Source organism: Rhizobium sp. IY2 (genome assembly GCF_047532935.1).
GTDB classification, from domain to species: domain Bacteria; phylum Pseudomonadota; class Alphaproteobacteria; order Rhizobiales; family Rhizobiaceae; genus Rhizobium; species Rhizobium anhuiense.
This window is the reverse complement of record NZ_JBLKNU010000020.1, coordinates 1-47861: the sequence shown is the minus strand read 5'-3', so window position 1 is coordinate 47861 and position 47861 is coordinate 1. Positions and strand designations below refer to the sequence as shown.

Below are 47861 nucleotides of genomic sequence, written 5' to 3'. Positions count from 1 at the left end.
GAACCGCTCCGCCGTCAAATCCGGACGGTTCAGGTAGCCGCGAGCCACCCCCGCCCCGCCGATATAAAGCTCGCCAACCGCACCAAACGGAACGGGTGCGCCATGACCGTCTAGAAGATAGATCCGCGTGTTCGCAATCGGACGGCCGATCGTTTCGACAACAGCCTGCCCCCTCGGGATGCAAATCCAAGTCGAGTACGTCGTTGTCTCCGAAGGGGCGTACAGAGTGCAAATCTTCTGGACGCGCGTGCTCTCGAATATCCTCTCGATTAGGTCTGCCTTCACCCGCTCGCCCGCCAAATTGATGACGCTTGCCGATGCCGGCACGGCTTTCTGGTTGAGCAGAGCGGTAATCGCCGACGGGACCGTGTTGATCAAGGAGGCATCCACGGACGTTCGGGCCAGCTTCAGTGCATCCTCGGCAAGATAAAGAGTGCTTCCTTGCGACAGCGGAACGAAGCACTCATAGACGGACAGATCAAAACTGATCGAGGTCGAGAACAGCGTGCGCCTGATCTCTGATTCGGCAAACACGCCGCCACTCCAATGCAGCAGGTTCACTGTGTTCCGATGCTCGACCATGACGCCCTTCGGCGTGCCGGTGGATCCCGATGTGTAGATGACATAGGCGAGATGGCGCGCTGTCAGGCCGAGGGCATGCGGGTCGGGATCGTCAGCGGACTGATCGGCCCAGGCGGGCGTGGCCGCATTGAGATCGACCACGCTCAGATTGGCGATTGCCTCGGCGCCCAACGCCGCGCGGCCGGCTGCGTCGCAAAGCAGCAGCCGCGGGCCGGCATCGTCGAGCAACTGCCGCAGCCGTTGTCTGGGATAGGCCGGGTCGAGCGGCACATAGGCGCCGCCGGCCTTGAGGATCGCCAGCAGTCCCATCACCATCGCCGGGCTGCGCTCGACGCAGATCGCCACTGGCTGGTCCGGCCTCACCCCGAGCCCGATCAGATGATGGGCCAGCTGGTTGGCATCGGCATTGAGCGCGTCATAGGAGATCGACTGCTCTTCGAAGACCAGTGCGACCGCGTCGGGCGCCCGGCGCACCTGCGCCTCGAACAGCGCATGCACGCAAAGATCCGACGGATAGTCCACTTCCGTCCGGTTCAACTCCTCCAGCAGGTAACTACGCTCCTCAGCCGGAAGAATGTCGAGCTCGCGCACCGGCCTATCGGCATCGGCAACCATCGCCCGCAGCAGCGCCAGCAGATACCCACATTGCCGCTCGATCGTCGCCCGGTCGAACAACGCCGTCGCATAACCCAGAGTCCCAGCGATGACCTCGCCTTGCTCTCCCAGGTTCAGTTCCAGATCGAAATTGACCTGATCAAGCCCCTCGCCCGCAGCCTCCACCCGCAGCCCCGGCAGGTCCAATGACCCGACGGTGTTGTTCTGCCAGGCCAGTCCGACCTGGAACAACGGCGTGTGATCGAGAGCCCGGGGCGGCTGAACGATCTCCACCACCTGCTCGAACGGCAGGTCCTGATGATCCTGTGCAGTCAACGCCGCGCGCCGCGCCCGTTCCAGGAGTTCGGACACATTCGGCTCGCCGGACAGATCGATTCGCACCGCCAGGGTGTTGACGAAGAAACCGATTAGATCCTCGATCTCGCGGTGACGACGATTGGCCGTCGGCACACCGATCACGATATCGTCCTGCCCGGACAGGCGCGACAGCACCGCAGCCCAGGCCGCCAGCACCGCCATGAACAACGTGGTGCCACGCTGCTGGCTTAGCCGCTTGAGCCCGCGCGCCAGGGCCTGATCGATGATAACAGGCACGCCGGCCCCGGCAAACGACTGCTGTGCCGGCCGCGGCCGGTCCGTCGGCAGCGCCAGACGGGCCGGGGCGCCAGACAGGGTGTCGCGCCAATACTGCGCCTGACGCTGCAGCCGCTCGCCCGACAACCATTGCCGTTGCCAGGCGGCGTAATCCGGATACTGGATCGCCAGCGGCGGCAAAGGATCACCCTCCCCACCCTCAAACGCGCGATAAAGGCTGCTGAGCTCGCGCATCAGCACCCCCATCGACCAGCCGTCCGAGACTATGTGATGCTGTGTCAGCAGAAAGACGTGCTCCTCATCCGCCAGCCGGATCAGCCGGCCGCGGATCAGCGGCTCGCGCGCCAGATCGAACGGCGTGCGCGCTTCTTCTTGACACAGATCCAAAAGCGCGGCTTGCGCATCCGGCCTGTCCCGCAGATCGTGCTCGACCAACGGCAATCCCCTGTCCCCGGACAAAATCTGGACCTGCGGTTCATCCTCTCCTGCAACGAACGTGCAGCGCAGCGCCTCGTGTCGGGCAAACAGACGGTCAAGGCTGCGCCGCCAGGCGACACGGTCGAGCCTGCCCTGCAGTCGCCACCCCAGGGGAATATTATAGTTCGCGCTGTCTTCGTCCAACTGCGACAAGAACCAGAGACGCTGCTGCGAATAGGACAGCGGAAGCGCACCATCACGGCTGATCTTCGGGATCAGTGTGGCTTTTAGGTTTCTGCCTCGACTTCGCGCTCTGGCCAGGGAAAGGAGCTTAGCTAAGCCGTCTGAATCCAGTTCCTCTAATTGGTCGATGACAAAATCCGTCATTTCAGACTCCTAGAAGAAAGCAGTTTCTGAAGTTGGTGAGCCTTGGTGGAACGCGCGCTCTGCCCATTGTTTCGCAACTAGGTAGACGCCTGCCGCCTGCCTGTTGTCGTTCATTATCGTTGTCCCTCCAGGAGGCTGGGCGATGGTGAAGGTGGTCTCGCTGGCCTTGGCCGCCATGCTGGCGATCTCGCGCGAGCCGTTCAGCGCCATCTCGTAAAGCTGTTCCGCCAGTTCGGCGGTCCGTGGGCGCAAGGGCCGCATCGGCAAACATCATCAGGAGCAGCGAGGAAGCCGCGCGGAACGATTCCAGCTGCTGCTTCGATATTGCCTGTTCCTCAACAAGTGCTGCCGGGTCGACGCCCGGCATGTTGAACTTGGCAAGCATCTCATTGATCTGGTGGTTCAACGTCTGGATATCCGGGGTCCGCGATGTGGACATGGCTGGTTTCTCCTCAAATGATAGGATTACGAGGCGTCGGATGCCGAGACCCATCGGACCCTCGGTGAAGATCACCGCCGCCATCGCGTGCGGCTTGCGGATGATCGGCCCGAATTTCATGTGGGCGAGGATGTCGCGTTCGATATCGATACGCGGCGCGGCCTCGATCAATTCCCACCCATCGGGGATCAGCGAGAAGACGCAGCGCTCGGTGACGGCGAGCACGGCCTGGTGCCTGTCGCGGGCAGATTTGCCCGAGAAGGTGATCTGCTCGACCTCTTCGACGAACATCATGTTCCGGCCTTCCTGCGAATAGAGAGGTTGCCATCCTTGAACGTGCCGCAGAGGACGAGGCGTCGGTATTCTGCGACAATGTAGTTTTTGTATCTCGGTCGGCCCTAGCACTCGTCGTGCCAAGCCCATTGCGGGAGATTAGCTGGCGGATTTCGGGCAGGTAGGCTTCGCTAGTGGTCCACAGTGCGACAGCTTGTCAGGTTTGCGACACGAGTGGCCGCATGCGCTTGGCAGGGCTGCAGCAATGCTTGCAAGATTTTTGACGGCAAACGATTTCGCTAGAGCACCGCGCCGCTTTCCATTGCCAGCATTTGCATCAAGCGCAGCTCATTCGACCGAGAAGTGTTGGCATTGAAGCCGACCCACTGCTGCCTCTTCAGGAGCAACACGACATGTGTCGACATTGTCGTTTTCTTTGTCGACTTCGTGACACGTCTTAGGATTCTTCGGTCCGGTATTTCATCCCTCTAAGTGTTTGCGGCAGCACCAAATTCCGTTCTGCCACATCAATCCGCCCAGTCTGGCACGACGCTTGAAAATTGTTCTCGGGCCGCGACGGAACCAGCCGCGTCCGATGTCGCGGCATCACCTCGGTCGGTTCGAACACGAAAAGGAAGCAATAATGGCTGCTCTGCGTCAGATCGCGTTTTACGGAAAGGGAGGCATTGGCAAATCCACCACCTCCCAGAATACGCTCGCCGCCCTTGTCGAACTTGGGCAGAAAATCCTCATCGTCGGCTGCGACCCAAAGGCTGATTCGACGCGATTGATCCTGTTTGCAAAAAGGAAAAAAGCGTCATTCGCAAAGCTCAAGGACAAGAGATTTGCATTTGGGAAGGGGGACCACTTCATCGCAGGCGTTTTCCGCTTTTTTGCGGCTGGGCGCTTAGGTCTTAGGGCGACGATTTAAGGAGGATTTATAATGGGACGTTCACGATCAATCGCCGAGCTGGCTGCAAAGCAAGCTTCCTTCAACGAGCACTTGAAGAAGCTTGAATCTCAACTCTCTCAGAAGGCCGCTGGAAACGATAAGGCACTTCAGGATTTAATCACCGATACCTATAAAAGCGGTGGTTGGAATCATCAATTATACCTCAAGGGCCGAAAGACTGAATTCATGATGTCTTCTGATTGGTCATTGGACAATATTAAGAGGACCATCGATGCCATCGGCAAGGCCGTGTTTGGCAACTCCAAGGACCTGCCCAATGGCATCAACATGGAAGCCGAAACCGAAAAGATGGGTGCGGCAATCAAGGGCATGGCGAACCTCCAAATTTACATGACCTCGAAGGTGTTCGATGTGCTGTCCGGTGCAATCCAAAGCTTCGGCTCATCGAGTTCGCTAACTTACAATACCCAACTCATAACCGAGCCGCTCGGCAACGGTTTCCGGCTATTCGTAGCGATCTTAGCAGACTCGTCCAAATCGACCGGATTTTTCAATAGCGATTCGATGAGCGAGTACGCGTTCGTTTTTGAGGTGCATTTCTCCGTGCAGGAAGCTTCACAGCAGGCGTTAATTACGATTACGAAGCTCTATGAAGACCAGATTACGGCCTTCGTTCAGAAGAGCGAGGACTTGCTGAGCCAGCTCGAAAATGACAGGCTGGATCCTGTTCAGTATCAGTCACTTGCTGATGTATATCGGAAGATGATTGAGGCAGCGAGAGCAAAGCTCAAGGCGCTCGAAACATCGCCTCAGAGCCATGCAGTCATCTCCATGTAAGGACGGTGAGACAACGATGTATGAATAACCCCTAGATTTGTAGACGCCTTCTCCCCTAAATTCGAGGCAGGAGGCCTACATGGGCAAAGGCAATTTCACCTCTTCAGAAAATCGCCGCGCACGCATGGGCCCTTCGCTCGGGCTACGCCCTCCCGAAGGTGTCCTGCGACGGCCTTCAGATGCGTGACAGCTTCACGCTTGGCGGCAGGCCCTACCATTTTTTTGCAAGAAGCTCGCGGAGCGCGGCTGCATCAAGCATCTGTTCGGCCAACAGCTTCTTCAGCCTGGTATTCTCGTCCTCAAGCGCCTTCAGCCGCTTCGCCTCGGAGACTTCCATGCCGCCATATTTGGCTTTCCAGTTATAAAACGTCGCTTCTGAAATCCCGTGCTTGCGGCAGAGGTCGGCCGCCTTCGCGCCAGCCTCCTGCTCCTTCAGCACTGCAATGATCTGCTCTTCCCTAAATCTCTGCTTCTTCATTCGCCCGCCCTTTAATGGGCCGGACTCTAATCCATCCTGGAGGAAATTCGCAGTGGCAGGTCAATAGCCACCAAAGACATGCAGCAACCATGGCCACCTGTGGCGGATGGATTTCAGAAGATCGGGAGCACCGTCGCGATCCTGGATGTCGGCGCTGTGCACAGGTAACCGACCATCAGGCCGAGCGTATCGACTATGATATGGCGCTTGCGGCCCTTGGTCTTCTTTGCCTGCATAATAGCCCCGGATGTCGCCGCTTTCGGTGGCCTTGAAGCTCTGGCTTGAATAGTCGAATACGCGCCGCCAGCACCGACGGTCAGGATGGTACTTCCGTGTGTTGCAGCGTCTTCCGCTTGACAGCCGGTGCGGTCTCGGCATGCTCGTTGGGCGAATCCGGAAACGGAGCCCAGCGCCTGTCACAGGGCGAGACAATACTAGCCCCCGCGGGCGCTGCGAGACCAGGAGGGCGGGGCACCGCGCCGCCCGGTCCAATGGCTAGATTCGCATACTCGACCTGCCATGTCACATCCGTGCCGAAGCGCACACCATCTAACTTTACGCCGAGTGCGTGCGCCTGGTCTTGGCCGCGAATGACGAGCGTTCCGCTCTCTCCCACGACGTCATGCAAGACGATGTCGCGATAGATGGGGATGCTGCGCCCCCGCGCTTTTTCGTCATAGTGCGTGTCGAAGTCGATCGGCTTTCGATTGCCGCGCAAACAAACATTTTCATAGCGCACATTGCTAACCGTTCCACCACGGCTGATGTCGCTCTTGATCCTGAGGCCGGAAGTGGTGCCGTCGAGCGTCACATCACGGACCAGAATGTCACTGATACCTGCGACCGTCTCGCTCCCGATCGACAAGCCGTGTCCCCAATACAGATGAACGTCCACGATCGAAACATGCCTGGTCGGGCCATTCCCTGCCTTGAGCGCGATATTGTCGTCGCCGGTGCGGATGAAGCTGTGAGCGATGGTGATGTCCTGCGACGCGCCGGGATCAATGCCATCGGTGTTGCGGCTATCTGCGGGCGTGTCGATCTGTACTCCCCAAAAAGTCGCACCTTCAACCCTATTTAACACGACATGAAAATTGGGCGAATTGCGCAGCTTCACCTTGTAGAAGCTGATCTCTTTCGCATGATCGACCTCGATCAGTCTGGGATTGTTCTGCTCCCCCCCCTTTGCCTGAGCGCGACGGGCAAGCTGCCACCAAGTTTCATCATGGCCAGCCATAGTCGCGCCGCCCTGGCCGTCGATCACTCCGTCGCCAACGATGCCGCCGCCCCGCGTTCCGGCAAATAGGATGAAGGGACGGCAACCATTGCCTTTGTCATCGATCGTCCCGCAACGCCCGTCGCGATCATAGGCACGCGGATCGGCAATCGCCGCGAGCACTACACCGTGCTCAAGCCAGAGGGTGATGCCGGACTTAATGGTCAGTGGTCCGCTGAGAAAACGTCCACCCCGATCGCCCGCGACCAAATGAACGGCTTCACCCACCGCGCAGTGATCGATAGCGGCCTGAAGACGGCGGGTCTCGGCTTGGTCATCTCCGCCAAACGAGGCGATCATCGGCGACAGCGTGGAACACACATGTACCGGCAAGGCCGGTTCAGAGACAGTCCTGCGATCCTGCGCCCAAGCGGGAACGACATTTACCAGCAGGAGGAAAAAGAGGACGAAATTTGTTAGAGGGGATGGAAAAGACGATATCAGTTCGTACCTGCGTTCAGTGGTCATTACGTCCTCATACTTGATGGCATATGCTGCATTCGATCGTGGTCGAGCAGCTATGCCATTCGGCTTCGCCCTCACAAATCCGGGCGGGCGGATGCGGCTCTTCCCGGGAGTAACCCGCGTCATCTCCTGGCCTGCGCCCAAGTTAGAGTAATACGTGGAACTGGCAGCGCGGAGCGGTGAGATTTCAAATTCCAACCAATTCATTCGCCGGCTTTTCTGACTTCGCCGCCTCAGGCAGCGGAACCATATGCGGCGTGTTTGCTGATAGAACCCGTTAAGCGCGGGATAGTTATGCGGCCTACCGTAGTAGAGGTAGTGTCCACGCAGCACAGCGGCAAGCGCAACGCCTTCAGCTTTCGCGTCAGGCGTTTCCCTTCCGCCTTGTGCTTCACGATAAACCTGCCATCACGGGTTACTCCACAATAGTGAATGAAGCCCAGGAAGGCGAAGGTCTCGGGCTTTCGCTCGCCACGCCGCTGCCGAGTCAAAGCCGCGAACCGGCCAAACTCGATCAGCCGCGTCCTACCTTGGTGGAGCGCCAGGCCAAAACTGACTAGTCGCTCCTCGAGGGCCAGAAGCATATTCAGCGCATCATCCTCGTTCTCGAAGCCCATAACGAAGTCGTCGGCATAGCGCACGATCACAATTCGGCCGCGTGCATAGCGTCGACGCCATTGATGAACCCACAGCGGAAGACGTCCATCCGCCTCATCGATCCGCCGCCCGGGCATCAAGCTACAGCACGATCCACTTGCCATTTAAGGACGGCACCTCGACCAAATCTTCCGACGCCCACACGGTTGCGTTTTGAAAGCTTTCCTTCACGCTTCGCGCAAAGTTCCCGTAGAGGAAAAGCCGCCCCTCGCTCGCGGTCGAGCAGGCCACGACGTATATGGTCTCGGGCTCATCGGGCATCTTGCAGAGCTGTTTGCAATAATTCTTCCAGGTCGTGGTGCCGCTAACACCGTCAGGACCGCCATGCCCGACAATGACGAGGAATTTCTGCGAATCGCCGTTTCCTTGCTTTGATGCGCTGTTCTCGGTGATTAGTTCGAATTCGCCCGTGGGCTTACTTATGTAATTTTGGCGGCCATTCATAATCGTGTCGACAGCCTCCTTTACAGTCGTGTCTTGCATATCTATAGATACGATCTGGTACATGTCTTTACTCCGCTTGGTTGAAGCCTGCGTCGCATAATTAGCCGGCCAGTATCCTGTTGAGAAGGTTGCGCTTGACCGTCTGCACGGTCTGCCAGTCATCCTTCAACATGCCGCCTGTATCGCCGCTGTTGGGGTTGAGTGCCCAGTACGCGAATGAGATTCCCAGTTTACCGGCAGAAAGGTCATTGCTGCCATCGCCGGTGAAATCGCCGTTCAGGTATTTGCAAAGGTTCGCCGTCCATTGCTTTTCAAGGTCGCCGTGGGGCGAGAGTGTCGGATTAACCGCGCCGGTGCCGTCCAAGCCGTACTTGCCGCCGAACTCGCCCACCCAGATAGGCGCGATATTCTGCTCGAAGATGAAGCCCCAGTGAGCCCGCCAGACGGCGTAGAGATTGTTTGGCCATCCTGCCGGTGCTGTCTGGCCATCGTAGGCAAGCCACGACTGCACGCCGACGCTCTGGCCATATTCGTGCGGGCTGTAGGCCAGCCGCCCGGAGCGGGTGAGCACAACCGGGCGTGTAGCTACACCTCCAAGTGCCCCACCCCACCAAAAAGCGCCGCTGGCATCACTACCGACGCCTTCGCAGAAGATGATCCAGTCAGGGGCGATGGTGTGGATTTGATTGCCGCACTCCTCGACGTACCCGGCCCACGTCGCCCAGTTCAGGTCATGCGGCTCGTTATGCACGTCCGCGCCGACAACGTTGATTTTGTCACGATAGCGGTTGGCCATGATTGCCCATGACGATTTCCACTTCGCCAGCGTGTATCCAGTACCGACTGGTGAACCGTCCGCACCTACGCCTGCAGTGCGCCGGTGATGATCGAGGACAACATAGATTTCGCTCGCGAGGCAGTAGTCAATGATTTTGTCGAAGATCTGCAGGGCTGTCAGGCCCAACAAATCCGGATTAGCCGATGCGCTGATGACGGATGACGGCGGTACCGGGTTGCTGGTGGCCATATACCCGGAGAACGGCAAACGGATGCAGTTAAAGCCCAATTGTTTAATTTGATCGATGATGCCGCGCCATGACCGTCCCCATGTGCCGTGCGGGGTATAGTTTTCCCCTTCTGCCCCAAACCAGTTGATGGACTTGAGGCGAATAGCTACGCCGTTCGACTGCACAAACTGGTTGCCGCTAGTGCGTATACGGCGCAGGCCTATCTCGAGATTTTCTTCGCCGGGAAGGCCGTAGATTGGTTTGACGCCCATTTCCTCGAGCGCCCTGACCAAGAGGTCGGACCCTTTGACCATGCGCTGTACACCATTAAGTTTGGTTTTTTCGGCGGACATTTCGATTTCCTTTTTCCGATTGCTGCTGCGAAGTTGTTGCCAACTATGCGCCTAGCCTTTCGGCTTCTTACCTTTCGGCTTCTGCTTTGACGTATCGAGAATCGGCCGGTCCTTCTGCTTGCGGTGATCCGACTTCGCAAATGCAAATGTTTTGCCCTTGAGCTTTGCGAAGGATGCTTTTTTCTTTTTCGCAAACAGGATCAATTGCGTGAACTCGGTCTTTGGGTCGCAGTCGGCGATGAGGATTTTCTGCCCAAGTTCGACAAGGGCGGCGGGCGTATTCTGGGATGTAGTGGATTTGCCAATGCCTCCCTTTCGGTAAAACGCGATCTGACGCAGAGCAGCCATTATTGCTTCCTTTTCGTGTTCGAACCGACCGAGGTGATGCCGCGACATCGGACGCGGCTGGTTCCGTCGCGGCCCGAGAACAATTTTCAAGCGTCGTGCCAGACTGGGCGGATTGATGTGGCAGAACGGAATTTGGCGCTGCCGCAAACACTTAGAGGGATAAAATACCGGACCGAAGAATAGTAAGGCGTGTCGCGAAGCGGACAAAGTTGACGACAATGTCGCACACATGTCGTGAGTATCCTGAAGAGACAGCAGAGGGGCCTGTCGCAAACATTTTCGAAGCGCGCGATTATCCCTTGAGCATCTTCAGTTTCATGCTTTGTTAACTTTCTGCAGTCCGAAGAGGCGCGCAAGCAGATCGTTCTGATCGTTGATGGTCCAACTGCCCGAGAGGCCGAAGCCTTTCCTCAGCCACAGCATCGCCTCGAAACCCGCGATGGTTCGCCGCGCCGTGTTGAAAGATTGGAAGCCACCGATTTTTGGCATGTTCTTCTTTACCCGGTGCTTGGTGACATAGTGGACGGGGTCCGGATGTAGAAGCCCATCATCAACCGATGTTTTGATCATTGACGGGAAGGTGTTGGCCCCGTCCGTCCCGACCTTATTCGGCGACAACAAGGGCTCGTCTTTGAGCATCTTGCGGAAGAACCGTTTGGCGGCGTCGGGATCGCGCTTCGCCGTCAATAGGAAGTCCATCGAATTGCCATGTTTGTCGATGGCCCGATATAGGTATCGCCATTTGCTGCGGATCTTGACATAGGTCTCATCGACGCGAACAGAGCCGCAATGTGGCCGGCGGAACTGACGCAGCCGCTTCTCAATCAGCGGCGCGTAGGCCAATACCCACCGATTAATTGTGCTGTGATCGACCACGAAGCCGCGTTCCCCGAACATCTCCCCGATATCCCGATAGCTGAGCGGATAACGAAGGTACCAAGCGACCGCCTGTACAATCAGCCATGCCTCGAAATGCCTGCCTTTGAAATCATGCTTCGACTGGCGCTTCAGCTTTTCGGCAATGGCATTCAGAATCATCGGTTCGCTCCCGCAGTTACTTGGAATGACGGACGTGTCTGATCACCTTGAACGACGGTGATACAGCAAGCTGCAACGGCAATTTAAATCAGGGGCAACTATACGCGCTGGTTTTCTACACTCGGCGGTAACTATGAGACAGGCAAAGATTTTTCGATCACCAACGCGATTGATCACTTGCGATCTGCCCGAGGGCAAGGGCATGGCTCCGGCATATGTCTGGCGCGCGCCGGATTTTGTGAAGACGAAACTACGGAGCGCACTCCAGATAGAGCCTTGGTTCGCCGGCAGCTGATAGGGTGAAGCCGCCTCGCCGCATGCCCGAGTTTCCGGCAGCACAGCCATTGCGCAACGCCCGCGGCTTTTCCCGGCTCATGGATAAGCTGGAGTCCGGGGGACATTCTCATTGGGACCAAGCACGACCGCCTCGACCGGTGTTGCGATTGACGTCCGCCACGGTGAAGAGTTCTGGTGGAAATGGGCGTGCGGGTACTATTCCTCGCGCTACGCGGCGCCGACCTCACCAACCAGGCCGGGACGATGCCGATCGCCTGTTCAGGCATGCCACGCTTTGCATCATGTCTATGGGTGCGGGGAAAACGGCGCGCCGGCGAAACCCAAGGGGATTTTCCACCTTCATCACGACGCCATGCTGAATTTGAGCTCCCTATTCGCTTGTCGACCGATGCTACGGGTGGATACCAACAGTCCGGCGAGGCTTGGGAAGAATGTTAGAGCCTGACCGAAAAAGAGTTAAGTGAAATCAGCCTGTTGTGATTCTGTTTGTTTGCTTAGGACGAACGGAGACAAAGGGCTGGACTGATTTCACCCGTCGGCAATATGCCCGACGCGCAATGCGGTATGTAAGCGATCTGACGGACCGGGAATGGGGATTGATCTCGCCTTGCCTGCCTGAACCGAGGCGGCTGGGCAGGCCGCGCAGTACCGATCTTCGCGAGGTCGGTGAATGCGTTGCTTTACATCGCCACGACTGGGTGGCAATGGCGGATGATGCCCAAGGATTTTCCGCCTTTTACAACTGTGCGGTCCTATTTCTATGAATGGCGAGCGACAGGGTTATGGGGTCGGATCAACCATCATCTTGTGATGGAGGCGCGTGAATTGAAGGCCGAGAAGCCTCGCCGTCTGCGGGAGTGATCGACAGTCAAAGCATGAAAACCACGGAAAGCGGCGGAATTTCTGGCTATGGCGCGGGCAAGAAGATAAAGGGACGCAAGCGTCATATCGTCGTCGACACGCTCGGACTGATGGTCGGCTTCATGGTTCACAGCGCCGACATTCAGGATCGCGACGGCGCGCCTGCCGTTCTCAAAACTATTCTCAAGCGCTGGCCGTGGCTGAGACATATCTTCGCCGATGGTGGTTATGCCGGACCGAAGCTGAAGGGCGCACTGCAAAAGATCGCAAAGTTCAGTCTCCAGATCGTCAAGCGGACCTACAAGGCAAAAGGCTTCGAGGTTCTGCCACGAAGTACATCGCCATGAGCTTGTCCATCTACCGCTTTCAGGAGCCTCACGACATGTCCGACAGTGTCGTCACCTTTGGCGGCTTCGTGACACGCCACAGGATTCATCGGTCCGGTATTTTATCCCTCTAAGTGGTTGCGGCAGCACCAACTTCCGTTCTGCCACATCAATCCGCCCAGTCTGGCACGACGATTGAAATTGTTCCCGGACTGCGACGAAACCAGCCGCGTCCAATGTCGCGGCATCGCCTCGGTCGGCTCAAACACGAAAAGGAAGTAATAATGGCTGGTCTGCAAGCGACTTTTGACAACAGTGTCCGCACATTCGTAGACGCTGGCACCGCGGTCCTGGAAGGGCACCACTTTGTCTCTGAGGAGCTGAACAAAAAACGGCTGATACCGCTTACCATGCTCCTCGGAACCGCTGATGGTGAGCCGGAAGGCGATAAGGAAAAGGGTGTCCAGTTCCGACTGAACCAGTCCGGTAATATCTTCTACTCGATGTCCAGTCGCGAATTGCAGGGCGAAACAAAGAAACTCTTTGAGAGTGTCACAGTACTCTTCGCCGCGATGACGAAGGCGCTAGCTTCAAAGAACAAGACGATCTTCGACTACGACGCTTGGGGTAAGATCATCGCCAAGTCGGGGTATTTTATCGAGGTGCAGAAGTTCCAGAAGACCCTGTCTCTTAAGAGCGGATCGTTGACGATTGATACACAGGTAATTCAGCAGCTCATCCCGGGTCTAACGTCGGGTAGCTCGTTGGAAATCGCCAAAGGGGTGCTGAATGCCCTCAACGGCGAATTCAAGAAGGAAGAGGCGGTCGAGAAGACAAAGCTCGCCCATATCCTATTTATCTGCGAAGAGCTTTTCGGCGCTCCCAGTGTCACCGTACGTCTGTTCTTTGCTTCCCAGGAATCGCACAAGGCGATGACCTCCACGCCCTGCCACAAGACAACGTCGGTTTCTTTCGAGCAATTGCAGGAAGCCAATACCTTCCTGTTTGTCTCTCCTCGCACGATCGCCGAATTCGCAGGCACGTTCGGGGACTTTCCTGACGAATACAACAAACTGATCGGAAAACTCTCCGGATACGTCGACGGCTAACCCGCTATCGGCGCAAGTGTTCAGTTTAAAAACAGGAGGAACTCATGAAATATTATTGCTGGATGCAATACTACGACGATGACACTAAAAAACAGACCAAAAGTTCCGAAGTAAAATTCGCAGACAAGCACAACCACTCAGCCACGCCAAGTGACAAGGACTGGGAGGATTGCCTTGACAATCTTGTCGACAAAGTGAATCGTCTGAGAGAGGCGCCGTTGGCCGCCCTTAGCAGAGCTACAATCAAGGCCTCCGCCGAAAAGAAAACCCGGTCCGCGCACTAGCGGGCATGGTGCAATTGTGCTGGGGGGGCAACCCCCTGGCACTCCTTTCGTCATTCGCATCCTGAAACGAGCATACAAGATCGGCAACCTCAGCAGGCGCCATGACAGAGTGACCGCCGCACGGGCGCGCGAGCAAATCGGACAACTTCCCACGCGCCGAGTCGCGGATGGCAGGCCATTGAGCCGCCTTCCTCGCCGCGCCTTTTGTGTCTAGGAGCCATAGAGGAAAAGTGACTCAGCTAGGTGGAAAGCGGTGGTTCTTGTAGCTTACGGTCGGACTATTCATCCCAACCCGTTATCCCACAATCGTTAAGCCGCAGACAACGTGACATCGCCCTCAGCGGGTAGCTCAAGTACCCTGTAACCGCCTGTACGATCAGCCACGCCTCGAAATGCCTGCCTTTGAAATCATCCTTCGACTGGCGCTTCAGCTTCTCGGCAATGGCATTCAGAATCATGGCTCGCTCCGCAACTTTCGGAGCGGCAAATTCCATGCCTATGCTGCTCAACATACGGTTAAGCCCGAAAATTTGCGACAGCCCCACTTAATCCCTCCTGGTTGGGATCGATGCACCAACGCCTGTATCAAGTCGAACTCACCGACCAATTATTAAAATTGAAGTTCATCCCCTCGGGGGAAGAGGTAATCTCGACGCCATATTGAACGCTGCCGACGTGTATGTCGCCAAAGTAACCCTTCGACTTGAGCCACTCCAGGATGCTCTTGATGTCCACCGTTCCGCTGGGCGATGTCACGTTGTTTGATCAACGGCCGTAAAGTCGCTTGTCGGTAAACTCATGCAATTGCAGCGGTCACGGCTTTCCACTGCGCCATGGCGCGGATGCGATGAATATGGGTGGCTAGGGCTGAGTGTCTCTGGTGCGGCGCGACGAAAAGATTTCGGACTGCTGAAAAGACCGAGATGAAACGTTGCAAACCTCCGACGGATCGAAAGCCCTGCATCATCCGCTCTCGTTTTCGAAGCGGCACGTGAGAATTCTCTGCGCGATTGTTAAGGCCCTTGTGCGATCGATGTTCGACAGCGGGCATCACGTCCCGTTTTGCCGCTCCGTATGAGCGCAGTTTGTCGGTGATGATGCGCTTCGGTGACAGGCCCTGCTTCTTCAGCAGCCTGACCAGCAATCTCTTGGCAGCCTTGGTATCGCGGCGGGTCTGGACGATCTCATCGAGAACGTAGCCGTCCTGGTCAACGGCGCGCCAAAGCCAATGTTTTTGACCGCCGATGGAAATCACGACCTCGTCCAGATGCCAGATATCCTTCCGCGACGGCTTCTTTCTACGCAACTGCTTGGCGTAGGCCGCCCCGAATTTGCGGCACCACCGCCGTATCGTTTCGTAAGAAACGACGATGCCGCGCTCCAGCAACATTTCCTCGACCAGCCGCAGGCTCAACGGGAACCGGAAATACAGCCAGACCGCACGGGCGATGATCTGCGGTGGAAAGCGGTGGTTCTTGTAGCTGATGGTCGATGAAGTCATCTCAACCGAATTATCCGCCACCCGTTAAGTTGCCGACAACGTGACATCGCCCCAAATACGGTTGATTGTCACACGAAAGCGTGGATAGTCACCGGGATGGAGAGCCGGAAATGAATCTCAACGATGACGACGAACACCTGATAGAAACGCTTTTCCGCAACGGCACGATTACCGTCGTGGGGGTGGTGCTTTCATTTTCCCTAGGCTTCCTTACGCAGTGGGCCAGCAATCCAATACCGTGGAGACTTGCCGACCTGCCGACGTTGGTCGTCATAACTATAGGCATCGTCTTTCAGCTGCGCTCCCTCGCTTTACTTTTGCAAACGTCATCACTGAAAAAAGTCGTCTACGACAAGGCAAGCCGGCTATTTCTGAATGGCGTGATCATCACTGGGTCTGGCGTTTTTCTGGCGATCCTCATTGACACGTTCCAGTTGCTGATGGAGCGTTAACCGACACTTGGATTGTGTCAGGCGAAATGAGAAACTGACCCCCTAACGAAATGAAGAAGTGCCCCCTCGTTTCACAACGAGGAGAGATGGATGACGAGCTTGATTTCAGCGCATCCTGCATTGTCGCGAACGATGCAGGGCGAAGGGCACTGTAAAGTTATCAGCGGATTGATGCAGCGATAGCTGGCCGGGACGGCTGTCAGGCTGCGGCGACACACGCGATTTTGTTCCAGATTTGCATGGCGGCGTTACGCAGGTCTCGATGTTGAGCCGATGACAGCGTATTGCGGGGAAAGTGGAACAGGTTGGCAATCGGATCATGGATGGAAACGAACCGCTGAAGCTGGCGTGCCGACTTGAAGCGTTTCATGGTCCTTTCGCGTCGTCGGGTCGGCTGGTGCGAATTTTCCGCTCGATTATTGAGGCCTTTGTGCGACCGGTGTTCGACACCGGGCATGAGGTCGCGCCTGGCGGCATCATAGGACCGGAGCTTGTCGGTGATCATGACCCGTGGTGTCCGCCCTTGAGCCTTCAGCAACTTACGCATCAGACGCTTTGCCGCCTTGGCATTTCGGCGGCTTTGCACCAGTACGTCGAGGACGAAGCCGTCCTGATCGACCGCACGCCAGAGCCACTGCTTCTTGCCATTGATGGCCACCACACATTCGTCGAGATGCCATATGTGGACGGCCCCCTCCTTGCAAGAACTCTTTGATGATTTGATCGGATTTCTTGCGTTCATATGTCCGGCCTTTTGTTGCGTTCACACATGAACGCTGGCCAAGATGGGTTCCGCGACGTGGGTTCCAAACACTTGATCGGCCTCGTTGGGCCACTGGCATCTACGGAGTGTACCGCGTCTCGGATCGATCGATCACACCATCTAATCGTTTCCTGCAAGTTCACGCATCAGCTCAGCACGGTAGCGTCTGTATCCTGTTCACCGTGACCGACTGATCTCTTCACGCCGCGCAGGCCAGAGCCGGGCGCGCAGCATTGCCCTTGTAAGCCTCGCCGGTCACCATCATTTTCCAGGCGATCCTGGCGATCTTGTTGGCCAACGCGACAGCCGCGAGTTTTGGGGCCTTGCGCTTGAGCAACTCGATGAGCCAGAGCGAAGCGTTCCTGCCTCTTCCCGCTCTCACCTGTCGAAGCAACGAGGTTGCACCCACGACCAATGTTTTGCGCAATGCCTCATCGCCGGCCTCGTAATGATACCGAGCCTGACTTTGCCAGCAGTCGAATGATCCTTGGGCGTCAGGCCCATCCAGGCGGCAAACTGCCTTCCAGATCTGAACTGTTCCGGTGCCGGCGCTTTCATCACCAGCAAGACCGCGCCGATTGGTCCGACACCAGGGATCTTTGCAAGACGGCGACATCATTCATTGTTGCGATACCAAGCCATCAGTTTTGCCTCCACCTCTTTCAGGCGCTCACCCAACTGCGCAAATTCCTCAACGAGAGACGCGAACAGCTCACGCGCCACAGCCGGAATGCTTTCATCAATCATGATGCGTTCCAGAAGGAGCGGAAGATGAGACATGCCTTTGGCCGCGGTCAGCCCGAACTCAGCTGGATAGCCACGAATCGTATTGGCAAGCTGCGTCTGTGCGGCGACAGCGCGCTCGCGCATGCCCACCAGCATCAGCGCGGCTTGCTGATCCGCACTCTTTACCGGAACGAACCGCATCGTCGGGCGGCTCATCGCCTCGCATAGCGCTTCGGCATCGGCCGCATCATTCTTGCCGCGCTTGACGTAGGGCTTCGCCAGTTGTGGCGCGATCAGCTTTACCTCATGTCCGAACCCTGTCAGCAACCGCGCCTAGTGATGCGAAGCGGCACAGGCTTCGATCGCAATCACGGTCGGTGGGCATGTCGCAAAGAAATCCACCATCTCCTTGCGGCGCATCTTCTTGCGCAGGATCGGCCGCTCGGCGGCGTTCACACCATGCAATTGAAAGACGTGCTTTGACGTATCCATGCCAATACGGATAATCTGATCCACGGGCGGCTCCTTCGTTTGAGATCGTTAGCAGCTCACTCTGGCACATTTCGATGCCGTTCGGGGGCCGTCCACCCCAACATTTGTCGCCCCAGGCAGCCGGCTGACCGTCGCTTGATCTCCCGGGCGAAATGCCGTCCGAATTTCTCCGCCCAGCTTCGAATGGTCTGATGCGTGACGATGATGCCGCGGGCCGCCAGCATGTCCTCAACCATGCGCAGGCTGAGCGGAAAGCGCAAGTGGAGCCATACCGCGTGCGCAATGATCTCAGCGGGAAAGCGGTGGCGACGATAAAGCGGATCACGAGCAACTTCTGACATGGCCCATGTACGCACATCTTCATCAGCCGTCGGTTAACTTTACGGTGCCCTTTCGTAGCCACGCGGATAATCTGAACGGTGCGGTTTCCATAATCTACTCCTTCCGAGCGAGTGCTTTGATGCAGCCTCACTCTGCCAGAGCGCCTGTCGCTGTCTCATGGGATCTAAAGCCGAAAGGTGCCCCTCACCCGCCCCGATCTGATCTTGCAACCCGGACCAGCCGGTCAGATCGGGGCTGGTCGCCCTACGATATGGACCTCAAAGTGACACTTCTACTTTGCACGCGATCCGGACATTCCAACTTCCCCGCCACATAATCAGCTTGCCCCCTGTCCCAGCCGTGACAAGGACTTGAACTAAGATGCCCCTGACCACTTCGCGCCGCCTACTTTGGCTCTGCCGGTCGGGATCACTTGTGCAAATTGTAGCGGCCGACCGCCTTACGAATCAACTTCTTGGCGACATTGACGTCCTGCCAGCCGGCTATCTTCACCCACTTGCCGGGCTCCAGATCCTTGTAGTGCGAAAAGAAGTGCTCAATCTGCTTCACCAAGATATCCGGCAGGTCGGTATAGTTCTCAACCTTGTCGTAGCAGCGCGTCAACTTCGCCACCGGCACGGCGATGATCTTGTCGTCCTTGCCGGCATTGTCTTCCATGACCAGAACACCTATCGGACGCACACTGATGACGCAGCCCGCAACGAGCGGCCAGGTGTTCGCAATCAGGACGTCGATCGGGTCACCGTCTTCTGACAGCGTGTGCGGCACGAAGCCATAGTTTCCCGGATAGGTCATCGAAGTGGAGAGGAAGCGGTGTGCGACGAGTGCGCCGGCTTCCTTGTCCAGTTCGTACTTGATCGGCTTGCCGCCGACCGGCACCTCGACAACGACATTCACCTCGTCCGGCGGGTTCTTGCCAACGGAAATCGCTTCGATACGCATAGGGCCTCCTTTTGTTGAATTTAGGCGCGCAAGCTAGCCCACAGGATCAATCGCGTGAAATCGACCTCTGGATCGCAAACGATGAGGATTTTCTGCTGCCGAAAAGCTGAAACGGCAGTCGAAGGATGATTTCAAAGGCAGGCATTTCGAGGCATGGCTGATCGTACAGGCGGTCACCTGGTATTTGAGATATCCCCTGAGCTATCGAGATCTGGAAGAAATGTTCGAAGAGCGCGGCTTCGAGGTCGATCATAGCACGATCAACCGCTGGGTATTGAGCTATGCGCCGATGATCGAGAAGCGTCTTCGCCAGTTTCGCCGGCCGCATTGCGGATCGGTTCGGATTGACGAGACCTACGTTAATACCAGCGTGAGCGACCTGTGACTCTTTTTGAGGTTTCCAAATCAGTTGATTTCTGAATCAATACCGCAAACGGAGGTTTGCGGATGACATCAGGAATTCCACTGCGCGATGACTTCGACGGCTTCGCTCTTCGGGCGTTGGCCAAAGGCACGAAGGATGCAGCACAGGCTCGGCGGCTTCTTGCCCTTGCCGAAATCTATGATGGCCATTCCCGCAGCGATGCGGCCAGGATCGGAGGCGTGACCCTGCAAATTGTCCGCGAGTGGGTTATTCGCTTCAACGCGCGTGGCCCGTAGGGCTCATCAATGGCAAAGCACCCGGCAATCAAGGAAAGCTTTCCGACGTGCATCGCCAGGCTTTGGCAAAGATCGTCGAAAGTGGCCCGATACCGGCGGTGCATGGCGTTGTGCGCTGGCGGCGCAAGGATCTTGCTCAATGGCTGTTCCAAGAATATCAGATATCCGTCGATGAAACGACCATTGGCCGCGAATTGAAGGCGCTCGGCTTTGCAAAGCTGTCTGCCCGCCCGCGCCATTACGCCCAGAACGAAGGCGACCTGGAGAGTTTTAAAAAAACTTCCCCGCCACACTGGCAGCAATCAAAGGCAGGCTCCCGAAGAACGTCGAGATCGAGCTCTGGTGGGCCGACGAAGCTCGGATAGGCCAAAAGAACAAGATCACCCGGCGATGGGCACGCAAGGGAACAAGGCCTTCGGCACCACACGATCAACGCACGATGTGGACCTATATCTTCGGCGCTATCTGCCCCAAGAAGGGCAAAGGTGCGGGTCTCGTTCTTCCCTACTGCGACACCAGCGCCATGAACCATGCATTTGATCGAAATCAGCCAGGCCGTCGATGACGGCGCTCATGCCGTGCTGATCGTTGATCAGGCGGGGTGGCATGTCACGCCGAAGCTCGACGTGCCCAACAACATCACACTGCTCTTCCTGCCGCCACGATCGCCCGAATTAAATCCCGTCGAGAACGTGTGGCAATTTCTGCGTGACAACTGGTTGTCCAACCGGATCTTCAACGATTACGAGGACATCGTCGCCCATTGCTGCGACGCATGGAACAAGCTGGTCGCTCAGCCGTGGAAGATCATGTCGATTGGAATGCGTGACTGGGCGCACCGGTTTTGATTAGCGCTCGTTGGTATAAACCAAGGAGTGTCTTCTCGAAGTGCCGCCCAAATCGAGGCCCGTTTGCCCCTTTTAATATAGGTCCCCGCGCCCTGCTCGGGATTGGAAACACCCAGCCTCACCGCCTCAGAGTCTTGGATACGCCACACCTGCGTTCCGGACCCATCATTGTCCTGGCGAAGATAGTGCGTCGGCGGCTCCTCTTCTCTCGTTCCGTCGCTCATCCCGGGCCGCCCTCGACGTCATCGTTCCAATTCATATCTCTACACCACGCCGAAGCGCTCGCGCATTTCAGCGGTGCGTAACCACGTGTCACCGGGCAAGCGTTCGATGAATGCCGCGAAAACGCTGGTAAATGACTGGAGGGTCGTTTGGTCGGTCAGAGCTTCGGCCTGCTGTGTTGGAAGCAATGGCTGCATGTCGGTCAGAAAGCGCGGCCGGGCAAGCTTCGCGAACATCCGTTGCTCAGCCTGTGCCCGCGTGATGACCTGGCCCGAAAGTGCGACGTAGCGGCCAAAAAAGTCAGCCACTTTCTCCACATTCAGGCCCTCAAACGTCTCTAGGCCATGCGCCAGGTCATAGAGATCGCGACCCTTCTCCCGCTGCAGCAGCGCGCGCAGTTTGGTGGCCAACATTTCCTCACGGGAGAATGTCGGGACGGACGCATTCCCGATGAACCATGGATTGGTCACGCCGAACGGCAAGTCGATCGGCGGATCATACGCTTCGATCTCGCTGATGTTGGTTTCGACCTTGAGGCGGATGGGGACGCCGCCGCCGTCCTCGGCCTCAATCCGGAATTTCAACTTGGGTGCGACCGGACTTGACTCGTACTGACCGTGTCCAAGCCACGGCTCGAGGACGACACGCAAGGCGTCCAGGACCGGGCCGATCGGCCCGGCCTCTGTGCGCACGAGATCAATGTCTTCCGAGTAGCGCAGCGGAGCCGGGAAGTGCAGTTTATTGAGGGCTGTGCCGCCGCGAAACCTCAAGGCTTCGCGCAAGAAGGGGTCGGTGAATATCGCGACCACCGCCCGGCTGATAATCAGATCCTGTTCGATCTGACGTTGATCGGCCCAAGGCGCGACATTGCCCCACGCGACAATATTCTGAGCTGGTATCATTCATCGGCCTCCGGATAGCGGCGGACGATGACCCGCCAACGCGGGTCGCGCTCGAGCACTTCAGTAGAAAAGTCGGGATCGCCGGCTTCTTTGCGGTCCAGCTCCGTCCAGGGCAGGTTGCCGCGGTCTTCCAAGGCGGTACGCATCGACGCCAGGCGTGGGCCGTGACCCAGCCTGTCGAGAAGGTAGCCGAGGCGCTGCACGACCGGCCGTTCGGTGACGCGTGACAGGTTAGTCAGGCTTTCGAAATCAATCTGCGGCGCGATATCCCTGAGGACAGTGAAGATGTTATCAAGACCGCCGGCGCCACGAGAATACCGCAGAATGTCGAGCGCTGTGAGAGCTGGTGACGACACTCTCATCGAACCTGTCTCGGTTTTCTTGTCGACAACGCCCGCGGCGACGGTCTCCATATCCTTTCGGTAGTAGAAGACGACGCGGTTGCGACCGGCCCTGATCTTGGGGAGCCGTTTGGCCGCCACGACTTGAAACTCCATCACGGCCTGATGCGTTGCACCGTGCAGTTCGGCAGCCTTAAGCAGACCGACATAATAGGAATTCCCCTCATGGCGCATCAGCGCGTCAATGTACCAGGTTGGTGGCGGAGCGCCCAATGACATGAATTGTGGAGGGATGACGATATAGAAGTCGTGGCGCGGGTTGAGGAGTAGTTTTCGACGCTGCAAACGCTCGGCTGAGTCCAGGAACGCGCCACGATTGATGCCCAGCGCTTCGATCGCCTCTCGGCCATCAAAAACTACCCGCCCCTGGGAGAGCAAGTTTGATGTATAGGCGGAAAGCGCGGCCCGTTTATCGTGAATCATGTCCAATTATCCGCTCTATGCGCAGACATTGCAACACGCTTTGTTTTCATGGATGATTCATGTTCAAATATCCGCGATATATGCGGATTTTCCCACATGATTTCTCTCGATAGCTTGCAAATCCAGCCGTTGCGCGGACCTTCGCTTTGCACGCCGGAAGGGACTCCTGCCAAAGCGACGCTGCGCATGCCGAATTTCAATCCCCTGACCGCGGGCTATTTCCTGAGCCGTCAGACGCTCGTTCCCTGCACGACCCGATCGCCAACCTCTTTCACGTTCCCCGCCACGATGTTCCATCCACCCACCATCGAGAACTGCGAGCAACTGCCATGCAAGCATGGCGCCTAATCGCGCCCCTTCATGCCGAATGAACCAAAGCCTCACTCCCAGATCTTGTTTTCACAGCGTTAAGTTTAGAGTGCCGCATCATCAGGACGGCTCGGAAGAAGAACTGAGACACGCCTCATGCTGACATGCCGAGCCTGCGGCATCGAACCCTTGGCCTACTTGCGCCATCTTCTCGGCGAGTTGCCCCAGGGCGGAGCAGATGCCGACATCACCGATCTGCTGCCCTTCAACTTCACCAAACCCGCCGCTGCCTGAACCGATGCGACCGTCTGACAGCGACCAACGTCAAACTGGCCGCGTCAATGCGCATGGAAACGAGCGCTTACAGTAAATCTACTCATTTACCTCGCCCAGAAATGATTATAGCTGAATTGGTGTCTTCAATAACACTCGCCTCAGTTGGAGCTGGGCCAAGAAGCGGTCCAAACGATTGGAGGCACCGTAAACTTAACGCTGTGAAAACAAGATCTGGGAGTGAGGCTTTGGTTCATTCGGCATGAAGGCGCGCGATTAGGCGCCATGCTTGCATGGCAGTTGCTCGCAGTTCTCGATGGTGGGTGGATGGAATATCGTGGCGGGGAACGTTAAAGAGGTTGACGACCGGGTCGTGGATGGAAACGAAACGCTGAAGCTGTCGCGCTGACTTGAAGCGCTTCATGATCCTCTCCCGTCGTCGGACGGGTTTATGAGAGTTCTCCGCCCGATTGTTCAGGCCCTTGTGCGAGCGATGCTCGACGCCCGGCATGATCTCTCGCTTTGCTGCGCCGTAGGACTGCAGCTTGTCGGTGATCATCACACGCGGCGAACGGCCTTGGCCTCCTGCTGTTGCTTCAAATGGAGGTTACGATGAGGGAACAACGTTGGTGGACGCAGACGGCCCTCTTCCCCGGTGTGCTTGCTATCGCGACATCATGGATCATTCCTTCCCTCTTCCCTCCGTCGTTGTCGTCGTTAGCCGTTGACCTTGCACCATCTGGCGTGGGGTTGGCGGTTCTGGCTATCTCAAGCCTAGGACTTCCGCATTGGAAACGATTGGCTCTTGCCGTGTGCCGTCCGACCGTTTCCGAATTCTGATCTGGTCTGAGTGGTGGATAGGTATGTCTTCAGAACCCGAAAAGCATGTCTCCCAAAGTTCGGCCCGGACTGCGGCCCATATCTCAGCATCGGTGCATCAGCGTGTTGATTTCGAACTACGTCGGCTGGAGGGTGGCAAGTGGCGGCTTCGGGTCATTTCCCAGCAAGGGTTATATTGGATGAAATCCATGAACGTGGGCTCTGGCGAGGACGAGCTTCATCTTAACCTGATCGCCGCGAACGATTTTCTGAGAAGTGTTCGACGTCACGGCCTCAAGACGGAATACATCGGCCCCCTGGGTCGTTGTCTGCTGTGAGCCGGTCGGTGTCGCCATTGTTAAATAGGCCCGGAAGCATCCTCTACCGGGCGAGGACGGCATCTTATGCGTGGTCCATCGCTGAAATGAGATCAGGGAACTTTGCCATGTATGTCGCCAGCAGCAGGGGATCATTGTCCAGGACTGGAAACGGTCCGAGCGAATGCCGACACGGCGCGCCCGCTATGCCGGAATATACCATGAAGGGAGCGGACTATAGCCGCCAGTTTGCGGGTACCGTATTTCCGCGTTTGGGTGCGCAGGATCATACACATTACGACCCCAGCGATTTCGGCTACGTAGCCTATGAGGCTCGAGGCTATGCCATCCGCGGCGGCAATCATTTGTCTGGCACCCACATCACGGGAGCGACGAAGGCCAATTCCGTCGTGGACAAGAACCAGCGCGGCTGGGACCACGAAAACCTCTACCTCGTGGGTGGCGGCAGTATGCCGATCATCGGTACAGCCAATGTCACCTTGACGCTGGCCGCCATGTGCTTCCGAAGCAGTCGCGACATTCTGAAATATCTGCACTGAACGAAGACCAATATCCGGTACGCGGAACGAACTGCGGAACTCGACGCACGCGACACGAAGCCGGACTGTGCACCTAACTACATTCCAGGGAGCTTGAGGATGGATCCTTATGGCATTAAGACGCTCGATGAGCTGAAAGAGTTTCTCCACCGTGCGATGCAGCTCGAACATGCAACGATTCCGCCGTATCTGACGGCACTTTACTCGATTAAGCCCGGAGTAAACCGGGATGCGGCGCAAGTTCTTCGCGTGATCGTCGTGGAAGAAATGCTGCATTTGACCATTGCGGCCAATATCCTCAATGCCATCGGTGGCACGCCGGATCTTACTAGGCCAGATTTCGCGGTTAACTATCCCGCCTCGCTCCCTGACGGCGAGACCGACTTTAAGGTCAGCATACAGGCTTTCAGCCGTGAAGCCCTGGCGACATTCTTGAAAATCGAGCGGCCGGCCCGGCGCCCCGAACATCTCGCTGGCAAGGGCCGGATACAACGCAAGAACTCCCCGCATATCACAGCGCTCGGCAGTGATCCGAGGCACGAAGATCTCCATTTTTACAGTATTGGCGAGTTCTATTCGGCAATCGCAGACGGCATGAAATACTTAGAAGCCGAAGCGCGCCGGGCGGGCACAACGATTTTTATCGGCGAGACGTTTCGCCAGATTACCTCGGAACATTATTGTTCCGGCGGCGGTGCGTTGTTTCCCGTGACCGATCTGAAAAGCGCCCTCGAAGCCATAAAGCTCATCATGGAACAGGGCGAAGGTGACGGTGGCGGTATCTACGACGATGACGAGCACGAACTGGCCCATTACTATCGTTTCGATGAACTGGTGAAAGGCCGCTATTACCGGAAAGGTGATCAGGCCGACCACCCCACGGGTCCGCATTTGCAGGTCGACTGGGAAGGCGCTTATCCCATCAAACCGAACCTCAAGGTGGCGGAAATATCCGAAGGCTCGGAATTGCGTGAGGCGGCGGCCGACTTCAATACATGTTATGGCGAGTTTCTGGAGCTTTTGACGCGTGCCTATAATGGCCAGCCGAGCTTGCTGCTGGAAGCCGTTCCGATCATGTTCGAATTCCGCAATATAATCGTTGAACTGATCCGCAATCCCCTGCCGGGCCATCCCGGTAAGTACAGCAGCCCCACCTACGAGATTCCCCACAGTGCCAAACAGGCAGCTGTCACCGGGCAAGCGGAGGTGATCGCATGAGAAGACGAAGCTCAGGGTGACGAACTGGCCGGAGTATGAAGCAGGACTTCGTCGGCGTGGCAGCCTGACCTTGTGGCTGACACCGGAAGCCCTGTCCAAATGGTATGCTCCAAGACGCAAGACCCGCGGCGGCCAGCACCGTTATTCCGATCTAGCAATCGAGACCACCTTGACGCTGGGCCTGGTGTTTGGCTTGCGGCTTCGCCAGGCAGAAGGCTTGTTGGAATCGGTGCTGCAATTGATGGGCTTAGCGCTTGCCGTCCCCTATCACACCACGCTGAGCCGTCGGGCGCGCGCATGGCGATCTGCCGGGAAGCGGCCCGGAAATCAGGTTCCACCTGCCGGACCGTTGCTGCTCTGGTGGACAGCACCGGCCGGCAGGTTTACGGGGGAGTCAGCCGTTTCAAAGATCCCCATCCGTTCAGTTCCACATCCGTCCACCAACGCCCGAAAACATAAGACATCACTGTTCCTCTTCGCATTCAGATGGGAGATCGCACCACAGCCGAGCCGTACTCAATCGCGCGGGCCGGAGGCCCGTTCAATCCACAGGGACCGGCAATTTTAACAATGATTGCCGGTCGATCTTGCCTGTTCCGGTCTTCGGCAGTTCGGCGACATACTGAATGATGCGTGGGTATTTGTGGGGCATCAGAGTCGATTTCACGTAGTCGCGCAGGATGCGGGTTTGCACATCGCCGTGCACTGCGCCATCGCGCAATTTCACCACGGCCCGCAATGTCATACGGCGATCCTCCAATTCATGTGCGAGGATGGCGCACTCATGCACGTCGGGATGTTCGTTGAGGCAGCGTTCAACCTCCATCGGCCAGACCCATTGCCCGGAGACTTTGATCAAATCGTCGGTGCGACCCAGAAAGTAATAATAACCATCCCGCTCGACGAAACGGTCTCCGGTGGCCATCCAGTCTCCACGCATCGTCTCGCTCGTCTTGTCGGCGCGGTTCCAATAGCAAGGCGCGGAAGAATGGCCGCGGATGAGCATTGCGCCCTCCTCGCCCGGTTCTACCGGCTCACCATCTGGCGTGACGAGCCTGATTTCGTAGCCCGGAACGCGCGCGCCGGCGGCACCGATACGGTGATCGTCGAGTTGGTTGGAAAGATAGATGTGTAAAAGCTCGGTCGAACCCAGCCCTTCGGTCGGACGGTGCCCGGTAAGATGTTTCCAGGCATTGTAGACGTCTTCCGAGAGGATTTCGGCCGCCGACATCGATTGCCGCAGCGACGAGAGATCCCTTGTCTTGGCTGAACTTGCGCGAACTAGAGCAGTGTAGAGGGTCGGCAACCCAAAAATTACGGTTGGTTTGAACGTTTCGACCGTGTCCAGCACGGCCTCAGGCAACGGTTGCCCGGCCACCAGCAACGTCGTTGCGCCAATTGAGAAGGGGAAAGTAAACGAGTTCCCGAACCCGTAGGCGAAATAAATCTTCGGCGCCGAAAAACAGATATCTTCCTTGCTCAGTTTAAGGACATATTTTCCGAACGACGCTTGAGTATAGGCCATATCATGGTGAAGATGGACAATGCCCTTCGGTCGGCCCGTAGAGCCTGAGGAATACATCCAGAAGGCCATATCGTCCGGCCCCGTATCGGCGCAGGGCAATTCATCCGGCTGGCCGTTCAGAAAGTTAACCGCAGCGATCCTCTGTGTGCCGTCAGCGACTCCGTTGACAGTCACCACCTGAGCGACAGCTGTCCCATCGAGAACCTCCGCCCCGAATTTGTCCGCCAACGCCGCCTCGCAGAGCGCGATTCGGGCTCCGGTGTCCTTAAGATAAAAGTTAAGCGTATCGGGCGTCGTCTGAATGTTCAAAAGAACGGGGACAAAACCTGCTCGCACGGCCCCAAAGAAAGCTGCCGGACAGGCGGGCGTGTCATCGAGGAAGAAAGGGATGCGCTCCCCACGCTGCAGACCAGCGGCGATGAAGGCATTCCCCCAGCGCGAGGCCTCGGCCACAAGCTCCGCATAAGTCAGCGATCCGATGGGACCGATCACAGCGAGCTTATCGGGATTGCGGGCCAGATTGTCCCACAGAATAGACGAGCAGTTCGGATGTGCTGTCTTATCGAAGCCGATTTCGACCGCGCCTGGAACGTTGTCGCCAACCGGATCGCTGATCTTTTGCCCCTCACTCGCCTTCGATGCGTCATAGCGGGCCATGAATTGCGGCGTGATTTTGCGTAGTCGGTCCCTGTCCACCCGTCCCGAACGTGTCATATAGTCGAAGGCGAAATCCAGGGGCTCCATCCTCATCTTCGAAGCAAAGCCGTCATACCAGTTCGCAGATGTATTCGCGGCGTTGACAATTTTCCTCGCAATGGGGGACCTCTCCGCCTGATAGGCTGCTAGCGCTGCGTCCACGTCCTCATGGGCCGCGAGAGCGCTGACCAGCGCGATGGCATCCTCCATTGCCAAACGCGTGCCCGAACCGATCGAAAAATGCGCCGTATGCGCGGCGTCGCCCAACAGCACATGCCGCCCCGCTACCCATTTGTCGCACCATAGACGGGGGAACTGCCGCCACATCGACTTGTTGGCGATAAGCGGGGCGCCTTGGAGAATATCGCGGAAAATCTCCCCGCAGAGCCGAGCACTTCCTTCTTCACCGAGGGCACTGAAATTCCAAGCTTTGAAGGTGTCGTCGTCACATTCGACGATGAATGTGCTGCGATCCGGTGAAAAGCGGTAGCAGTGCGCATTGAGCGGGCCATGCTCCGTCTCCACGAAGCTCTGGGTCAGGGTGTCGAACGGGCGGGTCGTGCCGAACCACGCGAAGTGATTGCCCAAGACCTCCAAATGCGGCGCAAATTTTGATCCAAGGGACCGTCGCACGAGGGAATTCACCCCGTCCGCGCCGACGATCAGATCCGCTTTGAGTTCGTCGAGCGACTCCACGATGTGGGAAAAGCGAAACTCGACACCAAGCGCTTCTGCCCGCTTACGCAGGATCTCGATCAGTTCCAGGCGACCGATAGCGGAAAAACCGACCCCGTCTAAGACAACACTGCCCTTGGGCAGGTTGAGGGTCATGTTCTGCCAGCGCTCCATATGCGGCGTGACAAGGCTATGCGTTTCTGGATCGTGGCCCTTCAGGAAATCCAGCGCCTGATCTGAAAAAACAACACCGAAACCGAAAGTCGCTCCCTGCGGATTCTGTTCGCTGATCCGGACCCTGACATGCGGCAGCAGACGCCGCAAAAGAATTCCGGTGTAGAGCCCAGCAGGTCCACCACCAAGGATCTCGATCGTTGAACGTCCCATATTTCTCCTCCCAGGGGGCTTTGACAATGTGAGACAGAGCATAGTACGTGTTCAAAACAATGAACCAAGCTGATTTGTCCCAGAAGGTCACATTTGGGGACTGCGACCCAGCCCGAATCGTGTTTTATCCCAATTACTTCGCGTGGTTCGATCGCACTTTTCACAGCTGATTGCGGCCGCACGGAGGACATGGCGCCCTGGTCACTCGATTGGGAGCGATAGAGCTGGGCCTGATGCAGGTGTATCGCCCGAACGGATGATAGAGACGGCTTCGGCGGCGGAGACAATCTTGGTAGTGGACTTGCCAATTCCGCCCTTTCCATAGAATGCGATCTAACGCAGCCGCCATGCTTGGCGTTCCTTCATGTGTTCGAAGCAATGCGGTTATACCGCAACGCAGATGCGGAGGCCGTTCCGCTGGCTCGCAATAGCTCTCAAGATTCGTGCCAGACAGGCCGATTGAGCTGACCAATAATTATTTGCTGCTATTCCAGTTATGTGGGCAGAAAATACGCGATTGGGCGAAGATGAATGCTTGTCGCGAAGCCGACAAAAGTGACGACGATGTCATAAGTTGGATGTCGAGAATTTAGTTAATCAGGCCATCTGGAACTGCGACTTACGACCCGTGCGGGAAGAAATTAAGCGGAGATCGCATTGTCCTCAATTTTGGTAGAGGGGGAGTCCGATCGCCGATGTCTGTCGCAAAGCAGAAGCTCCTAATCGCGACCTTCTAAATTAGCGCAAAATATACCGGTCTGATGCTCTCACAAGTGAAGCGTCTACGCCATTTTGGAAGGGTGAACGTCAAGCAGGAGAACGTCGCGGAGCTATCGCTGAACAAGACCGTGCTGCAGGGGTGTCTCCTTCGTTCGTGCAAGCGTCATGGTTATCCAGGTGCCAGGCGCACGGCGAGAGCCTCGTGAGGTCACCACCACCAACGGGATGGTCCGCCTCCCCCGCGCAAGCCCTCGGCATCAGCAAGCAGGGAACCGCTATGTTCGGACTTTTATGCATGCCGCACAATCGTCCTTCGGAGATCCTGCTTTCGCCCAATTACAACGCACCGGCATAATGATGGACGAAACAGTCGATCAACATGCCGTAAATCCTGTGAAAAAACGGCTTCGTGCCCGAACTATCTATTGGGAACGGCGTGTGCGGATCTGTCATCATGACCTGCTGCAACAGCAATCCACGCGCGCAGGGCCGGATACATTTATGAAGCGGCAAGCGTCATTTGCGACGTCGCGGTCCCTTGCACGGGTGAGGCCGCCCAAACATTTTTTAGCCGATGACGCAGCAGGACGGCAACGTTATGCAGGGCACCAGATGCGGCACGAGGTTACCTCGTCCTGGTGAATGGGATCGCTCGCCGCGGCGCTTGATCGTCGTCAAATGATCCCACCGGAGACAGCGCTGTGGGGCAAGTAGGATCCTATCCCAAGGAGTTTAACGGCATAGCACTGGCCCACCAGTGTTTTCCGGTAGGGTCGGTTGTTGATGACAATCAACTTACGACATCGTCGTCACCTTTGTCGGCTCCGCGACATGCATTCTTCCTCCCCCCCAATCCCGTATTTTCCGCCCACGTCGCTGAAATAGCAGCAAATAATTGTCGTCAGCTCAATCGGCCGGCTTGGCACGAATCTTGAGAGCTATTGCAAGGCAGCGGGAGCGACCGGCGCCATCCACAGTGCGGCATAACCGCACCGAACACGTGAAGGAATACAAGCTATGGCATGCGCGACGACCAAGGAATTCACAGCAGCAATGAGATGAGCCCGACGGCGGTCAGGGAGGCATTCCGCATCGCCCAGGAGGAAAGACCGGGGCCAGTGCTTCTGAGCTTCCGGAAGCTATCGCTTCCGAAGAATGCCCAGGAGGTCGAAACGGTTCAATCGATGAGGAATCAAGATGACAAAGCGGAAGAGGGCGTTCTTCGTCAAGCGGGTCAGGGATGGCAAGAAGGGGTTCGCCAAGGCGGATTACGGCAAGAGGGAGGTCGCCATCGAGGATATCGGCAAGTCCAAGTGGAAGCCCAAAAAGTCTAAGCATAAAAGGAGCGGCGAAGGACACAAGATGGCACTCACCCTTCCACACAATCGGCGAACGCTTCTAACCGCGCCAATCTCCCTTTGCGCCCTATCGGGGCCGGCGCGCGCGGCTGATGTCATTGATCACGATAGGGTGCAGGGATTTCCCGACAGCACCTCCGGCTTCGTGTGGCACGAAACGCAACGGATGAAATGAAGGAAAGCAGACAACATGACAGATCTAATAGCGTCCATTATGAGCATAGTTCTCGCCTCAACGTTGGTTGGCGCGCAGAGCGAGAGTTCAATCATTGCTGACAGTGCCACCAATGCCATCGCATGGGACGGGGCGAAGGCTGGCCTGCAAACCCAAAACGGCCCGGTGCAGCCGGGCGACGAGCCCGTCGCATTATCGATTTCCACCCGCTGCGAGACGACGGCAAAATTTGGCTCCAATGATCCGGATGATCCAGTCGACGGCACCGTCAACCAGACCATCACCGAGTGGTTGGCGGCCGGCAACAAGGCCGATTGGAAATCCGACTTCGGTCTGGACAGCCCCGCTCTCGGCGACGCAGAAGACGAAATTGAAAGCGCCGGCTACGGCAAGGATCTCTTCCTGACCGGACTCGAGACCAAGGCCCGCGGCATCGATCCACATCGAAAGCAAATACTACCCCACCGCGGCATGTTCGATAATTCCGAGGGCATTCTCGAAAACACCATTTCAGCCGCCGCCAACGCGTTCAAGTACGGTTTCCATGGTGTCGAACTCGATCTTCGCGCTGATAAGAACGGCCATGCCTGGATGATGCACGACACAACGCTCGGGCGGGTTACCGGCGATCCGAACAATTGCCTGATTTCGGATGTCTCTACCGAGGAAATCAAGAACATGAACCTCTCGATATGGAATCCCATCACTAGTAGCCGCACGCTGGCACTTGACCGCAACGGCAATCCCCAAAAAATGGAGGACCTGCAGAGTATCATCGATTACATTCGTGAGAAAAAAAGAAACGGCGACGAGTTCAACGTCCTCATTGACCCCAAGGACGAAGGGTCGACGATCGCAGCAATCAAGATGCTCTCGGCGCCTGAGAATGCTGACGTACGGAGCCGCCTCGGCATCAAGATCTATTCGACCTATGTGCCCACTACCGATCGCGTCATTGCCAAATGGGACAAGAAGACCACCAATGTACTTGATGCGCTGGAGCAGGCCAATGTCGCCGTCCAACCGGACAACAAGCTCAACCTGATCCCCGTTCTCGTCACGGTCGAAGGGGTCCAGTCTTCTCACATCAAAGACGATTCAGTGACCCAGGCTGGCGATTGGCTGACCTCCTTCGACAAGCTGGGCGACCTGACCATGGTGCAAATCTCCCGCCTCAAGGGAACCGCTACCTTCGACGAGATGAACCAGGTGACCAAGTCATTCCGGGCAGCGGGTGAAACATTCGCCAACACGCCTCTCACGATGTCCTATATCTCCGAAGCCTTCTCCGTGAACGGTCAGAAGTTTTACTACAGCCATCAGGGCGTGCCGATCACCCTGCCCGGACGTCCCGACATGGATTTCCGTGCCACTTTCGGGGCGCTTGAGCCCTACGCCGATGTGCTGGTGGCCGACAATCCTTATCTGGAGACGCTCTATGCCGCTGGCTTTATCACCGAAGGCAATCATGCGGACTACTCTTTTCCGATCGATGCCCACTACAACCCGGCATCCATAATCGACGCACCGAAGGATATCATTGGCAAGCCAAGCTGGATGAGAAAGTCCACGCCGGCGTCTGGTCGATAACCACACCAACTGAACTGGATGTGGCCGAGTTCCTGGCCGCGCCTTGGGATGCGACGGCCAGCGGCGATGACAGCGAAGGCGCCTTGCCGATGCACCAGCTTCGGATCCTTGACGATATGGAACAGCGGCACTTCGCTGGCGCGGCGGAAGAAGGAAAAGGCAGCGTGAGCCGAAATGCGGCCGCCGGAACTGGCGAAGCCGCTTTTCGATCATCGGCGCCTAGGCCAGAACCCAACGGTTGACGGTGCTATGATCGACCTCGAAGCCACGTTCCCGGAACATCTCCTCAAGATCCCGATAGTTGAGTGGATAACCCAAATACCAGGCAACCGCCTGCACATCGGCCATGCCTCGAAATGCCGGCCATTGAAATCATCCTTCGATTGCCGCTTCAACTTTTCGGCAATAGCATTCAGAATCATAGGCTCGCTCCACAACTTTCGGAGCGGCATCTCTCTTCCCATGGTCAACATACCGTTGAGCGCCAAAATTTGCGACAGGCCCATGCGCAGCCTTCCTTCGAACGATCGGCTGGGCTTCCGGCCATGTAATACGCCGTCGAAATGTCGCTGAGTACTCTGCGCACGCCGCGCACGCTCTCCGCGGTGACCTTCGCTGCTTCCCTTTTCGACGGACACGCCATCCTTCCGCGCAAGGTCACCTCGCCATTGAGAACCGTCACCTTCACGACATCGTACGTCAGTCCGAGTTCCAGTTCCAAGCGCATTCTAACTGCAGTGGAAAGGGCGCCGTCGCCGATAGGAATGACGGTGTTTGCGGGCATAGACTCTTCCTCCGTTGCGACGGCGAGATCCTATGTCTGGTTTGCCGTTGCGGCGTTGATGCAGATCAACTGGCGGCCACGCCGCAAGCCAATCTCCGCGGCGGTCCCACGGTCGAAGGTGATTGAGCGGCGCGCGAGGTGCGGTGCCGGCGCTGTCACGTTGTTTGAATGTGGCCACGTGAGGCCGAGCCTGCGCTTTTCAGGCAGGCCGTGCACTCACGGCTTCCCACGCGGCCATTGCCTGGCGTCGATAGAGGTTTCGGACGGCGGAGAAGATCGACACGAAAGGTTGCAATGAGCCAACCGACCGGAAACCCTGTCGCGTTCGCTCCCGTTTTCTCAACGGCAGGTGAGAATTCTCCGCCCGGTTGTTCAAGCCATTATGCGAGCGGTGTTCCACGTTCGGCATGACCTGGCGTTTGGCCGCCCCGTAGGAGCGCAATTTGTCGGTGATCATACGCTTTGGCGGCATGCCCTGCTTCTTCAGAAGTCGCGTCAGCAGGCGCTTGGCCGCCTTGGTGTTACGGCGCGTCTGGACGATCTCGTCGAGCACATATCCCTCCTGATCAACCGCTCTCCACAACCAGCATTTCTGACCGTTGATGCGCACCACGACTTCATCGAAGTGCCAGACATCCCCTTTCGTCGGCGCCTTGCGGCGTATGCGGCGCGCTAATCAAGGCCATGCTTTCGGCACCATCGGCGGATGGTCTCCTAGGAAACGACGATCCCGAAATCGAGCAGCATTTCCTCGACATCGCGCAGGCGCAGATTAAAGCGAAAGTAGAGCCAGACAGCACGGGCTACGATTTCGATCGGATAGCGGTGGTTCTTGTAGGTCGGTGCACTCACGGTCATGGGTGCGCTGCTACCTCAATTTCCTTACCGCTCAATCAATGTGACAGTGCCCTCTCATCAACCCGTCCGACGGCGAGAGAGGATCATGAAGCGCTTCTAGTCAGCGCGACATCTTCAGCGTTTCGTTTCCGTACCGACCCGAACGCCAACCTCTTTAACGTTCCCCGCCACGATACTCCATCCACCCACCATCGAGAACTGCGAGCAACTGCCATGCAAGCATGGCGCCAAATCGCGCCCCTTCACGCCGAATGAACCAAAGCCTCACTCCCAGATCTTGTCTTCGCAGCGTTAAGTTTAGAGTGCCCGCCGAGCCGTTCGCGCAGGTCACGCCAGCGACCGCCGGAACGGGCGGTCCACAACAGCGCGTCCAGGAACAGCCGGTTGTTCGTGCGCGGGCGCGCGTTTGCCCTTCGTGCCGCCCGGCACACAATCCTTGATCCGTTCCCACTGGTCATCCCGAAGCGCATCACAATCCACGGCCGATCTCCAAAAGTCAGCCTTGAATCTGATTTGCGCCTCCGGCGGAATCCCACATCGTTAAATCGTCACCACGACCTAATTCGGTCGAAGCCTTTTGGTCGCAATCAGCATGACGAGATCTTCGGAGGCATCTGCGAGCGCCAGTGCCAATTCCGCAGCCGACCATCCACGTTTCTGCAAACTGACGAGCATTTCCACCATCGCGACTTCGACTTCTCGTCTGCAGCTCGAAATCGGCTTCAATTCGATATGTTTCTCATCACATGCCGTGGTCATCTCAGCCTCCGCTCTGCCATATGAAAGGCAGCGTCAACAATTTCGACAATTGGTGGATATGGTAGGGGTTGCATGCAAGCCTCGAGCCATTACGCATCGACACAGATTGCCTCGGCCGCGCGCAACCCCTCGCGCGCCATTATTTGCCGATGTCCGGCATCAGGAGCGTCTCGCATGAATCTGCACAATAGGTGGTGGAATTCTTCCCGGCGCCTGAGCGGGTGCACGCAGAATGATTCCTGTTGCAAGCAAACGCTTGCGCAAAGCGCGCAAGAACAATTCTCCGATAGTTCACGACCTATCCTCCTATTTTTGCATGTTTTGTTTTGAATAAATATCGTTTTACGTTGCCGGCGCCTCGAAACTACATTGCACCGGCAGCTGCGTATTTTGGAATTCCGAACTTCCTTCGGAATTAACCACTACTCATTTAGATATATGAACAGGACGCAATTGTCGTTATCGCTGCATCCTGAAAATTATCGGTCCGTCCATTTCTGCTCGCCATGGAATATGATAAGTAGCTTATGCACGTAAAGCTTTAGCCAATTCGGCTTTTGTAAGATGGCTGCGCGGTTCAGCCGCGAAAACGATTGTTTGCTTCAGTTTCAGCAGCCCGGATCCCGCTGCGGGACAGGAATGGCCGGCGCACCTGGAGCGGCGGTGGCCGTCCATATCGGTTGACTAAAGGGCCACGCAACACCATGTTGAGAGTTAACAACTAACCCAGCATCCTGAGAGACATGCGCTCCGGGCGGTTGGGGGAAAAAGCCGGCGCAAGGTTTTTTTATGTCTTGGGGGCAAGGTCAGCGTTTTGCGTCCCCAGCCGACCTACCTCTCGTTTCCTCTGCAAAACCTACCCAACCGCCCTTCCCTAACCCTTTGGCAAGTATCCTCGGGGGTCTGGGGGCAGACGGCCCCCAGGGGTGCTTCATTTTTGGCGTCGGCTAAATACGGAGCTACGACAAATCTGGTTCTCTTGCACTGCTAACGCCCTTTTTAAAAATGCGAAAAATTTAAAAAATGTCAGCGTCAGCGTTTTCTCTAAGTTTCGATAGTTTTAAAAGAAAGAAGTTTTATTCTAGTTTTAGGGTAAAAAAAGCTTCCTATATCAGTAGCTTACAAGGCGCTTTGGGATCGAAGTACGGTTTTGACGGAACGATGTACGGCAGTTGACGGAATGATGTACGGCGCCGACAGAACGAAGTACGGTTATCGTGGACCGAAGTACGGTGGACTTCGACATATCCACAGCCACTGGGGATAACTCCTCAAACATCGTGCCACAGCCATTTTTGTCAAAAAGAGGCGGATTGAAGTACGGTTTTGTGACAAATATCGCCTGTGAATCGCGCGCTCATATTTTTGTCAAAAATGGGCGGATCGAAGTACGGCGCTTGCCAAAATTAGGCGATCGCTGCGAGGTCCATCTCCCCGGGAAGGCTCTTGTTGCGCTTGCGCATGTGCAAGACCAGATCGTGACCGCGATCCTCAAGGTTGAGATCATAGTCAGGTAGCGGGGTAGTCTTGGCCGTCTCGACGATCTCCTCAATCGTCTGGCGGAATTTTCGCATCGGACCCTTCGCACCGCTACGCTTGTGCAGTTCCTTCAAGGAATAAAAGGCCGTGGTGTCGCCGGCAGCCTTACGGGCAAGGCGGTAAATGAAACGGGCTATCGGCCGTGACAGCAGGAAGTAGTCGGGATTGAGCGTCAGGATGGTCGGCTTTCCATCAGGCCGCACAACCCCTTCATAGACCCACCCCGGGATTTCAATCTCGACCTGGCCTATCCGATCCTGGTTGGTGCGGCTGACGACCTTGTAGCGACCGATCAGCGGGAAGGATTCGGTTGCGCGGCGGTCCCGGCCTTTACGATCGCCTTTAAGATTGGTGATGCGGATATTCGTTGCCTGCAGGCGCGCTAACGCACGCTCCAGATCCTCGTATTGCTTACCACCAAGCTCACGCCGGCAGAACTTGAGGATTTCGGCTGCAGCTGGGCGGTACACCTGGGGCGGAATGCTCGGCTTGAGGCCCTTGGCCTCGTCGATGCGGAAGCGCCGTGTGGCTTCCGCCAGATGCGAGATCATGTTGATGACGATGTCGTAGTCGTAAGCCGTTGCCAGCCCGACCTCCGCACCTCCTTCGATGGTGATGATGGAGTCTTTCAGCTCGTAGCGAATAACCCCTGCCCCGCCGGATTTGGACAGCGCAAAAGGTGCAATGTCCATGAGATTGAAGTCGTCCTTGAGCGGCGCGTCGTGAACAGACGGCACAAAAAACATCAGCTGGGCGTCATCGATCGGCGCCGGACGCGAAAACGCAGCGCTACGGCGAGGTGCTGGCAGCTCGTGCTTGAGGAGGGTTACAACCTCGTCGCTGCGAATACCGTCAGCCAAGCTCTCAAAGGTGCGGCGGAGCGGTCCGCCCACTTCGTTGAGGCGAAGGTCAGCCATGGAGCGACGGCTGTAGTAGCGGCGCAAACGCGCTAGCGCGTCCTTGTCCAATTCGACCGGATCCTCACCCCGCACGGCTATGATTAGACCGGCTACTTCCTGCAGGTAAGCGTTCTTGTGGTGCAGCGACAGCTCGGCGAACGCTTCGCGGGATTTGAGGTTGAGTTTCTTGGAGGCCATGCGGCAGTCTAGCTAGGATGAAACAACGTGACATCGACCTCCAGCCGGTACCGAGGGACGACCATGGTGAAAGCTTACCGCGAGACTTGAACGACCCGCCGGCTATGCAGGCAAGTTCTCGGCAAAAATGACGTCAAATGGCAAGGTCCGGTTTGGCGCGGCCGGCCGTATGCCTATGATGGAGGAAACCATCTCATCAATGACCGCACGCGCAAATGCCTCGATTGGTAAGCAGAGGAAACAACTGATAACGCCGTCAATCAGCGCGGGTCGCGTCGCGTCAGTCAGATCGTTGCAAACGACGACCGGCCGCTGGCCGCTACTATGAGCTCGAATTGCCTGAACAATCCCGTCCTGTCCGCCACCCGCATTGTATATGGCAGCGAGATCGGCGTGTCTATCAAGGAGGCTCGTTGTGACTTCACGAGCCACCTCTGGATTGTCGAAATTGACAATTGTTTCAAGCAACCGGGCCTCTTCTCCTATTTCACGGAAATAGGATCGAAACCCCATCTCACTGAGATCTTGCCCCAGGTATCTATGACTTCCCACGAGTGTGGCAATTTTGCCTTTGGCTCCGGCCATTTTGGAGATGATGAAAGCGCCGGTGCGGCCGACCTTGCGGCTATCCAAACCGATATACCCGGTGACCCCGCTCGCCGAAATTCCCGACAGCAAAGTGAAGACGGGCTTCTTTCGCAGATTGAGTTCATCAACGGCTAACACGACAAGCGGATGGTCGATCGCTACGACCGCGACCGCGTCTGTCCTCGATCCGACCTCCAGGATTTTCTTCCTCAGCGACTCCGCGGTGATGTCATCCACGAAAACGATGTCGGGCTTTCCCTTAACGTCAAGCCTGGATGAAAGCTCTTTTCTAAGGCCAGTAGCGACATTCTGATAGAATGGATCCGTCCCTTTCTGAAGTACGAAGCCAAGTCGGACGTTCCTTACGTTCCTTGCGTTCGTCCGGTGTCTTATGAGGGGCAGCGCATGATAGCCGATAGCTTCGGCCGCCTCTCTGACGCGATCGGCCGTTTCCTTTCTCACAGGGGCTCTGCCGTTGAGAACCCTATCGACCGTTGCCACGCCAACGTCCGCACGCCTTGCGACGTCGGCCGCTGTCGGTCTTGATTTTGCCGCCATTTTTCACCTCTTCGTAATTAAACCCGGTCGGCACTAGGATTTCGTAATCTCGTGGAATTAGCAAGCCGCATTCGTGATGAAATCATCACGGGATTCCGCAAGACCATGATGAGTTTGATAGGAACTGTCATGCTCGCGTTGAGCTGCGGGTAAGTCTCGCGTATATGCTCTTCACAAGAGCTAGGCCTCAACAACCACATCGTTGATTGTCAACGCCAGGATACAAAATGTTTCACAAAAGCGATCTCCAAGCCGACCCCGATGTCCATTTCGGCACGCTCGCCAACGGCATGCGATTTGCGATCATGCGCAATGTCACGCCGCCCGGGCAGGCAGCGATCCGCTTTCGCATTGGCTCCGGTTCGCTCGACGAAAACGATGACCAGCAGGGGCTGGCGCATTTTCTCGAGCACATGGCCTTTAAGGGTTCGACGAATGTCGCCGAAGGGGAGATGATCCCTATCCTGCAGCGCAAGGGCCTGGCCTTTGGGCGGGACATCAACGCCCATACCTCCTATGACGAGACTGTCTATAAATTCAATCTGCCTGAGGTCGATGCCGACACGGTTTCGACGGGCCTGATGTTGATGCGCGAGACGGCGAGCGAGCTGACCCTCGATGGCGGCGCCTTCGATCGCGAACGCGGCGTCATCCTGTCGGAAGAGCGGTCGCGTGATACGCCGCAGTACCGCGCGGCGCTCGGCATCACGAATTCGTTGCTCGCCGGCCAGCGCGCGACCATGCGCGCCCCGATCGGTAAAACCGACATCATCAGCAATGCCCCCGTGGAGCTTGTCCGTGATTATTACCGGGCCAACTACCGGCCCGAGCGGGCGATGCTGATGGTGGTGGGCGATATCGACCCCGCCGCCATGGAAGTCGAAATCCGCCAGCGCTTCGGCGACTGGAAGGCCGTGGGTCCGGCGCCGACAAAAGCGGATCTTGGCGCGCTGGAGACGAAAGGCGAAAGCGCCGAGGTCATCGTCGTTCCCGGCGGCATGACCAGCATACAGATCGCCTGGACGCGTCCCTATGACGCCGCGCCTGACACCTTCGCCAAGCGCCGCGCTGGGCTTATCGAAGATCTAGGCCTGAGGGTGCTCCAGCGTCGGCTGAGCACCATTGCCGGCAAGGCGGATGCCCCTTTCATCGAAGCGACCGCCTACTGCGAGGATCTCCTCCATTCCGCCCATGTCGTCCTGATCGCGGCGAACTCCGAGCCGGACAAATGGCAGGCGGCGCTCACGGCCATTGACCAGGAACAGCGCCGGATCCAGGAGTTCGGCGTTGCGCAGGCGGAGATCGATCGCGAAATTCGCGAATATCGCTCGGCCCTGCAAGCTGCTGCGGCCGGAGCCGCGACGCGGATGACGACCGACATTGCTTCCATGCTGGCTCGCAGCGTCGATGACGATCAAGTCTTCACCTCGCCCGCCGAAGACCTCTCGATGTTCGAGACGATGACGAACGGCGTCACGGCGGCCGAGGTCAATCAAGCCTTGCTGCATGCATTCTCCGGCAACGGTCCACAGGTCGTGCTACAGACGACCCAATCACCTGAGGGCGGAGCCGATACGGTTCGGCAAGTCTATGATGCTTCAAAGGCTATTGCTGTCTCGGCTCCATCCGGTGCGGCCGATGTCGCCTGGCCCTACACCCATTTCGGCGAACCGGGTGCCGTGGTCGAACGCCGTACGGACGAGGATCTGGGTTTGACCATGGTGGGCTTTTCCAACGGCGTGCGCCTTACCGTCAAGCCGACCAGGCTGCGTGCCAACGAAGTGCTGGTACGCGAAGATATCGGCCGCGGTCGGCTGGGCCTGCCGCACGACCGTTCCGCTGCGATCTGGGCATCTCCGGCCGTCGTGCTGTCCGGCCTGAAGGCCATGGATTACCAGGATATCCAGAAAGCACTGACAGCCAACATTGTCGGCGTCGACTTCTCGGTCGGCGACAGTTCCTTCAGGTTCGACGGTCGCACGCGGACGGAAGATCTTGCGACGCAATTGCAGCTAATGGCGGCATACACTTCCGATCCCGCATACCGCCCCGAGGCATTCAAGCGGGTGCAGCAGGAGTATTTGAGCGATCTCGATCAGTATGACGCGTCGCCCGGCGACGTTGTCGTCCGCGATTTGGCCGGGCTCGTGCATTCCGGCGACCCGCGCTGGACCTTCCCTGATCGCGCTGAGTTGTCCGCCGCTAAGCCGGAAGATTTCGAGGCGCTGTTCCGGCCTATGGTTTCCAATGGCCCGATCGACATTACCATCGTCGGCGACGTGACGGTGGACGACGCAATCCGGATGACAGCTGAAACCTTTGGCGCCTTGCCGCCGCGCCCGGAGACGGCGCCGAGCAATGATTGGGGTGACGTGCGTTTTCCGGCCGCGAACAAGACGCCCGTTTTGCGGACCCATAGCGGCAGGGCGGATATTGCAGCCGCTGCCTTGGGAGTTCCAGTCGGCGATTTGCTCTCCGATCTGCCGCGGTCGTTCACTGCTAAGATCGCCACCCACATTTTCCAAAACAGGCTGATTGACCAGTTTCGTATTGCCGAAGGCGCAAGCTATGCCCTGAAGAGCGATGTTGACCTGTCAAGGGAAGTTCCCGGCTACGGCTGCGCCTATTTCTCCGTCGGGACGGAACCGGAAAAGGTCCCGCGTTTCTACGCAGTTGTCGAAGAGATCGCCACCGACCTGCGGTCGCATGATGTTTCTCCGGATGAGCTTGCGCGCGCTCGCGAGCCCATCGTCGAGACATTGAAGCATCAGCAGCAGAGCAACGAATATTGGATTGAAGATCTGCACCACGCCCAGACGGACTCGCGTCGTTTGGACCGGATACGCAATAGTCTCACCGGCTACGGCAAAGTCACCGCCGGAGATATCCGCGTGTTTGCCGCGACCTATTTCAGTCCGGAAAAATTCTGGAAATTCGAAGTGCTGCCGGCGACGGTAAGATAGCGGGCGAGGCCGGTTGCGATCAGGGGCGGCGTTTAACGGGCCTGTCGCAAATTTTTGCGCTTAACGGTATGGCCAACGCACTCGATATCCCCGTGACAGCCGAAGGTGTCGAGACCCAGCGGCAAGCCGAAATATTGCGGGATTCAGGCAGCGATCAATTGCAGGGGTATTTGGTTGGCAAGCCTATGTCGGCCAACGAGATTCATGAAAAACTGCTACGGGATGGGGTCGCCCCATGACATTGCTTGGCGTTTTATAGACGTCACGGCACCCGCTCGATCAGCTTGTTCGACCAGCGACGCCGGCCGTCAACCATATGCAAAAACAGATAGAAATTTATTGGTTTGCATATGGTTGGCGGCGGAATGATCGCCATTGCTCGTCTCCGGCTTAGGCCCTCCTACGTCAGGCTTCTCCATCCTGGTTGGTTGGGCAGACCGGCCCGCATGGCGCAAGCGCATCGAATTAATGACTATTCAACCGATATCTGTTATACCAATCCAGTGCGAACAGCTGGAACAAACGTCAGCTGGAGCTCATTGAATGATCGACAAAAGAAGAGTATGAGTGACATCGATCTCTAAAGAGAAGAGAAATGGATTCAGATCGCGCCCACTTTGATGTTGATCAGCGCCGCCGCGAAAAACAGCGGGATCGCGAGCTTGACTCAGCGCGTCTTCTCAAGGGCGAGGTCGACGCCGATAAACTTTTCGAGCGCAATGGCTTGTTCTCGGCATTCAAACCAGAGCAGATGAGCATTGGGCAACGTAGGGTGCGCATGCAGCTGGCATGACGGTCTACAATGAGTTTCTGCGTCCGGACGAAGTCATCAAAATAGTTTCGAATCTTACTGTCGATGATGAGGCTTTCATCGTCGGTGGACAGGCGACATTTCTTTGGGCTGGCTTCTACGAAACTGTGCAGCCCGAGCTCGAAAAGTACAAACCATTCACGAGTAAAGACATCGATTACTATGGCGGTGTGCAAGCGGCCGAAAAATTAGCGGAAGCCATCGGTGGCACCGTCAAGACACCTGACAAAGACAGTATGAATTCGCCAAGTACCGCAATTGTCGAAGCGAATATGAACGGCCGTCCAATTATCGTGGACTTCCTCCATGACATCATTGGTGTCAAACGAGAGGAATTTCGAAACGGCGTAACCACCATCATGCTTCGAAGCGAAGACGGCTCCACCATAGAGGTGGCGGTGATGCACCCTGTGCTGTGCCTGAAAAGCCGTATCGGCAACATTATGAGCCCGGCGACACAACGACGCGATGAGATCGCAATCCGTCAGATAAATGCCGCATGGTGGGTTGTCCGGACTTATATCGACGACGCCCTCGAAGACAACGACCACAAAGAAGCGGTCCATTGCCTATCAGATCTGTTTTGCTTCCTGAGAAGCCATCAGTTTGGCCGGAATGCTCACGACGTCACGGGTACCGACGTCCTCGACATACTCAAACATTTCGTGGACGACACAAGGCTAGACGAGCGATGGCGGAAGCGAACATTAATACCGGCAATCGAGAAGATTGAAAGCAGGCGGGAAGCGCGCGCGAGGCGAGCAACCGGAGGAATGGGAATATTATCCTGAACATTAGAAATCAGCAGAATGCCGATGAGAATCAGCGCAGTAGCAGCCCGCGGATTTTTTTCCGAGCGTTTGCGAGCGCTACTCCCTTTGTGTGAATTGCGGGGACAAGTCGATATCGTCACAGTGTCTTTAAGATTTTTCTGCTGAACTGGGGCGATGAAGAAGCCTCCGAGATCAAAACCCCTCCTGCGTGACGCCGGGGCCCCGATCCGTTCCAGGCCGCGAGGCAAGCGCAATCCCGCCCAGCCACAGCTGCTGTTCGATCCCATGCCTGAGCGCGTCGAGCCTGCGCTGGCGCAACTGAAGTCCCGTCCCCCAAAGGGAAGCGAGTGGAGCTGGGAGCTGAAATTGGATGGCTATCGCCTTGCCGTTCATATCAAGCCCCAAGGGATCCGGATCCTCACGCGTGGCGGCCATGACTGGACGCACCGGTTTCCGGCGATAGAGCAGGCCGCCCGAGCGCTCGGACCGGCGACGATGATCATCGACGGCGAAGCCGTCGTGCTCGATGAAGAGGGCCGGCCGGATTTTGGGCTGCTGCAGCAATCGCTGGGCGCATCCGGCAAACAAGCTGGCAGCCGAGCCTCCAACGCCGTCCTTTACGCTTTCGATCTTGTTTATCTGGACGGCCACGATCTGCGCGGTGTCGAATACCGGTCCCGCCGACATCTTCTCGAGGACTTGTTGAACGGCGCAAAGGACGAGCAGGTCGGCGCTATTCGGCTATCGGAAACACTCGATGGCGAACCAGCTGTCCTGCTTGAGCATGTCTGCCGCCTCGGCCTGGAAGGCATTGTCGGCAAGCACCTCGATCGGCCCTATCGCTCTGGCCGGACCGGAGACTGGGTGAAAATCAAATGCGTCCAGAGCGAGGCCTTCTTCATCGTCGGCTATGAAATGTCATCAGCTTCGCCTGCCGGCTTCGGCTCGTTGATACTCGCAGCGTATCGTGGTGATGAGCTCGTCCACATGGGGAGCGTCACCGGATTCAAGGAAGCTGAGGCCATCAGGTTGCGGAAGATGCTGGACGCGCTGCGATGGAATCGAAAGCAACCGCCCCTGCCCTATTCCGGAAGTGCCGATATTGCCTGGGTCGAACCGACCCTAATCGCCGAGATCGAGTTCCGCGCCTGGACGTCGGACGGGAAACTCCGTCATCCGTCGTACAAGGGCTTGCGAGAACGCCAGGACAATGCCGACGTCTTCCGGCTCGACTAGCGAAATCAGCGCCATCCGCTAGATTGGTCACCATTCGAGCTCACGTGGAGTAGATGGCCTGCTATGTGTAACCTCTATCGCATGGAAGACAAGGACTGGGTCGCCAAATGGGCCCAGGACGCCCAAAGCCTGATCAATCTGATGCCCGCCTACCAGATGAACCCCGATCAGATGGGGCCGATCGTCCGCAACACCGCCGACGGCAAGAAGCAACTGGTCCATGCGCGCTGGGGACTGCCCTCGCCGCGCTTCGCACTTGAGAAGGCGGCCAAGGTAAAGGCCGAGAAACTTGCGGCGAAAGGCAAGCCGTTCGATCTCGAAGAACTGATCCGCATGGAGGCCGACCGCGGCACGACCAACGTGCGCAAGCTCAGTTTCCCTCACTGGACGCGATGGTTCGGTGTCGAAAACAGATGTCTCGTCCCGGTCACCAGTTTCGCCGAGCCGGATCCGGCCAGCCAGCAGCAAGGCGGCAACGTGCCGAACGCCTGGTTCGCCCGTGACGCAACCAAGCCGCTGATGTTCTTTGCCGGTCTCCATGTGCCGCAATGGCAGAGTGTTCGAAAGGTCAGGGACGGCCTGACCACTGATGACCTCTATGGCTTTTTGACCACGGGTCCCAACGACCTGGTGAAACCGATCCATGACAAGGCCATGCCGGTCCTGTTGCTGACGAAGGAAGAGACCGACATCTGGATGCGGGCGCCCTGGGAAGAGGCCAAGAAACTTGCCCGCCCGCTACCGAATGACGCGCTGATCATCTCGTCCCGCGAACCATACGGATCCACGATTGTCTCGAAATCCGGAGAGCCGGTGGAACAGGGCATTCTCCTTTGACGTCTGCACTCAGCGCTTGAATGCATCGGAAAATGAAAAAGCCTGCCGCGGGAGGAGGTGCGGCAGGCTTCTCGGAATATTGAACAACGGCTGGGAGGAGGAGTGCCGCTGTTCCGTCAGGCTCCCCTTGGGAGGAGGAGCGGGTCGCCTGATACACGAAGCTCTGCGGGAGGAGGTGCATTGCTTCGTTGACCTGAAGATATCAGATGCTGCCCCGACCGCCAGCGCTCAGATCGCAGTGCAGCCATGCGCATGTTGCAATGCAATATAAAATCTTGTGCTCATTTTTCGGCCATTACAGCTTTGATTGTGGTGGGCTCGAAACCGAGAACGAATTCGATCACCTTGGCGGAGGACATTTCGCACGGCTTCAGTATCGGCCCAGGTCCAGCCAATCGATAGAGGTTGAAGCTGACGATATTGGTTCCGCTAAGCTCCTGGCCATAGAGCCAGGTCCGTTTGCCATCCTCCGACCGCTTGACGGTCACGCCCCATGATCGATTACCAAAATGTCCGTCGACATAGCCGTCCGGCAATCTGGCAAGCGCGTCCTCGAACCTCGCCTGAACCGATGGAGGTGTTTTGCCGCCGGCGGTCATGGTGCCAGGCATTCGTCGCAAATGCCGCAGCCATCGTCATCCATACTCGACGCCGAACGTAACGTTCGACAGCACGGACATGTCGCTGCATCTGGCGCACAGGTGTCATCGCGGTCCGGCGGAAGAATTTCGATGCGTACTTCCGGCATATCGGACGCGCTTCGATCCATAGCGATGCTCCAGCTCAGGTTTACACCTGAAATAGTACGCCTCGAAGGCCGCACAAGCCGGCAGAGATGCCGTCAACGACGATCCAGTTCGAATACAGTGCCACAATTGCGCGCCTTATTGACGATCTTCCCCCAACCTTGTTCATTTGCCCAATGTTCAAAGCCGCAAACGCTGTGCAGATCAGGGTTTCCATCGACGACATCGAGCCGGACGTCTGGCGCCGTTTGGTGCTGCCGGTCCATTGGAACCTCGAGCATCTGCATCTCGGAATTCAGGCCGCATTCAACTGGTGGAACTATCATCTCTATGAATTCCGCATCGGTGGTCTTCGGTATGGCGACGTCGAGACCCTGATGGAGGATGCAACCGATGACGATCCTCGAGTCTTCGATCAGAGAGAGGTTCGCTTGCTGGACTTCGAGCAAGGTGCCGTCTTCAGCTATCACTACGATTTCGGGGATGGCTGGCGGCACACCGTCGCAGTCGAGGAGTTCTTGACGCTCGCTGCTACGCCCAAACAAGGAAGCTGCATCGCCGGCGAACGGGCGCGACCGCCCGAAGATGTTGGTGGCGTGTCGGGATATGAGCGATTCCTGGAGATCATCGCCGATCGGGAAGATCCAGAATATGCTGAAACCATTCGGTGGTGCGGTGGGTACTTCGATCCGGAACGGTTCGACCTTTCGATGACGGACAAGGATCTCCGCAATGCTCTACGTACGAACGTCAAAAGGCGTCTTTATCAACCGAAGCCGAAAGACGCACCGAGGAAATGAGTTGGGGGAGGGTTTCGAGGTGGACCGCAAGCCTGTCGCTTCAGAGGCCCGCAAATTTCGAATGCACCTCCAGTTAACACCGCCCAGTCCCTAGAGGAATGACCATGGGGCCGGAGAACGAACCCGCTGCGCGGGAGGGCGTCTGCGGTTGAGATAGAGGGCATAGGCTGGAGGTTGCGCCTGGATTGAACGTCGTCCGGCAAGGGCGGAGCATGA

The 47861-nt window shown here is 57.1% G+C and carries 35 protein-coding genes and 19 pseudogenes; 24 read left to right on the top strand and 30 right to left on the bottom strand.

Features of this window, described 5'->3' with window-relative positions; all coding sequences use genetic code 11:
- From ACMUVN_RS32215 to ACMUVN_RS32205, 3 genes are all read right to left on the bottom strand, one after another.
- Positions 1-2595 (bottom strand): non-ribosomal peptide synthetase (locus ACMUVN_RS32215; protein ID WP_414815977.1); only part of this gene is annotated, 2595 nt, incomplete at its 3' end.
- A 1-nt stretch (position 2596) separates the two neighbouring features.
- The gene (locus tag ACMUVN_RS32210; protein ID WP_414815976.1) at positions 2597-3328 is read right to left on the bottom strand and encodes a hypothetical protein; all 732 of its coding nucleotides are present in this window, start codon (positions 3326-3328) and stop codon (positions 2597-2599) included.
- Positions 3329-3606: 278 nt separating this feature from the next.
- Entirely contained in the window at positions 3607-3732 is a 126-nt protein-coding gene (locus ACMUVN_RS32205) for a hypothetical protein (RefSeq protein WP_017968956.1), read from the bottom strand.
- 218 nt (positions 3733-3950) lie between these two features.
- Here ACMUVN_RS32205 and ACMUVN_RS32200 point away from each other — a divergent pair, with 218 nt between their 5' ends.
- Both ACMUVN_RS32200 and ACMUVN_RS32195 read left to right on the top strand, forming a co-directional pair.
- Entirely contained in the window at positions 3951-4238 is a 288-nt protein-coding gene (locus ACMUVN_RS32200) for an AAA family ATPase (protein WP_017968996.1), read from the top strand.
- A 12-nt stretch (positions 4239-4250) separates the two neighbouring features.
- Entirely contained in the window at positions 4251-5057 is an 807-nt protein-coding gene (locus ACMUVN_RS32195; RefSeq protein WP_017968997.1) for a hypothetical protein, read from the top strand.
- Positions 5058-5218: 161 nt separating this feature from the next.
- Here ACMUVN_RS32195 and ACMUVN_RS32190 read toward each other — a convergent pair.
- The 8 genes and pseudogenes from ACMUVN_RS32190 to ACMUVN_RS32155 all read right to left on the bottom strand — a co-directional run.
- Positions 5219-5535 (bottom strand): annotated as a pseudogene (locus tag ACMUVN_RS32190) (transposase); the annotation flags it as partial.
- A 63-nt stretch (positions 5536-5598) separates the two neighbouring features.
- A pseudogene (locus ACMUVN_RS32185) lies at positions 5599-5817 on the bottom strand (transposase); the annotation flags it as partial.
- A gap of 34 nt (positions 5818-5851) precedes the next feature.
- On the bottom strand, positions 5852-7279 hold the full coding sequence (locus ACMUVN_RS32180) for a glycoside hydrolase family 28 protein (RefSeq protein WP_085991645.1): 1428 nt from the start codon (positions 7277-7279) through the stop codon (positions 5852-5854).
- Between the two features lie 230 nt (positions 7280-7509).
- Entirely contained in the window at positions 7510-7917 is a 408-nt protein-coding gene (locus ACMUVN_RS32175; protein ID WP_245268473.1) for a hypothetical protein, read from the bottom strand.
- Between the two features lie 97 nt (positions 7918-8014).
- On the bottom strand, positions 8015-8440 hold the full coding sequence (locus ACMUVN_RS32170) for a hypothetical protein (RefSeq protein WP_017969002.1): 426 nt from the start codon (positions 8438-8440) through the stop codon (positions 8015-8017).
- A 37-nt stretch (positions 8441-8477) separates the two neighbouring features.
- Positions 8478-9737, bottom strand: a complete 1260-nt coding sequence (locus tag ACMUVN_RS32165) for a glycoside hydrolase family 5 protein (RefSeq protein WP_017969003.1) — start codon at positions 9735-9737, stop codon at positions 8478-8480.
- A gap of 51 nt (positions 9738-9788) precedes the next feature.
- Entirely contained in the window at positions 9789-10085 is a 297-nt protein-coding gene (locus ACMUVN_RS32160) for an AAA family ATPase (protein WP_017969004.1), read from the bottom strand.
- Positions 10086-10400: 315 nt separating this feature from the next.
- A complete protein-coding gene (locus ACMUVN_RS32155; RefSeq protein WP_017969005.1) occupies positions 10401-11123 on the bottom strand; it encodes an IS6 family transposase in 723 nt (240 codons plus the stop codon).
- An 854-nt stretch (positions 11124-11977) separates the two neighbouring features.
- Here ACMUVN_RS32155 and ACMUVN_RS32150 point away from each other — a divergent pair.
- The 3 genes and pseudogenes from ACMUVN_RS32150 to ACMUVN_RS32140 form a co-directional block, all read left to right on the top strand.
- Positions 11978-12613: pseudogene (locus ACMUVN_RS32150) on the top strand (IS5 family transposase); the annotation flags it as partial.
- A 278-nt stretch (positions 12614-12891) separates the two neighbouring features.
- A complete protein-coding gene (locus tag ACMUVN_RS32145; RefSeq protein ID WP_414815975.1) occupies positions 12892-13716 on the top strand; it encodes a Zygote formation protein zyg1 in 825 nt (274 codons plus the stop codon).
- A 44-nt stretch (positions 13717-13760) separates the two neighbouring features.
- Positions 13761-14000 carry a hypothetical protein gene (locus tag ACMUVN_RS32140; RefSeq protein WP_017969008.1) on the top strand — a complete coding sequence of 80 codons (240 nt, stop codon included), beginning with the start codon at positions 13761-13763 and terminating at the stop codon, positions 13998-14000.
- A 338-nt stretch (positions 14001-14338) separates the two neighbouring features.
- Here the strand turns inward: ACMUVN_RS32140 and ACMUVN_RS32135 are convergent.
- Positions 14339-14458 (bottom strand): annotated as a pseudogene (locus tag ACMUVN_RS32135) (IS6 family transposase); the annotation flags it as partial.
- 338 nt (positions 14459-14796) lie between these two features.
- A pseudogene (locus ACMUVN_RS32130) lies at positions 14797-15548 on the bottom strand (IS6 family transposase).
- Between the two features lie 63 nt (positions 15549-15611).
- Here ACMUVN_RS32130 and ACMUVN_RS32125 point away from each other — a divergent pair.
- Positions 15612-15953 carry a hypothetical protein gene (locus ACMUVN_RS32125; RefSeq protein WP_018496486.1) on the top strand — a complete coding sequence of 114 codons (342 nt, stop codon included), beginning with the start codon at positions 15612-15614 and terminating at the stop codon, positions 15951-15953.
- Between the two features lie 105 nt (positions 15954-16058).
- Here the strand turns inward: ACMUVN_RS32125 and ACMUVN_RS32120 are convergent.
- The 4 genes and pseudogenes from ACMUVN_RS32120 to ppa all read right to left on the bottom strand — a co-directional run.
- Positions 16059-16632, bottom strand: a pseudogene (locus ACMUVN_RS32120) (IS6 family transposase); the annotation flags it as partial.
- Between the two features lie 283 nt (positions 16633-16915).
- Positions 16916-17958: pseudogene (locus ACMUVN_RS32115) on the bottom strand (IS110 family transposase).
- 95 nt (positions 17959-18053) lie between these two features.
- Positions 18054-18275, bottom strand: a pseudogene (locus ACMUVN_RS32110) (IS6 family transposase); the annotation flags it as partial.
- Between the two features lie 409 nt (positions 18276-18684).
- Positions 18685-19218: an inorganic diphosphatase gene (gene ppa, locus ACMUVN_RS32105; protein WP_065277176.1), complete on the bottom strand. Its 534-nt coding sequence runs from the start codon at positions 19216-19218 to the stop codon at positions 18685-18687.
- A gap of 106 nt (positions 19219-19324) precedes the next feature.
- Here ppa and ACMUVN_RS32100 point away from each other — a divergent pair.
- Positions 19325-19579 (top strand): annotated as a pseudogene (locus ACMUVN_RS32100) (IS6 family transposase); the annotation flags it as partial.
- Positions 19580-19665: 86 nt separating this feature from the next.
- Positions 19666-20726 (top strand): annotated as a pseudogene (locus tag ACMUVN_RS32095) (IS630 family transposase).
- Between the two features lie 263 nt (positions 20727-20989).
- Here ACMUVN_RS32095 and ACMUVN_RS32090 read toward each other — a convergent pair.
- Complete coding sequence (locus ACMUVN_RS32090; RefSeq protein ID WP_065277634.1) at positions 20990-21850, bottom strand: nucleotidyl transferase AbiEii/AbiGii toxin family protein; 861 nt, start codon at positions 21848-21850, stop codon at positions 20990-20992.
- Entirely contained in the window at positions 21847-22674 is an 828-nt protein-coding gene (locus ACMUVN_RS32085) for a type IV toxin-antitoxin system AbiEi family antitoxin domain-containing protein (protein WP_017969035.1), read from the bottom strand. The genes ACMUVN_RS32090 and ACMUVN_RS32085 overlap by 4 nt, the downstream gene beginning before the upstream one ends.
- 242 nt (positions 22675-22916) lie before the next feature.
- Here ACMUVN_RS32085 and ACMUVN_RS32080 point away from each other — a divergent pair.
- Positions 22917-23045, top strand: a pseudogene (locus tag ACMUVN_RS32080) (IS6 family transposase); the annotation flags it as partial.
- Between the two features lie 91 nt (positions 23046-23136).
- Positions 23137-23277: pseudogene (locus ACMUVN_RS32075) on the top strand (transposase domain-containing protein); the annotation flags it as partial.
- A 232-nt stretch (positions 23278-23509) separates the two neighbouring features.
- Here ACMUVN_RS32075 and ACMUVN_RS32070 read toward each other — a convergent pair.
- Positions 23510-23836: pseudogene (locus tag ACMUVN_RS32070) on the bottom strand (DDE-type integrase/transposase/recombinase); the annotation flags it as partial.
- A gap of 208 nt (positions 23837-24044) precedes the next feature.
- On the opposite strand from ACMUVN_RS32070, the gene ACMUVN_RS32065 reads away from it, so the two are divergent.
- The 4 genes and pseudogenes from ACMUVN_RS32065 to ACMUVN_RS32050 all read left to right on the top strand — a co-directional run.
- Positions 24045-24413, top strand: coding sequence for a hypothetical protein (locus ACMUVN_RS32065; protein WP_130657432.1), 369 nt, complete (start codon positions 24045-24047; stop codon positions 24411-24413).
- A gap of 200 nt (positions 24414-24613) precedes the next feature.
- Positions 24614-24952, top strand: a complete 339-nt coding sequence (locus tag ACMUVN_RS32060; RefSeq protein WP_245268479.1) for a GMC oxidoreductase — start codon at positions 24614-24616, stop codon at positions 24950-24952.
- Between the two features lie 99 nt (positions 24953-25051).
- Positions 25052-26170, top strand: coding sequence for a ferritin-like domain-containing protein (locus tag ACMUVN_RS32055; RefSeq protein ID WP_065277632.1), 1119 nt, complete (start codon positions 25052-25054; stop codon positions 26168-26170).
- 16 nt (positions 26171-26186) lie between these two features.
- Positions 26187-26599: pseudogene (locus tag ACMUVN_RS32050) on the top strand (transposase); the annotation flags it as partial.
- Positions 26600-26711: 112 nt separating this feature from the next.
- On the opposite strand, the gene ACMUVN_RS32045 reads toward ACMUVN_RS32050, so the two are convergent.
- Positions 26712-29453 (bottom strand): benzoate-CoA ligase family protein, encoded by a 2742-nt coding sequence (locus ACMUVN_RS32045; protein WP_065277631.1) that lies wholly within the window; start codon positions 29451-29453, stop codon positions 26712-26714.
- 1917 nt (positions 29454-31370) lie between these two features.
- Between ACMUVN_RS32045 and ACMUVN_RS32040 the strand changes: the two genes are divergently transcribed.
- The gene (locus ACMUVN_RS32040; protein ID WP_017969044.1) at positions 31371-31706 is read left to right on the top strand and encodes a hypothetical protein; all 336 of its coding nucleotides are present in this window, start codon (positions 31371-31373) and stop codon (positions 31704-31706) included.
- A 15-nt stretch (positions 31707-31721) separates the two neighbouring features.
- Positions 31722-33296, top strand: coding sequence for a glycerophosphodiester phosphodiesterase family protein (locus ACMUVN_RS32035; RefSeq protein WP_080635762.1), 1575 nt, complete (start codon positions 31722-31724; stop codon positions 33294-33296).
- Positions 33297-33313: 17 nt separating this feature from the next.
- Here ACMUVN_RS32035 and ACMUVN_RS32030 read toward each other — a convergent pair.
- The 4 genes and pseudogenes from ACMUVN_RS32030 to ACMUVN_RS32015 all read right to left on the bottom strand — a co-directional run.
- Positions 33314-33460: pseudogene (locus ACMUVN_RS32030) on the bottom strand (DUF2794 domain-containing protein); the annotation flags it as partial.
- Between the two features lie 58 nt (positions 33461-33518).
- A pseudogene (locus ACMUVN_RS32025) lies at positions 33519-33718 on the bottom strand (IS6 family transposase); the annotation flags it as partial.
- A gap of 44 nt (positions 33719-33762) precedes the next feature.
- On the bottom strand, positions 33763-34080 hold the full coding sequence (locus ACMUVN_RS32020) for a BON domain-containing protein (protein WP_017969047.1): 318 nt from the start codon (positions 34078-34080) through the stop codon (positions 33763-33765).
- A gap of 199 nt (positions 34081-34279) precedes the next feature.
- Positions 34280-34938, bottom strand: a pseudogene (locus ACMUVN_RS32015) (IS6 family transposase).
- A 52-nt stretch (positions 34939-34990) separates the two neighbouring features.
- Between ACMUVN_RS32015 and ACMUVN_RS32010 the strand changes: the two are divergent.
- Positions 34991-35193 (top strand): annotated as a pseudogene (locus ACMUVN_RS32010) (IS6 family transposase); the annotation flags it as partial.
- Between the two features lie 53 nt (positions 35194-35246).
- Here the strand turns inward: ACMUVN_RS32010 and ACMUVN_RS32005 are convergent.
- The 4 genes and pseudogenes from ACMUVN_RS32005 to ACMUVN_RS31990 all read right to left on the bottom strand — a co-directional run.
- A pseudogene (locus ACMUVN_RS32005) lies at positions 35247-35418 on the bottom strand (transposase); the annotation flags it as partial.
- Between the two features lie 78 nt (positions 35419-35496).
- Positions 35497-35697, bottom strand: coding sequence for a hypothetical protein (locus ACMUVN_RS32000; protein ID WP_077987990.1), 201 nt, complete (start codon positions 35695-35697; stop codon positions 35497-35499).
- 1406 nt (positions 35698-37103) lie between these two features.
- Complete coding sequence (locus ACMUVN_RS31995; protein WP_017969049.1) at positions 37104-38333, bottom strand: replication initiator protein A; 1230 nt, start codon at positions 38331-38333, stop codon at positions 37104-37106.
- A 102-nt stretch (positions 38334-38435) separates the two neighbouring features.
- Positions 38436-39479, bottom strand: coding sequence for a LacI family DNA-binding transcriptional regulator (locus ACMUVN_RS31990; RefSeq protein ID WP_065277087.1), 1044 nt, complete (start codon positions 39477-39479; stop codon positions 38436-38438).
- Positions 39480-39706: 227 nt separating this feature from the next.
- Between ACMUVN_RS31990 and ACMUVN_RS31985 the strand changes: the two genes are divergently transcribed.
- The 6 genes from ACMUVN_RS31985 to ACMUVN_RS31960 all read left to right on the top strand — a co-directional run bounded on the left by ACMUVN_RS31985 (position 39707) and on the right by ACMUVN_RS31960 (position 46099).
- On the top strand, positions 39707-42442 hold the full coding sequence (locus tag ACMUVN_RS31985; RefSeq protein ID WP_065277088.1) for a M16 family metallopeptidase: 2736 nt from the start codon (positions 39707-39709) through the stop codon (positions 42440-42442).
- 68 nt (positions 42443-42510) lie between these two features.
- The gene (locus ACMUVN_RS31980; protein WP_081295638.1) at positions 42511-42681 is read left to right on the top strand and encodes an EAL domain-containing protein; all 171 of its coding nucleotides are present in this window, start codon (positions 42511-42513) and stop codon (positions 42679-42681) included.
- Between the two features lie 356 nt (positions 42682-43037).
- A complete protein-coding gene (locus tag ACMUVN_RS31975; protein WP_017969054.1) occupies positions 43038-43235 on the top strand; it encodes a hypothetical protein in 198 nt (65 codons plus the stop codon).
- Positions 43232-44044, top strand: coding sequence for a hypothetical protein (locus tag ACMUVN_RS31970; RefSeq protein WP_017969055.1), 813 nt, complete (start codon positions 43232-43234; stop codon positions 44042-44044). The genes ACMUVN_RS31975 and ACMUVN_RS31970 overlap by 4 nt, the downstream gene beginning before the upstream one ends.
- 156 nt (positions 44045-44200) lie before the next feature.
- Complete coding sequence (gene ligD / locus ACMUVN_RS31965) at positions 44201-45262, top strand: non-homologous end-joining DNA ligase (RefSeq protein ID WP_414815974.1); 1062 nt, start codon at positions 44201-44203, stop codon at positions 45260-45262.
- Positions 45263-45325: 63 nt separating this feature from the next.
- Complete coding sequence (locus tag ACMUVN_RS31960) at positions 45326-46099, top strand: SOS response-associated peptidase family protein (RefSeq protein ID WP_017969056.1); 774 nt, start codon at positions 45326-45328, stop codon at positions 46097-46099.
- Between the two features lie 281 nt (positions 46100-46380).
- Here ACMUVN_RS31960 and ACMUVN_RS31955 read toward each other — a convergent pair whose 3' ends face one another.
- Positions 46381-46710, bottom strand: coding sequence for a hypothetical protein (locus ACMUVN_RS31955; RefSeq protein ID WP_017969057.1), 330 nt, complete (start codon positions 46708-46710; stop codon positions 46381-46383).
- 311 nt (positions 46711-47021) lie between these two features.
- Here ACMUVN_RS31955 and ACMUVN_RS31950 point away from each other — a divergent pair, with 311 nt between their 5' ends.
- On the top strand, positions 47022-47645 hold the full coding sequence (locus tag ACMUVN_RS31950) for a plasmid pRiA4b ORF-3 family protein (protein WP_026154662.1): 624 nt from the start codon (positions 47022-47024) through the stop codon (positions 47643-47645).
- Positions 47646-47861 lie beyond the last annotated feature (216 nt).

What these genes read in the sequence shown, in the direction of transcription:
- ACMUVN_RS32210 (WP_414815976.1), bottom strand. Translation starts at nt 3,328, where the DNA reads ATGATGTTCGTCGAAGAGGTCGAGCAGATCACCTTCTCGGGCAAATCT.
- ACMUVN_RS32205 (WP_017968956.1), bottom strand. Translation starts at nt 3,732, where the DNA reads ATGTCGACACATGTCGTGTTGCTCCTGAAGAGGCAGCAGTGGGTCGGC.
- ACMUVN_RS32200 (WP_017968996.1), top strand. Translation starts at nt 3,951, where the DNA reads ATGGCTGCTCTGCGTCAGATCGCGTTTTACGGAAAGGGAGGCATTGGC.
- ACMUVN_RS32195 (WP_017968997.1), top strand. Translation starts at nt 4,251, where the DNA reads ATGGGACGTTCACGATCAATCGCCGAGCTGGCTGCAAAGCAAGCTTCC.
- ACMUVN_RS32180 (WP_085991645.1), bottom strand. Translation starts at nt 7,279, where the DNA reads ATGACCACTGAACGCAGGTACGAACTGATATCGTCTTTTCCATCCCCT.
- ACMUVN_RS32170 (WP_017969002.1), bottom strand. Translation starts at nt 8,440, where the DNA reads ATGTACCAGATCGTATCTATAGATATGCAAGACACGACTGTAAAGGAG.
- ACMUVN_RS32165 (WP_017969003.1), bottom strand. Translation starts at nt 9,737, where the DNA reads ATGTCCGCCGAAAAAACCAAACTTAATGGTGTACAGCGCATGGTCAAA.
- ACMUVN_RS32160 (WP_017969004.1), bottom strand. Translation starts at nt 10,085, where the DNA reads ATGGCTGCTCTGCGTCAGATCGCGTTTTACCGAAAGGGAGGCATTGGC.
- ACMUVN_RS32155 (WP_017969005.1), bottom strand. Translation starts at nt 11,123, where the DNA reads ATGATTCTGAATGCCATTGCCGAAAAGCTGAAGCGCCAGTCGAAGCAT.
- ACMUVN_RS32145 (WP_414815975.1), top strand. Translation starts at nt 12,892, where the DNA reads ATGGCTGGTCTGCAAGCGACTTTTGACAACAGTGTCCGCACATTCGTA.
- ACMUVN_RS32140 (WP_017969008.1), top strand. Translation starts at nt 13,761, where the DNA reads ATGAAATATTATTGCTGGATGCAATACTACGACGATGACACTAAAAAA.
- ACMUVN_RS32125 (WP_018496486.1), top strand. Translation starts at nt 15,612, where the DNA reads ATGAATCTCAACGATGACGACGAACACCTGATAGAAACGCTTTTCCGC.
- ppa (WP_065277176.1), bottom strand. Translation starts at nt 19,218, where the DNA reads ATGCGTATCGAAGCGATTTCCGTTGGCAAGAACCCGCCGGACGAGGTG.
- ACMUVN_RS32090 (WP_065277634.1), bottom strand. Translation starts at nt 21,850, where the DNA reads ATGATACCAGCTCAGAATATTGTCGCGTGGGGCAATGTCGCGCCTTGG.
- ACMUVN_RS32085 (WP_017969035.1), bottom strand. Translation starts at nt 22,674, where the DNA reads ATGATTCACGATAAACGGGCCGCGCTTTCCGCCTATACATCAAACTTG.
- ACMUVN_RS32060 (WP_245268479.1), top strand. Translation starts at nt 24,614, where the DNA reads ATGAAGGGAGCGGACTATAGCCGCCAGTTTGCGGGTACCGTATTTCCG.
- ACMUVN_RS32055 (WP_065277632.1), top strand. Translation starts at nt 25,052, where the DNA reads ATGGATCCTTATGGCATTAAGACGCTCGATGAGCTGAAAGAGTTTCTC.
- ACMUVN_RS32045 (WP_065277631.1), bottom strand. Translation starts at nt 29,453, where the DNA reads ATGGGACGTTCAACGATCGAGATCCTTGGTGGTGGACCTGCTGGGCTC.
- ACMUVN_RS32040 (WP_017969044.1), top strand. Translation starts at nt 31,371, where the DNA reads ATGACAAAGCGGAAGAGGGCGTTCTTCGTCAAGCGGGTCAGGGATGGC.
- ACMUVN_RS32035 (WP_080635762.1), top strand. Translation starts at nt 31,722, where the DNA reads ATGACAGATCTAATAGCGTCCATTATGAGCATAGTTCTCGCCTCAACG.
- ACMUVN_RS32020 (WP_017969047.1), bottom strand. Translation starts at nt 34,080, where the DNA reads ATGCCCGCAAACACCGTCATTCCTATCGGCGACGGCGCCCTTTCCACT.
- ACMUVN_RS32000 (WP_077987990.1), bottom strand. Translation starts at nt 35,697, where the DNA reads ATGACCACGGCATGTGATGAGAAACATATCGAATTGAAGCCGATTTCG.
- ACMUVN_RS31995 (WP_017969049.1), bottom strand. Translation starts at nt 38,333, where the DNA reads ATGGCCTCCAAGAAACTCAACCTCAAATCCCGCGAAGCGTTCGCCGAG.
- ACMUVN_RS31990 (WP_065277087.1), bottom strand. Translation starts at nt 39,479, where the DNA reads ATGGCGGCAAAATCAAGACCGACAGCGGCCGACGTCGCAAGGCGTGCG.
- ACMUVN_RS31985 (WP_065277088.1), top strand. Translation starts at nt 39,707, where the DNA reads ATGTTTCACAAAAGCGATCTCCAAGCCGACCCCGATGTCCATTTCGGC.
- ACMUVN_RS31980 (WP_081295638.1), top strand. Translation starts at nt 42,511, where the DNA reads ATGGCCAACGCACTCGATATCCCCGTGACAGCCGAAGGTGTCGAGACC.
- ACMUVN_RS31975 (WP_017969054.1), top strand. Translation starts at nt 43,038, where the DNA reads ATGGATTCAGATCGCGCCCACTTTGATGTTGATCAGCGCCGCCGCGAA.
- ACMUVN_RS31970 (WP_017969055.1), top strand. Translation starts at nt 43,232, where the DNA reads ATGACGGTCTACAATGAGTTTCTGCGTCCGGACGAAGTCATCAAAATA.
- ligD (WP_414815974.1), top strand. Translation starts at nt 44,201, where the DNA reads ATGAAGAAGCCTCCGAGATCAAAACCCCTCCTGCGTGACGCCGGGGCC.
- ACMUVN_RS31960 (WP_017969056.1), top strand. Translation starts at nt 45,326, where the DNA reads ATGTGTAACCTCTATCGCATGGAAGACAAGGACTGGGTCGCCAAATGG.
- ACMUVN_RS31955 (WP_017969057.1), bottom strand. Translation starts at nt 46,710, where the DNA reads ATGCCTGGCACCATGACCGCCGGCGGCAAAACACCTCCATCGGTTCAG.
- ACMUVN_RS31950 (WP_026154662.1), top strand. Translation starts at nt 47,022, where the DNA reads ATGTTCAAAGCCGCAAACGCTGTGCAGATCAGGGTTTCCATCGACGAC.